At 65.5% G+C, this 55,939-nt stretch carries 50 protein-coding genes and 1 tRNA gene (1 of these 51 cut by a window edge); 22 read left to right on the top strand and 29 right to left on the bottom strand.

Translation table 11 applies throughout. From position 1 onward, the window contains the following. The 3 genes from Q0982_RS01740 to Q0982_RS01730 form a co-directional block, all read left to right on the top strand. Positions 1-2,985, top strand: the 3' portion of a protein-coding gene (locus Q0982_RS01740) for a hypothetical protein (protein WP_299391192.1). It extends 306 nt beyond the left edge of the window; the window shows 2,985 of its 3,291 coding nt (coding positions 307-3,291); the start codon falls outside the window, past its left edge; its stop codon occupies positions 2,983-2,985. Positions 2,986-5,880: 2,895 nt separating this feature from the next. After that, the gene (locus Q0982_RS01735) at positions 5,881-6,480 is read left to right on the top strand and encodes a hypothetical protein (protein ID WP_299391191.1); all 600 of its coding nucleotides are present in this window, start codon (positions 5,881-5,883) and stop codon (positions 6,478-6,480) included. A gap of 115 nt (positions 6,481-6,595) precedes the next feature. After that, complete coding sequence (locus tag Q0982_RS01730) at positions 6,596-6,949, top strand: hypothetical protein (RefSeq protein WP_299391190.1); 354 nt, start codon at positions 6,596-6,598, stop codon at positions 6,947-6,949. 33 nt (positions 6,950-6,982) lie between these two features. On the opposite strand, the gene Q0982_RS01725 is transcribed toward Q0982_RS01730, so the two are convergent. From Q0982_RS01725 to Q0982_RS01710, 4 genes are all read right to left on the bottom strand, one after another. Continuing rightward, complete coding sequence (locus tag Q0982_RS01725) at positions 6,983-8,140, bottom strand: radical SAM protein (RefSeq protein ID WP_299391189.1); 1,158 nt, start codon at positions 8,138-8,140, stop codon at positions 6,983-6,985. Between the two features lie 93 nt (positions 8,141-8,233). Beyond that, the gene (locus tag Q0982_RS01720; protein ID WP_299391188.1) at positions 8,234-8,650 is read right to left on the bottom strand and encodes a hypothetical protein; all 417 of its coding nucleotides are present in this window, start codon (positions 8,648-8,650) and stop codon (positions 8,234-8,236) included. 278 nt (positions 8,651-8,928) lie between these two features. Beyond that, positions 8,929-9,015: transfer RNA gene (locus tag Q0982_RS01715), tRNA-Leu, on the bottom strand. Positions 9,016-9,511: 496 nt separating this feature from the next. Next, positions 9,512-10,402, bottom strand: coding sequence for a LysR family transcriptional regulator (locus Q0982_RS01710; protein WP_299391187.1), 891 nt, complete (start codon positions 10,400-10,402; stop codon positions 9,512-9,514). Between the two features lie 174 nt (positions 10,403-10,576). Here Q0982_RS01710 and Q0982_RS01705 point away from each other — a divergent pair, with 174 nt between their 5' ends. Next, positions 10,577-11,014: a globin domain-containing protein gene (locus tag Q0982_RS01705; protein WP_299391186.1), complete on the top strand. Its 438-nt coding sequence runs from the start codon at positions 10,577-10,579 to the stop codon at positions 11,012-11,014. Positions 11,015-11,658: 644 nt separating this feature from the next. Continuing rightward, positions 11,659-12,459 carry an SDR family NAD(P)-dependent oxidoreductase gene (locus Q0982_RS01700; protein ID WP_299391185.1) on the top strand — a complete coding sequence of 267 codons (801 nt, stop codon included), beginning with the start codon at positions 11,659-11,661 and terminating at the stop codon, positions 12,457-12,459. Between the two features lie 71 nt (positions 12,460-12,530). Here Q0982_RS01700 and Q0982_RS01695 read toward each other — a convergent pair whose 3' ends face one another. From Q0982_RS01695 to Q0982_RS01670, 6 genes are all read right to left on the bottom strand, one after another. Then, entirely contained in the window at positions 12,531-14,537 is a 2,007-nt protein-coding gene (locus tag Q0982_RS01695; RefSeq protein WP_299391184.1) for a methyl-accepting chemotaxis protein, read from the bottom strand. Between the two features lie 462 nt (positions 14,538-14,999). Further along, complete coding sequence (locus Q0982_RS01690) at positions 15,000-15,320, bottom strand: hypothetical protein (RefSeq protein ID WP_299391183.1); 321 nt, start codon at positions 15,318-15,320, stop codon at positions 15,000-15,002. 110 nt (positions 15,321-15,430) lie between these two features. Beyond that, positions 15,431-16,525 carry an AbrB family transcriptional regulator gene (locus Q0982_RS01685; RefSeq protein ID WP_299391182.1) on the bottom strand — a complete coding sequence of 365 codons (1,095 nt, stop codon included), beginning with the start codon at positions 16,523-16,525 and terminating at the stop codon, positions 15,431-15,433. Positions 16,526-16,613: 88 nt separating this feature from the next. Beyond that, on the bottom strand, positions 16,614-17,258 hold the full coding sequence (locus Q0982_RS01680) for an HAD family phosphatase (RefSeq protein ID WP_299391181.1): 645 nt from the start codon (positions 17,256-17,258) through the stop codon (positions 16,614-16,616). After that, entirely contained in the window at positions 17,251-18,456 is a 1,206-nt protein-coding gene (argE, locus tag Q0982_RS01675) for an acetylornithine deacetylase (RefSeq protein ID WP_299391180.1), read from the bottom strand. The genes Q0982_RS01680 and argE overlap by 8 nt, the downstream gene beginning before the upstream one ends. Before the next feature lie 89 nt (positions 18,457-18,545). Then, a complete protein-coding gene (locus Q0982_RS01670; protein WP_299391179.1) occupies positions 18,546-19,472 on the bottom strand; it encodes a transcriptional regulator GcvA in 927 nt (308 codons plus the stop codon). A 215-nt stretch (positions 19,473-19,687) separates the two neighbouring features. Here Q0982_RS01670 and Q0982_RS01665 point away from each other — a divergent pair, with 215 nt between their 5' ends. The 3 genes from Q0982_RS01665 (at position 19,688) to Q0982_RS01655 (ending at position 21,042) form a co-directional block, all read left to right on the top strand. Continuing rightward, the gene (locus Q0982_RS01665) at positions 19,688-19,879 is read left to right on the top strand and encodes a DUF1127 domain-containing protein (RefSeq protein ID WP_299391178.1); all 192 of its coding nucleotides are present in this window, start codon (positions 19,688-19,690) and stop codon (positions 19,877-19,879) included. A gap of 178 nt (positions 19,880-20,057) precedes the next feature. Further along, positions 20,058-20,519: a hypothetical protein gene (locus tag Q0982_RS01660; protein WP_299391177.1), complete on the top strand. Its 462-nt coding sequence runs from the start codon at positions 20,058-20,060 to the stop codon at positions 20,517-20,519. Between the two features lie 55 nt (positions 20,520-20,574). Beyond that, positions 20,575-21,042 carry a flavodoxin family protein gene (locus Q0982_RS01655; RefSeq protein ID WP_299391176.1) on the top strand — a complete coding sequence of 156 codons (468 nt, stop codon included), beginning with the start codon at positions 20,575-20,577 and terminating at the stop codon, positions 21,040-21,042. 43 nt (positions 21,043-21,085) lie between these two features. Here the strand turns inward: Q0982_RS01655 and Q0982_RS01650 are convergent, their stop codons facing one another. Continuing rightward, on the bottom strand, positions 21,086-21,382 hold the full coding sequence (locus tag Q0982_RS01650; protein WP_299391175.1) for a YciI family protein: 297 nt from the start codon (positions 21,380-21,382) through the stop codon (positions 21,086-21,088). A 96-nt stretch (positions 21,383-21,478) separates the two neighbouring features. Between Q0982_RS01650 and Q0982_RS01645 the strand changes: the two genes are divergently transcribed. Continuing rightward, complete coding sequence (locus Q0982_RS01645; RefSeq protein ID WP_299391174.1) at positions 21,479-22,384, top strand: LysR family transcriptional regulator; 906 nt, start codon at positions 21,479-21,481, stop codon at positions 22,382-22,384. Here Q0982_RS01645 and Q0982_RS01640 read toward each other — a convergent pair. Further along, on the bottom strand, positions 22,362-23,129 hold the full coding sequence (locus Q0982_RS01640) for an NAD kinase (protein WP_299391173.1): 768 nt from the start codon (positions 23,127-23,129) through the stop codon (positions 22,362-22,364). The two genes, Q0982_RS01645 and Q0982_RS01640, sit on opposite strands and share 23 nt — an antisense overlap. Positions 23,130-23,467: 338 nt before the next feature. Here Q0982_RS01640 and Q0982_RS01635 point away from each other — a divergent pair, with 338 nt between their 5' ends. Then, positions 23,468-23,998 (top strand): hypothetical protein, encoded by a 531-nt coding sequence (locus Q0982_RS01635; RefSeq protein WP_299391172.1) that lies wholly within the window; start codon positions 23,468-23,470, stop codon positions 23,996-23,998. Positions 23,999-24,031: 33 nt separating this feature from the next. On the opposite strand, the gene moaA is transcribed toward Q0982_RS01635, so the two are convergent. Beyond that, complete coding sequence (gene moaA, locus Q0982_RS01630; RefSeq protein ID WP_322096927.1) at positions 24,032-25,024, bottom strand: GTP 3',8-cyclase MoaA; 993 nt, start codon at positions 25,022-25,024, stop codon at positions 24,032-24,034. A gap of 226 nt (positions 25,025-25,250) precedes the next feature. On the opposite strand from moaA, the gene Q0982_RS01625 reads away from it, so the two are divergent. Continuing rightward, positions 25,251-25,565, top strand: a complete 315-nt coding sequence (locus tag Q0982_RS01625; RefSeq protein WP_299391170.1) for a hypothetical protein — start codon at positions 25,251-25,253, stop codon at positions 25,563-25,565. A gap of 16 nt (positions 25,566-25,581) precedes the next feature. On the opposite strand, the gene Q0982_RS01620 is transcribed toward Q0982_RS01625, so the two are convergent. After that, positions 25,582-26,469: a C40 family peptidase gene (locus tag Q0982_RS01620; RefSeq protein ID WP_299391169.1), complete on the bottom strand. Its 888-nt coding sequence runs from the start codon at positions 26,467-26,469 to the stop codon at positions 25,582-25,584. Between the two features lie 66 nt (positions 26,470-26,535). Further along, positions 26,536-28,632 (bottom strand): 4Fe-4S binding protein, encoded by a 2,097-nt coding sequence (locus tag Q0982_RS01615; protein ID WP_299391168.1) that lies wholly within the window; start codon positions 28,630-28,632, stop codon positions 26,536-26,538. A gap of 383 nt (positions 28,633-29,015) precedes the next feature. Between Q0982_RS01615 and Q0982_RS01610 the strand changes: the two genes are divergently transcribed. Beyond that, positions 29,016-30,023 carry a tetratricopeptide repeat protein gene (locus Q0982_RS01610; RefSeq protein WP_299391166.1) on the top strand — a complete coding sequence of 336 codons (1,008 nt, stop codon included), beginning with the start codon at positions 29,016-29,018 and terminating at the stop codon, positions 30,021-30,023. Positions 30,024-30,095: 72 nt separating this feature from the next. On the opposite strand, the gene Q0982_RS01605 is transcribed toward Q0982_RS01610, so the two are convergent. Next, positions 30,096-32,024, bottom strand: coding sequence for an ABC transporter substrate-binding protein (locus Q0982_RS01605; protein ID WP_299391165.1), 1,929 nt, complete (start codon positions 32,022-32,024; stop codon positions 30,096-30,098). Between the two features lie 208 nt (positions 32,025-32,232). On the opposite strand from Q0982_RS01605, the gene fdhD reads away from it, so the two are divergent. Beyond that, positions 32,233-33,213, top strand: a complete 981-nt coding sequence (gene fdhD, locus Q0982_RS01600) for a formate dehydrogenase accessory sulfurtransferase FdhD (RefSeq protein WP_299391163.1) — start codon at positions 32,233-32,235, stop codon at positions 33,211-33,213. A gap of 18 nt (positions 33,214-33,231) precedes the next feature. After that, the gene (gene mobA / locus Q0982_RS01595) at positions 33,232-33,864 is read left to right on the top strand and encodes a molybdenum cofactor guanylyltransferase MobA (protein WP_299391161.1); all 633 of its coding nucleotides are present in this window, start codon (positions 33,232-33,234) and stop codon (positions 33,862-33,864) included. A 26-nt stretch (positions 33,865-33,890) separates the two neighbouring features. On the opposite strand, the gene Q0982_RS01590 is transcribed toward mobA, so the two are convergent. Together Q0982_RS01590 and Q0982_RS01585 are read right to left on the bottom strand one after the other, a co-directional pair. Beyond that, the gene (locus tag Q0982_RS01590) at positions 33,891-34,865 is read right to left on the bottom strand and encodes a hypothetical protein (RefSeq protein WP_299391160.1); all 975 of its coding nucleotides are present in this window, start codon (positions 34,863-34,865) and stop codon (positions 33,891-33,893) included. Between the two features lie 555 nt (positions 34,866-35,420). After that, entirely contained in the window at positions 35,421-35,777 is a 357-nt protein-coding gene (locus tag Q0982_RS01585) for a hypothetical protein (protein ID WP_299391158.1), read from the bottom strand. A gap of 327 nt (positions 35,778-36,104) precedes the next feature. Between Q0982_RS01585 and Q0982_RS01580 the strand changes: the two genes are divergently transcribed. Together Q0982_RS01580 and Q0982_RS01575 are read left to right on the top strand one after the other, a co-directional pair. Continuing rightward, entirely contained in the window at positions 36,105-37,673 is a 1,569-nt protein-coding gene (locus Q0982_RS01580; RefSeq protein WP_299391156.1) for a deoxyribodipyrimidine photo-lyase, read from the top strand. A 2-nt stretch (positions 37,674-37,675) separates the two neighbouring features. Further along, the gene (locus Q0982_RS01575; protein ID WP_299391202.1) at positions 37,676-37,822 is read left to right on the top strand and encodes a DUF2256 domain-containing protein; all 147 of its coding nucleotides are present in this window, start codon (positions 37,676-37,678) and stop codon (positions 37,820-37,822) included. Between the two features lie 13 nt (positions 37,823-37,835). Here the strand turns inward: Q0982_RS01575 and Q0982_RS01570 are convergent, their stop codons facing one another. Next, positions 37,836-38,099, bottom strand: a complete 264-nt coding sequence (locus tag Q0982_RS01570; protein WP_299391155.1) for a DUF3253 domain-containing protein — start codon at positions 38,097-38,099, stop codon at positions 37,836-37,838. A 56-nt stretch (positions 38,100-38,155) separates the two neighbouring features. On the opposite strand from Q0982_RS01570, the gene Q0982_RS01565 reads away from it, so the two are divergent. Beyond that, positions 38,156-39,421, top strand: coding sequence for an FAD-binding domain-containing protein (locus Q0982_RS01565; RefSeq protein WP_299391153.1), 1,266 nt, complete (start codon positions 38,156-38,158; stop codon positions 39,419-39,421). On the opposite strand, the gene Q0982_RS01560 is transcribed toward Q0982_RS01565, so the two are convergent. Next, positions 39,418-40,947, bottom strand: a complete 1,530-nt coding sequence (locus Q0982_RS01560; protein WP_299391151.1) for a cryptochrome/photolyase family protein — start codon at positions 40,945-40,947, stop codon at positions 39,418-39,420. The genes Q0982_RS01565 and Q0982_RS01560 overlap by 4 nt on opposite strands. Positions 40,948-41,039: 92 nt before the next feature. Further along, positions 41,040-42,635, bottom strand: a complete 1,596-nt coding sequence (locus tag Q0982_RS01555; RefSeq protein ID WP_299391150.1) for a glucan biosynthesis protein — start codon at positions 42,633-42,635, stop codon at positions 41,040-41,042. Positions 42,636-42,901: 266 nt separating this feature from the next. Here Q0982_RS01555 and Q0982_RS01550 point away from each other — a divergent pair, with 266 nt between their 5' ends. Next, complete coding sequence (locus tag Q0982_RS01550) at positions 42,902-44,584, top strand: isovaleryl-CoA dehydrogenase (protein WP_299391148.1); 1,683 nt, start codon at positions 42,902-42,904, stop codon at positions 44,582-44,584. Between the two features lie 287 nt (positions 44,585-44,871). Next, positions 44,872-45,219, top strand: coding sequence for an META domain-containing protein (locus tag Q0982_RS01545; RefSeq protein WP_299391146.1), 348 nt, complete (start codon positions 44,872-44,874; stop codon positions 45,217-45,219). 36 nt (positions 45,220-45,255) lie between these two features. Here the strand turns inward: Q0982_RS01545 and Q0982_RS01540 are convergent, their stop codons facing one another. The 3 genes from Q0982_RS01540 to Q0982_RS01530 form a co-directional block, all read right to left on the bottom strand. Then, positions 45,256-46,221 carry a ChaN family lipoprotein gene (locus Q0982_RS01540; protein ID WP_299391145.1) on the bottom strand — a complete coding sequence of 322 codons (966 nt, stop codon included), beginning with the start codon at positions 46,219-46,221 and terminating at the stop codon, positions 45,256-45,258. 85 nt (positions 46,222-46,306) lie between these two features. After that, entirely contained in the window at positions 46,307-47,581 is a 1,275-nt protein-coding gene (locus Q0982_RS01535; RefSeq protein WP_299391143.1) for an amidohydrolase family protein, read from the bottom strand. Between the two features lie 234 nt (positions 47,582-47,815). Beyond that, positions 47,816-48,106, bottom strand: a complete 291-nt coding sequence (locus tag Q0982_RS01530; RefSeq protein ID WP_299391141.1) for a DUF6356 family protein — start codon at positions 48,104-48,106, stop codon at positions 47,816-47,818. Between the two features lie 174 nt (positions 48,107-48,280). Here Q0982_RS01530 and Q0982_RS01525 point away from each other — a divergent pair, with 174 nt between their 5' ends. Then, positions 48,281-48,742 carry an Lrp/AsnC family transcriptional regulator gene (locus Q0982_RS01525; protein WP_299391139.1) on the top strand — a complete coding sequence of 154 codons (462 nt, stop codon included), beginning with the start codon at positions 48,281-48,283 and terminating at the stop codon, positions 48,740-48,742. A 32-nt stretch (positions 48,743-48,774) separates the two neighbouring features. On the opposite strand, the gene Q0982_RS01520 is transcribed toward Q0982_RS01525, so the two are convergent. The 4 genes from Q0982_RS01520 to Q0982_RS01505 form a co-directional block, all read right to left on the bottom strand. Beyond that, a complete protein-coding gene (locus Q0982_RS01520; RefSeq protein WP_299391138.1) occupies positions 48,775-49,347 on the bottom strand; it encodes a hypothetical protein in 573 nt (190 codons plus the stop codon). Between the two features lie 81 nt (positions 49,348-49,428). After that, positions 49,429-50,394: an agmatinase gene (gene speB / locus Q0982_RS01515; RefSeq protein WP_299391136.1), complete on the bottom strand. Its 966-nt coding sequence runs from the start codon at positions 50,392-50,394 to the stop codon at positions 49,429-49,431. A gap of 157 nt (positions 50,395-50,551) precedes the next feature. Continuing rightward, positions 50,552-51,586, bottom strand: a complete 1,035-nt coding sequence (locus Q0982_RS01510) for a DUF1835 domain-containing protein (RefSeq protein ID WP_299391134.1) — start codon at positions 51,584-51,586, stop codon at positions 50,552-50,554. 196 nt (positions 51,587-51,782) lie between these two features. Next, complete coding sequence (locus Q0982_RS01505; protein ID WP_299391133.1) at positions 51,783-52,250, bottom strand: hypothetical protein; 468 nt, start codon at positions 52,248-52,250, stop codon at positions 51,783-51,785. Between the two features lie 579 nt (positions 52,251-52,829). Between Q0982_RS01505 and Q0982_RS01500 the strand changes: the two genes are divergently transcribed. Next, on the top strand, positions 52,830-54,617 hold the full coding sequence (locus tag Q0982_RS01500) for an ABC transporter ATP-binding protein (RefSeq protein WP_299391131.1): 1,788 nt from the start codon (positions 52,830-52,832) through the stop codon (positions 54,615-54,617). Between the two features lie 313 nt (positions 54,618-54,930). Here the strand turns inward: Q0982_RS01500 and Q0982_RS01495 are convergent, their stop codons facing one another. Then, positions 54,931-55,410 (bottom strand): DM13 domain-containing protein, encoded by a 480-nt coding sequence (locus Q0982_RS01495; RefSeq protein ID WP_299391129.1) that lies wholly within the window; start codon positions 55,408-55,410, stop codon positions 54,931-54,933. A gap of 298 nt (positions 55,411-55,708) precedes the next feature. On the opposite strand from Q0982_RS01495, the gene Q0982_RS01490 reads away from it, so the two are divergent. Beyond that, a partial coding sequence (locus Q0982_RS01490; RefSeq protein WP_299391127.1) for a hypothetical protein occupies positions 55,709-55,939 on the top strand: 231 nt, incomplete at its 3' end.

Raw genomic sequence — 55,939 nt, 5'->3', positions numbered from 1 at the left:
GTCGTGGTCCAACCTGCGGCCGGCTCTCAGAATGCAAAGATCGAGAACTTTACGGGCTTTGAAGAGAGCGGTCAGTCCAAGAGCTACTCCATTCCGCGTCCCTCCAGTGTGAAGGAGAGCTTTCCCTTTACGATCAGCAAGCAGGCCTATGCCGACTTTGCCGTCGAGGCCTGCAATCTGCACGCCGGGCTCAGGCGCGGGGAAGGAATGGGCAACCGGCAGATCTTCGGCCAGCACCGCACGATCCAGATCCATGTGCAGTCATCGCTGGACTACGAGATGTCCGGCCCGTCCGGAGTGCCTATTCCGCAGGAGGTCGCGGCGATCCGAACTGTTGACGTTACCTGCCAGGCTTCCCCTGAGTTCGCTGTCACTGACGCCAGCCTGGAGGCCGAGGTGGTCCAGACTGCCATGGTCGGGGGCACCTGCGAGCTTCGTCTGAACGGAAGTGTCACCTCCCTCGACCCGAACACCGACGTTACGTTCCGCTACCACGACAGCAGCGGCCCGAAGAGCGCTGTGAAGAGTGTCAAGACGGGTGGCGGCAAGACGGCCAGCTTCGAACACGTCTTTCCGATAGAGCTGGAGAACGGGACCAACGGCAAAGTCCGCATCATCGGCGAAGCCCAGAACTTCCAGACCGACTGGGCCGATTACGAGGTGGACTGCCAAGGCGGGTCGACAACCGTCGAGATCGCTGTGCCGCCGGTCCCTGAGCTGAGCGTCGGCGTGGTGACGGAGGTCCTGCACAAGGGCTTCATGTGTCCCGAGAAGTATATGGTCGCCGGCAAGCTCAAGGGCAAAGGCGCTTACTCGGGCAGAGCTTCCATAGGCATTGAAGGCGCGCCGAGAGACTACGAGGACTACAGCATTTCGGGCGAGGAGACCTATACCCTCCTGCGCTCCGGCGAGGTTTCCTGGCAGCAGGGTTCCATCGGTACCGAGGCGGCGGCTGCGGCCAGCGATCAGGTGCCGCAGAGGATCGTCGCAATGACCCTCGACGTGTACAACCAAAGCGGCGAGAAGGTGGCCTCCAAGGCCCACAGCGAAACCTTTACCTGCCGCATCCCCGAGCCGCCGGAGAGCCTGATCCAGGCGATTTCCGTCACGGAAGAGATTGTGCACGAGAACCAGGTCTGTCCCGGGCGCGTGCGTCTGACCGGAACCGTCATCGCGCAGTCGGATGGTTCCAGCGGCACGGTCTGGGTGGCCGCGGACAGCCAGCCGCTTCTGGAAACCCCTTACGACTTCGAAGCGGGCAAGGGCGAGGTTTACAACGTCGACCATGAACTGTCCTGGGAGAACAAGCCGCCGACCACCCAGAGCATCAAGTACAGCTTGGTGGCTGTCGCTCCCGACGGCGAGATTCTGGCCCAATCGCGGGTCACAAAGGATCTATCCTGCCGTCCCACGGCCTTCGACATCATGTCGCCCAAGGGGCAGGTCCGTGCGGGCCAGGCCGATGACGGAATCCTACTGTCGGGCGGTGTTCCCGGTGAAAACTACACCCTGCGGTTCTTCCGCCGGAGCGGCGGTGTCTACGAGGTCTTCGAGTCCGCCGAGTTGCCCACGACCATGTCGGGCCTCAGCCAGAGCTTCCCGATGGCGGCGCTGACCGGGTCGCGTTTCTGGCGCCTGGAGGTCTGCACCGCCGGTGAAACGCAGGGCTGCAAGTTCAGCGATTTCCGCAAGCCGCATCGCACAGCGCAAGAGCCGGTGGAGGCTGTGTTGATCCCCGATCTGGTTACCTTGCCGCCGGAGGTGTCGGAGCTCTGGGACCCGGAGGTTGTCGAAGAAGCCGAGCTCAACGGCAGGATCTGCCCCGTGGCGGTGAACCTGGGCGGCCGCATTACCGGCCAAGGCTCCGCCTTTTCGGGCACTGCCGCAGTCCGGGTGAACGGCCAGCAGGTCGGCGAGGTGCCGTTCAGCGTCGGCGCCGATGGGCTTGCCATCTTTGCCTCCGTGAAGTTGCCTTATGAGGTCTCCTGGACCGGCGTTCCCATAACCGGCGTTGCCACGCCCCAGCAGACGATCCAGTTCGGCGTCAGGCTGTTGGATGAGGACGGCGAAGAAGTCGCTTCGGACTCGCGGTCAGCGGCTCTTCAATGCCGGCAGCCGAACTGGGCAGGCCCGCCGCAGGGCGGCAACGGCCAGGAGGGTGACGCTGTCCCGCAGCAGCCCGTCTTGACCCCGGGCTTGGTTGTCTTCGCGCCGAAGGTATCGGAGGTCTTCGAGCCGAGTATGCTCGAAGAGGTCGAGCTCAACGGCATGGTGTGCCCTTCGGAGGTGAACCTGAGGGCCCGGATTGCGGGTCAGGGCTCTGCCTTCTCGGGCTCGGCCGTGATGCAGGTGGGCGCAGAGACGCTCGATCCGGTGCCTTTCAGTGTCGCTGCCCAGGGGCTTGCCGTGTTTGCCACGGTGAACGTGCCTTACGACGTCTCCTGGACCGGTGTTGCCTTCACGGGCGCCGTCGCACCCCAGCAGACGAGGCCGCTCACCGTCAGGCTCCTGAACGAGAACGGCCAAGAAGTCGGCTCGAAGTCGGGGCCTGTGGTTCTTCGGTGCCGCAAGGCGCCCGTTGTGATGGCGGTCGGCAAGGTCAGCTTCCCGTTCCAGATCCTGGCGCCCAGAAACGTCGCCACCAATGGCAACATCCGCCTGAGCGGTGTCGAGTCTGGTCAGGACCACACGCTGCAGTGGGCGAAGCGCCTGAACAACGGCAAGTGGAAGGCGGTCACCTCGGCCCATCTGCCCGGGGAGATGACCGGCGCCAGTGCCAGCTTCAACGTCCATGCTCTTGAGAGCGGAACCTGGAGGCTTCGGGCCTGCAAGGAGGGGGAAAGCTCCAATCCCTACAGCCCGTTTTGCAGGGTCAGCACCTTCCAGGTGGTGAAGAAAGGCGGCGGCAGCGGCCCGTACACGCCCCCGGGCGGCAAGAAGCCGGAGATCATGCTGATCACCCCCGGCGCGATCAACACGAACTGAAGCAGACGGCCGGGCCCTTCACTGCAAGGGGCCCGGCCGTCGCGCGCAATACAAGCCATCGCAGTACAAGACATCGATTGAGCCGCCCTGGTGCCGCGCAACGTCCCACAGGGGACGGCCATACCGCCGGCCGAGCGAACAAGGGCCCGACAGAAAACGGAGACAAGGCCATGTGCTTCTTCACTCCTCTCCGCCGCGCCGGATCTCTGGCGAAATCCGCCGCCCGCCGCCGCCCGCGTGCCGCGACCGCGTTGTTGAGCCTGGCCGTTGCGACGGCCTCCGGCAGCGCCGCCCTGGCGAACGACGTGGGTGTTGCCACCGTCAAAGGCGTTACACCGCCGACCATCTCCGTCCAAAGCAACGGCAACGTCTACACCGGTGTCACCGACCCCGAAGTCATGATCGAGGCCGACGTAGACTACCTTTTCAAGCCTTACAAACTTGGCAAGGTAGAGAGCTTCGGGATCTGGCTTGTCGTGCGGACCTCTGCCACGGGCTGGATCTCCTTCAAGGAAAACAAGTTTGGAGCCAGCTATCCAATTGGCAGCCGTCCGGACGATGTCGCCGGCTCTGCAAACCTGGTTCTGTTCGCCGACAGCTACGAGAAGCACTTTGTGAAGTACTGCAACGACCAACGCAAGGTCCTGGAGGCTTTGGGTCAGTCAAAGCAGCAGATCTTCTCTGAGGACCGGATCATTGAGGTCGCGGTCTCGGCCGCGGAGGAGTACGACTTCACCTTGAGCGGATTTGACGGCAATTCCCTTGGCAGCGGTGGCGAGTCCTGGCCGACCTATCACAAGATCAATCTGATTTGCGAACGCGATCCGAACATTCCCATGATCGCGGATTCCAGCCTGAGCGCCACCGTGGTCCAGAAGAACCAGATTGCCAATGCCTGCGAACTGCGACTCAACGGGTCCATATCTACTCATGGGCCGAACGTCGAGGTGAAGCTCCGCTATGTCGAGGAAGGCGGCCAGAAGAGCGGAGTGAAAACGATCACCACCGGTGCCGACGGCAAGAAGGATTTCCAGCATACCTATACTCTGGATCCGGAAGTGCAGAGCGGCAAGATCCGCATGGTTGGCATCGATCCGGCCTTCACCTCCAACTGGGCGAGCTACGAGGTCGACTGTTCCGAGCCCGCGAGTAATGACATCCAGGTCTTTCTCCCGCCGCAAGCAAAGGCGATGGCTTTCGACGTGGACACAGAGATCCTGCGTTACGGCATGGCCTGTCCCAGGTTCGTTGAGGTCACGGGCAGCATCGAGGGGCGAGGCAAGGTCTCCGGAAAGATCATTTTCATGGCGGGAGGGCAGGAGATCTCCGGGACCGGCGTCCCCTACAGCATTGATGACGGCGAGACGCAGTTTCACGAGGTCATGTACGAAATCCCCTGGCAGACCATACCGGCGTCCCAAACGAAGCACAGCGCCAATTTCGGTATGTATGTCGCCAATGGCCAGGGCCAGGTGGTCAGTCAACTGGAAGGCACAAAGCATTTTGAGTGCTATGAGCCGCTGCCGCCGAAGCCGGTTGCCTTGTATATGAACGTGACCCAGGAGATCGAGCGCAATGGCACCTTCTGCCCTTCCGAGATCAAGATCCGCAGCTTCGTAAAGGGTGGTGGCGGTGCTTTCGCCGGCACTGCTGTTTTCACTGCCAACGCCGATCAGTCCGACCCGCAGCCCTTGAGTATTCCAGGCACAGACATTGCGTCCACAGCGGTGCCGCATCAGGTTTCCTGGCAAAACGTCAGCGGATACGAGCAGTACCTTGAGCTTTCCGTTTATGTCTACGACGGTGACGGTAATGTCGTTGGCGCCAAGTCCGGCACGGAGTTTCTGCAGTGCCGCAACGCAGTCAAGGTAGAAGCGGTGGGCTCTGCGAGCGTGCTGGAGCAGACCGTCCACGACAACATGGTCTGCCCTTCGGTGATTCAGATTTCGGCGAAGGTGGCGAGCCTCGGCCCCGCCTTCTCAGGCACATTGCATCTCGGCGCGAACACGCAGCAGATCGGCCAGGAGAGCGTCAGTGTTGACGCCGCAGCCAACGGCGTTGCCGCAGAAGCATCGGTAGCTGTGCCGTACCCGGTCGTCTGGCAGGATGGCGATGGATTTGAGAAGAACATTCAGCTTTCTGCCAGCATCTTCAACTCGGATGGCCACAAAGTTCATTCGACCTGGGCCCCTCATGTCATCAGTTGCGCGCAGACCAACCTCGGCGGTCAGGCCCTGGCTGGCTCCGGCAGTGAAGGCGCCGCCTCCGGGCCCGGCACGGCGGACCCGGCCTCCCGGGGCCGCCTTGCCCTGGGCGAGATTGCGGCGGCGCCGTCGACGGGCCAGACCGCCCGGGAACGGCCCGTCAGGAACCGGACCGTTAGGGATCGGATCATCGGTGATCGGCCTGTTGGGGGCCGGACGCAGGGTCCCGCAGCGGGCCGGATCGCCTCGGCGCCCGCGGCCTTTACCATTCTCTCGCCCAAGGGCCGGCTGCGTCCGGGGCCGCGGGCGCAGATCCGCCTGTCCGGGGCGGTGCCGGAGGGCGGCTATACCTTGCGCTTCTATCGCAAGGACAAGGGCCGCTACAAGCTGGTGCGCCTGGCGAGCCTGCCGCAGAGTATGAACAGCAACACACAGCTCCTGCGGATCAACGCCCTGCGCAGTGCGGCCCACTGGCGCGTCGAGGTCTGCCCGGCCAATGCGAACCGCCAGGCCTGCAAGACGAGCGATTTCACGCTGCCGCGGGGCCGCGGCGCCGGTTCTGGAGACAAGAAGCCGGAGATCATGCTGATCACCCCCGGCGCCATCAACACGAACTGACGCAGACGGCCGGGCCCTTCGTAGCAGGGTCCGGCCAGTCTTCGTTGAGCCAGTCTTCTTTGAGAGGTCGATCATGGTGAGTCGTGCGAAGGCTTTTGCGGTGACGCTCCTGGCATGCGGTCTATCCGCTCCGGCCGCAGCGGAAACCGTGGAATGGGACTTCACCGGGGAGCTGCCGCGCTTCGAGGTCACCAGCCGGGGCGGCGCCTATGACGCGCTGGCCGCGCCCGGCGGGCACTTCGAACTGGAGGCGGAGCTGCGCATCGGGGATCTACCGGGAGAGGCCAGGGTGCGGTCGTGGACCTTCGGTCCCGCCATCGCCGTGAAGTACCCGGGCGAGTTGGCGGTGGAGGCCATCGATCTGGTGACCTACGCCGCAAAGCAGAGCTACGACGCGCCTCTGCCGGCGACGGTGGACGAGACCCTACGGACGCCGCCGATCCCCGGCGTCATCCTGACCAACCGGCTGATCGACCTCTGCAGGACCCTGGCCGACAAGCTGCGGCTTCAAGGCAAGAGCGATGCCGAGATCTTCGGCGGCGATCAGGAACTGAGTCTGCAGGTCTTCGCGCGGGTGACCGTCGAATACGCCTGGCCCGGGGGCAATCCGCGGGTCTACGGCTTCGCTGACCCGATGGCGGAGAACGCCACGCTGCTGTGTCGCGGATCCTAGCGGCAGGGCCGGTGCTTTAGGCTCTATGTCTATAAGATCAGGATATCATTGATAAAAATGAGATGATGAACCTTCTTTGGCATTGATACGACCGACGGCAAAGGAGCGTGATCGCATGACACTGCCTTCCTATGCCACTTACGCCGTGGTGCCGCTGCACCTGGCTGCCGGCTTTCTCTTCGCCCTTGTGCCGGCCTCTGTCTATCACCAGTCCTATTACCCCGTCTTCGGCGCCATCGTGCTGACCTTGCTGGTGACCGTGGTGGTCTACGGCTACACGGTCTGGCAACTTCAGCCCGGCTTTGCGGTTCTCTGGTTTCAGTTCCTGCTGGTGCTGCTGGCGGTTGCTGTCCCGTTCTTCACCGTCGATTTCGGCGATGCCTGGACCGCGATCGTCTACCTGCCGATCATGGGCGGCTCGGCGCTCGCCTGCCTGTTGGTCGGTCACGCCCTCCGCTTCATGGCTTAGCCCCAGGCGCGGCTTCGGGCCGATCTTCAGCGCTCAGGCGACGTTCAGAGCGGCGTTCTCGCGTGCTTCCAGAGCACCAAAGGCAGGCTCATCGAAGCCGATGTGCCGGAGGTGGGCCGCAATGAAGTCCTGCACCGGATGGGCCACCGCGCAGTGTCCGCCCGCCCGGTTGGCCAGCCGGCTTTCGAAGACGGGCCCGTGGTTGCAGCTGCGGGCGAAGGGGCAGGCCTCGCAATGGGCCGCCTCGATCGCATCGTTGCGGTCCAGGGAGGCCGCATAGCGCGGCGAAGCCAGGATCTCCCCAATCGGCTGGCGAAAGAGATTGCCGAGCGAGAGGTTGGGCTCATAGGCGTCGAGCACCTGGTAGAGATCGCCGTTGGTGTTGACGATGAGCACGCCGTCACCCTGCGCGCGCCGGCGCCAGGGCGTGCTCTCAAGGCCGTTGATGTGCAGCAGCGCGGTCTGCAGGTAGTGCTTCAGCGGGGCCACGGAGACGCTGAAATCGCGCTCCAGCCAGTACAGAAACAGATCGTTGAGGGCGGCCACCATTTCTTCGCTGCTGATGGCGAAGGCCGCTTCCGGCGTATTGAGCGGGGAGGGGAACAGCGGAAGCACGCGGAAGGAGACGTTCAGGTGCTCCATGAAGTCGTAGATGGTCCGCAGGTGCTTGGCCGTGTGGGCGGCAAGGACGACGATGCTTCCGAAGGGGATGCCGGCCTCTGCCAGACGGTCCATGTTGGCCGCCACGCGGTCCTCGGTCTGCCGGCCGCCGGCGGAAAGCCGGACGCCGCCGGCCAGGTCCATGGACACGCCGACCTTGAAGCCGCCGTCCTTCAGCAGCTCCAGTTTTTCATCCGCAAGGGCGTAGAGATTGGTCTGCACCGCGTTCACGAACACGCCGCGGTCGAGGGCGTCCCGCCCGAGGATGTCCTGCTGCAAGGCCAGAACCTCGCGCATGTAGCTGCTCGGCAGGACCAGCGGCTCGCCGCCGTGCCAGACGATCTCGGCGCGGGCCTCGACGCCCAGACGCCGTGCCTGCAGGGCATTGTGACTCTTGATCGCCTCGAAGACCTTCGCCCAGTCCTGGAGCGCGATGCGGTCCGGCTTGTTCAGTTCCTCCCACTCGTAGCAGTAGCGGCAGCGCAGGTTGCAGAGCTTGGAGGCCTTGATGGTCCAGGTGATACGGTACATTGACGGTTCCTTTGCCCCATCTCCTGCGCCGGCCGCGGTGCCGGAGCCGATGAGCGGCTCCGGCCAGCCCGACGAGCCTGCCGTCGCTTCAGCTTAGAGCGCGCCGGGGCGCCGTCCGGCGTTGTGCTTCAGCCAGTCCGAAGCGCCCGGGTTCGGCGCCGAGCCGCCGGGCGTGCTGTGGACTTCGATCCAGGTCGCCTCGACGAAGATGTCGCCAGGGCCCATCGCCGCTGAAAAAATCTTGCCGTCGCGGATCTCGATCCGGCCGCCGCCGGCCAGCGAGAAAACGCCGTTACGAACCGGACGGCGGCGGTCGCCGTCCAGCAGGGCGACGCGGTCTTCACGGACCTCCAGGATGCCGCCATCGCGCAGCGACAGCTTCACCGGGCTTTTCGTGCTGGCGGCAAAGAGGCGCGATTCCGGGGTCGCAAGGGCAACCGCCGTTGCCAGAGCGCCGAGCAGGAGCTCGCGCTTGCTGACGCTCAAGGTGGTAAAGGGCCGGGACGTCATGACGGAAACCTCCGTTCGGGTTGACCGGAGCCGCGCCTTGCCGGCGTTCGGCAAGGTGGCTTCGTCATGGGTCGCTGCGATGGTTAATGAGGTTCAATCGTCCGGAGCCCGGCGGCCCGCGGCGCCGTCTTGCTGGGTGTCATCCTGTCATCGGCAGGGAGCGGATGGACGCAGAGCAGCTGCTTCCTTCGAGATCTGCTGCCTTAACGGGAGCAATTCGAAGCGGGCAACGTCGGCGCGATATCTCGTGCCGGGACCCGGATTATGGAGGGAGTCTGTGGTGCCCGCTGCCGGACTCGAACCGGCACGACCTTTCGGTCCCGAGATTTTAAGTCTCGTATGTCTACCAATTCCATCAAGCGGGCTTCGCGCGATGCGTCGCGCTCTCCTTGTGCCCCAAGGTCCCCGCCCGAAGCAATAGCGGCAGCGGCGGGAGATCGCGGGCACACCGGAGAGCAGATCGGTTGCTCGCCGCACAATCTCCAGTCGAAATAGTCTGCCCCTATTGAACCATCTGCGGCCGGCCGCCGACGAACGAAGCGTTACGCCGACTTCGGGATGCTTCGTTCACCGCAATCACAGCCCTCAGAGCCTCCAACGTCTGCCGCGCCGCCGGTTGCCAACCCCGCAGCCTAGGGATCAACCGCCGGCGCCCGCCGCGGGGGAACTGTGTCTGCTGGCGGTCGCCCGGCACCCGACCCTGTTCGGCGGGCTGATCGGGCTCTCCCACAGCTCAAGCGGCCCGCCGGACGCTCCGTGGGCCTGCTCCCCAATCCACCCCGGGGACGGCCCACGGGGCACTTTGGCCTTAAGGCACTTTGGCTGTAGGGCAGCTTCGTCGCGGGGTACTTCGGCGGGCGCTCAAGGCGCTTCGGCGATCCGAGGGGTGCAGTGGTCTTCGCCCTTCGGCAGGAAAACAGAATGGAAGGTTTCGCGCAGCCAGCGGATGGTGGCCTGGATACGCGCCGCTTCGACCGTGTCGGGATGGGCGTGAAGGTGCAGCGCGCGCATGAGGTCCGGCTCTCCCTCCTTCACACGCACCAGATCGGGGTGCTCTTCGGCCAGGCACATAGGCAGCAGCGCCTTGCCAATGCCATGGCGCACGGCGGAGAGCATGATGCCGGCGTCGGTGGCGGTCATGCGGAGCGGCTCGCCGCGGGCGCGCAGACGCTTGTGGGCGCGCGTGACGATGGGCCTGTTGGAATCCTCATCATAGAAGGAAATCCAGCCCAGGCTCTGCGGATCGGCATCCTCTGCGCAGTAGACGGCGTAGGGCACGTCGCCAAGCTTGATGGCGAACTCGCTTTCCCGCGGCTCCACTTCAAACCAGATCGACAAAGAGGCATCGCCACGGATGCGGCCCCGCGGGGTCAAGGTGACAATGCGCAGATCGAGGCGGGGGTTCGCTGCCAGGAAGGGGCCCATTGTCGTACGGGCCAGCCGGTCCAGGGTCCAGTGGTTGCCGAGCAGGCGCACCGTTCCCACAGGTCCGGTCTCGCTCGGTGTCACGGCATCCCTCAGCCGGTCGATCCGGCGCTCCACCTCGATGGCTTGGTTAATGGCGGCTTCGCCGGCATCGGTCAGGGCGAAGCCGGTTTTGGAGCGGACGAAGAGGATCGTCCCCAGGTCGCCTTCGAGAGCGGTCAGGCGCCGGCCGGCGGTGGACTGGTCGATGCCCAGGGCCTGGGCGGCCTGGGTCAGCGACCCCAGGCGGCTGATGGCAAGCGCCACTTTAAGGTTGTCCCAGTCCATGTGCGGCCTCCTGGCAGGAACATGCAATGCTGCATTTTCCTTGTGCGGTTTCTCGGGTTCAAGCCTCGTGCCGTTGCCGGTATTCCTTTATGCGGCTTCGACGCGCCGTAGGATGCCGACTGCCGTGAGGCTTTGAACATAATTACTATAGCGATCTGACTAGAGACCTGCCCGATGGCCCTGACCCCAGACGAAACCGAGCTGATCCGTAACAGCTTCCGGGTTGTTTCGCAGGACAGCCAGCAGGCGGCCAACCGTTTCTATCGGATCCTTTTCGAGCGCTCTCCCCATTTGCGCCACATGTTTCTGAACGACATGGAGCAGCAGGGAGGCATGTTGATGAGCAAGCTCGGCCTGATTGTTGCCGAGCTTCAGAATATACCCGGACTCGTTCCGGTCTTGGAGGATCTTGCACTGCGCCATGTCGCCTATGGTGTGAAGCCACAGCACTATCCGCTGGTCGGCGATGCCCTGCTTCAGATGCTCGCAGAGATGTTGGCGGAAGACTTCACCCCGGCAACGCGGGCGGCATGGGTAAAGGCCTATGATGACGTCTCTCGGTTGATGATCAGAAGTGCCTACAGCCACGAGGTGATCCCCGCGGAAACCTGACGCCCGCACCGTCGGGCTCCGCCAGAAGCCCCGGCCAAGCCGCCAAGCGCCCCGTTTGATTAAGGAATTTTTGATGATGAATATTAACCGCAAAGCACTTTTCGCCACAGGTTCGCGACGGCCGGCAATGCCCGCAGGCCGGCGCCGCGGCGGTGCCGCGCAGATCGGGCTGCTTTAGGCGGCTCCCGAAAGCTCAAAAAAATGCAATTTGCCGCCGGAAGGAATGAACCGCGGCGGCTTCGACAACGACTGAAGATGTAGCAACGCGGCGTTCGCGCCAGCCTGCTTGGAAAAGGACAACGGGGTTCTTAGACACCGCCAGCAGTCTGCAGAGCAGATAAGGCCCGGCAGTCTGCAGAGCAGACAAGGCAGTGTGTTCTTTTCCGAGCAGAGACAAGTCGGCAGGCTGATAGGGCTCTCCCACCCCTCCACCCAGCCTGTCGTTGCCCCACGGGCCGCAGCCTTCTCCACCCCTGGAGCGGTCCGTGGGGCGCCTTCCTTCCTCCCGCAGCGTTAATCCAGCCGGCCGCATACTGTCGCCATGGGCCTTGCGCCTGCGCAGTCACGGCCGGGCTGGTGCCGTTCCGGTCGTTCTTTTATGAAGGAGACTTGGTGCGACACCACGGCAGGGAGGGAAGGCAGCGATGGCCGGGCGGCTCGAAGGAAAGGTGGCAATGGTGGTAGGTGCCGGGTCTTCCGGGCCGGGTTGGGGCAACGGCAAGGCAGCCGCCGTGCTCTTTGCACGCGAAGGCGCCAAACTGTTCTGCATCGATATCAATCTCGCGGCCGCAGAGGAAACCGTCGGCATCATCCGCGGGGAGGGCGGCAGCGCCGAGGCGGCGCAGGCCGACGTGTCCCGGGCCTCGGACGTGGCGGCGATGGTCGCGCGCTGTCTGGAGGTCTATGGCCGGATCGACGTTCTGGAGAACAACGTCGGCATTCTGGCGGTCGGCGGACCGGTTGAGACCAGCGAGGCGGATTGGGACCGCGTCATCGACGTGAACCTGAAATCGATGTTTCTCACCTGCAAGCACGTGCTGCCGGTTATGGAACGCCAGGGCAGCGGCGTCATCGTCAACATCGCCTCCATCGCCGGGATCCGGGATACCGGTGTGCCCTACGTGTCCTATTCCGCCAGCAAGGGGGCGGTGATTCCCTTCACCCGCTCCGTGGCGCTGCAGTACGCCAGGAAGGGCATCCGCGCCAACGCAGTACTGCCGGGCCTCATGAACACGCCCATGATCGTGGAGCCCTTGAAGGACGCCTATGCGCAAGGCGATGTGGGCGAGATGATCCGCAAGCGCGATGCCCAGTGCCCGACCGGCAAGATGGGCGATGCCTGGGATGTCGCCCATGCGGCGCTCTTCCTGGCGTCCGACGAAGCCAAGTATGTCACCGGTACGGAGTTGATCGTCGACGGCGGGATCACGGCCAAGTTTTCCTGAACCTACGCCGGCCAAAAGGAAAAGGGGCGCCCGGCGCCCAAGCGCCGGACGCCCCAACCAGGAAGGCGTAGCTAGGCTGCGCGGACGCGTCCCAGGAACTCTTCCACCTTCTTGTTGAGCTCGACGGACTGCTGGGCGAGGCCGGTGGCCGCTTCCAGGGCCGCCCGGGCGGCGGTGCCGGTCTCCGATGCGCCCTTCTGCACGTCGCCGATGTTGGAGGACACCTCCTGGGTGCCTGTGGCAGCCTGCTGGGTGTTGGTGGAAATCTCCGAGACGGCGGCGGTCTGCTCCTCGATGGCCGCGGAGATGGAGCCGGCGATCTCGTCGACCTTGACGATGGTCTCCTTGATCCGGCCGATCGCCTGGACAGCCGAGTCCGTCGTCGACTGGACGCCGGCGATCTGCTGGGAGATCTCCTCGGTGGCCTTGGCGGTCTGCTGGGCCAGGCTCTTGACCTCCGAGGCGACCACGGCGAAGCCCTTGCCGGCCTCGCCGGCGCGGGCTGCCTCGATGGTGGCGTTGAGGGCGAGCAGGTTGGTCTGCTCGGCGATGTCGGAGATCAGGGTAACGACCTCGCCGATCTTCTGCGCGGCGCTGGCGAGATCGCGGACCACGGTGTCGGTTTCCTCGACTTCCGACTTTGCCTCGCCGGTGCTGCGGGTCGATTCCGTCACCTGGCGGGCAATCTCGTTGATCGAGCTCGACATCTCTTCGGAAGACGCCGCGACCGTCTGGACGTTTGCGGTGGCCTGCTCCGCCGCGGCGGCAACGGCCGTCGACTTGGAGGTCGCATCTTCGGCCGCGCTGGTCAGGTCTTGGGCCGAGGTCTTGATCTCGTTGGATGCTGAAGAGACCGAGTCGACGACCTGCTGGACCGAGGCCTCGAAGTCGTCGGCCAACTGGTTCATCGCCTGGCGCTTCTCGGCCTCGGCTTTCTTCTCCTGTTCGACACGCTCTTCAGCCAGGCGGTCCATTTCGATGGCGTTCTCCTTGAACACCTGGACCGCTTCGGCCATGGCGCCGATTTCGTCCTTCTGGCCCAGGGCGGGGACCTCCAGGGTCTTGTTGCCCTTGGCCAGCTCGGTCATGGCCGCGGTCATGCGGTTGATCGGGCGGGAGATCCCCATGCCGATCACCCAGGCGATGGCCACGCCCAGGGCCAGGGCAACGACGGAGATGATCGCATCGGTGACCTCGGCCTGTTCCATCGCGGCGGTTGCCTCGGGACCGATCTGGTCCTGGCGGCCCTTGACGGAGAGCTTGTAGTCCTCGATGGACTTTGCCACCTCCGGGCCGATCGTGTCGAGCTGCTCGCGGATCACGGTGTTGCGCTGATTGATGATCACGTTCACGTCATTGAAGGACGTCTCATAGATAGAGACGTTCTCGACCACCGCCGTGGCCAGCTGGCGCCGGCGCGGGTTCTGCAGGCTGGCCAGCAGATCGTCGGACAGCTCGGTCAACTCGCCGAACTCCTTCATCACGCGGTCATAGGACTCCTGTTTGTTGTCGACCAGGAACTTGGTCGCATAGAGCCGTGCGAGCAGAAGGTTGCGCAACACCATGCCGGCGGTGAAAGCGGCCTCGGCGTCGCCGTCTCTGTAGGCGCTCTCCATGATCGCCGTCAGGTCCTTTTCGATCTGCGGACCGATGACGTTCAGGGTGCTGTGGACGATCTCGTTGCGCTTGTCGTTGAGTGCGACGACGTTTTCAAAGTGGCCTTTGTACTCGGCCATGCGCCCCTTCATGCCCTCCAGGAGGGCACGCCGTTCCGGGTCGGCGACCAGCGTCAAGGCATCGTCAATCAGGGTGGCGGTCTTTTCTTCGAAATGGAAGACTTCGTCCCGGTCCTTCTCGGACTTGGTGATGATGAAGTCCTTCACGTTCATCCGCGTCATCAGCAGGTTAGCCTGCACGCGGCCGATCGCATTGGCCTGGCGGGCCAGGGTGCGGTATTCGCTGAAGGTTTCGTTCGCGAAGTTGAGCGAGTAGATCGACAACACGCCGATCACCGTCAACATGACCAGAATCAGGCCGAAGCCCCCGAAGACCCGGGTCGAGATTTTGAGGCTGCTCATAAAGCCGAGCAGGTTGCTCGCACTTGAGAGCGAAGTCTTGACTTTCCCCTCATTGAGCGCAGAGGGGTCGGCGGCGTTTGTCTGTTTCATCTTCATCACCCATGCTGACGGCTGCTTAGACCCGTCTGTTGGCAGTCCGCTCTGTCCCGACCCGGTCGCGGGGTCTTGAGACACGTCGCGCGAAACTCTTTGGTTAGTCACTAGTCAAAGTAGTACTAGTGATTTGAACTAATTTCCCGGATAATGCGCGTAGATCGTTAACAACTAGTTGGCGAGACCGACTATCAATTCAGGGCGTTCTAATGAACGTCTCTTCTCTACTAGATCGCGCATGCGGCTCGTGGCCGGGCGATCTCCACTGACCCCCGGATTGAGACGGACCATCAGCCGAAACGCACCGGCAGTCGGCAGTGCTCTGCGGTCTCACATCGGACTGTGCTGGGTGTCGGATCTTTGGGCGGGCTAGCGCTTTGCAGCCCCGAGACTGGTGGCATCGATCGGATAGGCACCCCAGGGGCTCATGGCCTCTGCGTCTTCAATGCTCACTGTGATGGCATCGTTTTGGTCGCCGGGGCGGCGCGGTGCAGCGACGGCGTCAGGAGCGGCTTCGACGCCTGGGGAGATCACGACAACTCTCCGGACGTCAGGGCGGTTCAGAAGCGACTCAAGCTCGGCGCCGGGAGAAACACCGTCGTTCGGATCAAAGAGTTCGCCATCGAGGCTGAGGCCGAGCGGCAGCACGAGGAAAAGAGCCAGCAAAACGGCGAGTAGACGGTCCGACATCGGGGCCCCAACGACTCCCACAAGGCAGCACTCAGGCTGGCCCGCTCAGCGTGACAGGTGTGTGTCAATTGGGGGGACGGATGGAACCCAAGCATCGGGCGCGGCCCGTGCTATCCGGGGTCCGGAGTCCGGCTTCGACCGGTAAGTCCCGAGGGCAGGACCCGGAACAGCAGCGGCGTGAAGACGACGATAAAGAAGATCCGCACAATGTGATGCGTGGCCACCAGGGCCGCATCGACGGAGAGCGCGAGTGCAATCAGGCTCATCTCCGCGACGCCGCCCGGTGCGTAGGCCAGGAAGAGGGCGATGGTCGGAAGGCCGGTCAAGGGATGCAGCATCACGGCAAACAGCAGGCAACCGCCGACGAGGATGATTGTGCTGCCGAGCGATGCCAGCAAGGTACGGCCGACAAGCTTGAGCGCCACCCCGGCGAAGCGGCAGCCGATGGTGGTGCCCACCACGACCTGTGCCGCAGCGACCAATTCGGTCGGCGGCTTGGCATCGCTCCAGCCGGCGAGGTGGATGGCTGCCGAGGCCACCATGGGCCCCAGGATCGCCGCCGCCGGCAGCCGGGCGAGGCGGGCGGCGAAGAAGCCGACCACACCGCAAAGGGTGAGCACCGCCATGTCAAAGGGCTCGGCCTCGACCAGCGGAATGCCGCCGGGCGGCCGCGGGCCCGGGGTGAAGCCGAAGATCCACTGCAAGACGAAGGGCAGGGCGAGGACGACCAGGAGGATCCGCGATGTGTGGGTGAGGGAGATGATGCGCTCGTCGCCCCCCATCGCGCCGCCGATGATCATCATCTCCGAAAGGCCGCCGGGCGACGCGGAGAAGTAGGCGGTGATCGGATCGTAACCGGCAACCCGGCGCAGGAAGACCGACACAACGGCAGCGGCGACCAGGGTATAGGCGATGAGCCCGAGCAGCGAGACGACCCAGTCGCCCACCCGGTCCAGGATCTCCGGCGCGAAGCCGCTGCCTAGCATGACACCAAGCACGGCGACCATGGCCGTCCGGTACAGGATCGGCAGAGCGATCGGCAGGCCGGCGAGGGCGGCGATGGTCGTTGCCAGCATGGCGCCGATCATCCAGGCAAGCGGCAACGCCAGCAGGCTGGCCAGCCAGCCGCCGCCGGCGCCGACCGCCAGGGCCAGAAGGATCTTGTGCCAGGGCGTCGTCTTCTTTTGGGGTTGTCGCGGCGACATCAGAGGGCCGCCCGCCGGTGTGGCCCTGCGGAGCCGGCGCGCGAGCCGTGCGGCGCTGGACGTTGGTCCGCCGGCGGCAGTGGCGGCCTCAATCCAACAATCCCAGCCGCGTCAGATCATCGGTCAGGAGATCCGGCGAGGTAAAGTGCAGAGCCTGCCAGCCGGCCTGCCGCGCGGCCGCCGCATTGTCCCTGCGGTCGTCGATGAAGAGCGTCTCCGCGCGAGTCAGGCCATAGCGTTCGGTCAGCAGATCGTAGATGCGCGATTCGGGCTTCTTCATACCGACCTCGCCGGAGATCACCATTCCCGAAAACCGTTCGAAGAAGGCGAAGCGCCGGCGCGCATGAGGAAAGGTCTCGGCGGAAAAGTTGGAAAGAACGAACAGCGGCAGGCCCTTTTCGTGGAGGCGTTCGACCACGGATACGGTGCCGTCGATCGCCCCTTTCATCATCTCGGGAAAACGGTCGTAGTAGGCCTCGATCAGCGGCCGCTTTTCCGGATGCAGAGCGCAGAGCTCGGCAGTGATCTCGGCGGTCGGGCGCCCGCCGTCTGCCTGTTCGTTCCAGTCGGATGAGAACACCTCGGTCAGGAAGTGCTCCATCTCCGCTTCTTCGGAGAAGATCTTGCGGTAGAGGTGCCGCGGGTCCCAGTCGATCAGAACGCCGCCGAGGTCGAAGACCACGGCAGCCACGTCCCGGCTGCCCTGTTCGTGCTGCGCCCTTTGCTCAGCCATGGGCGAGGCCGCCCGGGCGCACCCTTTCCTCCAGCCGGTCCATGAAGCGCTCGCAAAGGGCTATCTGCTCCAGGGTCACGAACTCGTCGGGCTTGTGGGCCTGATCGATGGAGCCCGGCCCGCAGACCACGGCGGGAATTCCGCTGTCGTCAAAGAGCCCGGCCTCGGTCCCGAAGGCAACTTTCCCTGTCGCATTGCTCCCGGTCAGGGCCTTGGCCAGATCGACGACCTCGGCTTCGGGCGCCAGGTCGAGGCCGGGGAAGCTTGACAGCGGCTCCCAGGTGAAGCCGCTGGCCGGGTCGATGGCCTGCATGGCCGGGGCGATCTCCTGCTCGGCGAAGTCCTTGACCCGGGCCAGAAGTGCGTCGGGGGAGTCCTCCGGCAGGTAGCGGAACTCGAACTCGAAGCGGCAGTGCCCGGGCACGATGTTCAACTGGGTGCCGCCCTCGATGAGCCCCGTATGAATGGTCGTATGCGGTACGTCGTAGTCGCTGTCGAAGGGGCCGTTGGCGGACTTCTCGGCCGCCATGTCGGTGAGCAGCCCGATTACCCTGGCGGCGGCCTGGATCGCGTTCACGCCGTGGGGGGCGAGGGAGGAATGCGCCTCCTTGCCGCGCACGTGGCAGGCCATGGAGAGCTTGCCCTTGTGGGCGGTGACGACCTTCATGTCCGTGGGTTCGCCGACGATGCAGAGCCGCGGACGCACCGGCTGTTCGGCAAGATGGGCCAAGAGGCCCGGCACCCCGCGGCAGCCGACCTCTTCGTCGTAGGAGAGGCAGAGATGGATCGGCGTTTCCAGCTCGCCGCCCAGAAAACGCGGGGCATGCGCCAGCGCCACGGCCACGAAGCTCTTCATGTCGCAGGTGCCGCGGCCGTAGAGCCGGCCGCCGGATTCACTGACCGTCCAGGGGTCGCGGGTCCAGTCCTGGTCGTCGATGGGAACCACGTCGGTATGGCCGGAAAGTGCGATGCCGCCGCGGTCCTGCGGGCCCAAGGTGGCATAGAGGTTCGCCTTGCTGCCGCCGGGGTCATGGACCAGCGTTGCGGTCACACCGAGATCCGCCAGGTAGTCGCGGACGTAGTGGATGAGATCCAGGTTGGAGTTGCGGCTGGTCGTGTCGAAGGCGATCAGGCGCTCGATCATGGCACGGGATTCGGGCCTGATGGCCGGCGTTTCGGCATTCAGGGTATCAGGCAAGACAGATCACTCCGGGCAAAGGGGATTGGGGGGCAGGGGAACGGAAACATGACCGTTTGCAGCCTCAACAGGATGACAGAGCCACTGATTCAGCGCCAGTCTTCTGGTTCGGCACCAGTCTTCTGGGCCTCTTCCAAGAGCCACTCGCGGAAAAGGCGGACGCGGCGGCGCTCCGCCAGAGCCGGCGGGCAGACGATGTAGTAGGCGAACTTCGACGGCACGCTCGGTCCGAAAGGCTGCACCACGCGCCCGCTTTCCAGGTCGGCAGCGGCCAGCCAGCGGTGGGCGAGGGCGACGCCCTGGCCGGCGGCAGCCGCTTCGATCACCATGGAGGAGTCGCTGAAGCCGGGGCCGCGGGTGCAATCAATACCGCTGACCTGTGCCGCCCGCAGCCAGTTTCGCCAGTCCGGGCTTTCGTCGTGCCGCGAGACCTCGTCGTGCAGCAGCGTGTAGTGACGCAGGTCCTCTGGTGCCTTCAGCGGATTGGGTCCCTTGAGCAGCGCGGGGCTGCAGACCGGAAAGACCTCGTCGCTGAGCAGGAGATCGACCTGCAGACCCGGATAGGTGCCGGCGCCGTAGCGAATGGCCATCTCGACGGAGTCGTCCGAGAAGTCGACCAGCTTGTTGTTGGCCGAGATCATGACGTCGATGTCGGGGTGACGGTCGCGAAAGCGCGACATCCGGGGCAACAGCCACTTGGCGGCCAGCGAGGGCAGAACGCTCACCGTCAGCGGGCCGGAGTCATCGTCCTTGAAGAGCTGGCTGGTGCCGGCGGCTATGCGGTCGAAAGCATCGCGCAGGACCGGCAGGTAGATCTGGCCGGCCTCGGTCAGGACAAGGCGCCGGTTGAGGCGCCGGAAGAGTTGGATCCCCAGGTGCTCCTCCAGCAGCTTCACCTGGTGGCTGATGGCCGCCTGGGTGACGTTCAGCTCGGCGGCTGCCTGGGTGAAGGAGAGATGGCGCGCCGCAGCCTCAAAGGCCCGCAAGGCCTTCAACGGCGGGAGTTTTCGGGACATGCTTTCGCATTAGATTTGCTGATGTTGCGCATGAGATATCATCGTTTGCCGGATTCAGCAATCGTCAATAAATCTTGGGCTAAGAGATTGTCCATAGTTGCAAAAAGCCCGCGCCGCCGGGTGCCTCATGGTGAATTTTTCGTATAAGGAAGCCTAAGATGTCGAACGCAGTTTCACGGAGACCGTCCCCTGTCCTGGGCGCGCAGCCCGCTGGTGTGGCCGATATCCTCAAGGCCGTGCTGCGTCTGCCGCTGACCCTGCTGGACCTGATGATCGACTGGCAGCAGCGTTCCGAAGAGCGCGCCGCCATCACTGAACTGAGCCCGCACCAGAGGCGCGATATCGGCCTCTCGCAAGAGGATCTGTTTGAGATGGCGGCAAAGCTGCGCTGGACGCGTTCTCTGTAAGGCGCTCCCTCTGAGCTGTTGGTCCGGCCCCTCCAGTCGCCCCGAAGCCCGTACCTTTGATGAATCCGGTACATCTGGGATGCCGGCCGGGCCAACCGCGTCCGCAGCGCTGTAGCTTTGCCACAAAACCCGCTAGACTCCCGGCGTTGATGCGATTCTGACGCTGACGAGGACCGGTATGACTGAACCGCTTGAGCGGGCCACTCTGATTGAGCAGCTTGAGAAACTGGGCAGTGCAGAGGACGAGGAGGCCCTGGCGGCCGCCCGCAAGCTGCACGGCATGGTGACCGATGCGGACCAGTCGTGGGATGCCCTCATTGTGCCCGAGGACGACGAGGAGAGTCTCTCCGAGGACCTTGAGGAAGACGACCTGGACGATGAGGAGCCGGAGGACGAGGGCGAAGATGAGCCCGCCGACGAGGCGGACGAGCCCCTGAGCCCCGAGGCGCAACAGGCTCAGAATGCGGAGGCACTGCGCATCATCGAAAAACTGTTGGCCGGTGCCAATGTCTCGGATGGCCTGCGTGAAGAACTCGAGGGCTACAAGTCCGACATTGAAGAAGGCGAATTCACCACCGGCGATCTGCGTTACCTGAAGGCCCTTTCTGCGCGGCTCGGCAAAGGGGCCGCGGCAGGCTGAGACGCGCCGGTAAGCGGCCCCGGAATGGAGCCCCCGGCAGCGGGTGAGCCAGGCGATGGCTGACAAGCGTTTGCTGATCGTGGCCCATGCGCCCTCGGACAACACCAAAGCCCTGAAGCAGGCCGTGGTCGACGCCGCCCGGGGCTGCGAGACCGACAGCCTCGACGTGGTGGCGCGCGCCCCGCTCGACGCCGGACCGGACGATATTCTGGCCGCCCAGGCGGTCATTCTGGGCACGACCGAAAACCTCGGCTACATGAGCGGCGCGCTGAAGGATTTCTTCGACCGCAGCTACTACCCCTGTCTGGAGAAGACCCAGGGCCTGCCCTACTGCCTCTACATCCGCGCCGGCCATGACGGCACCGGCACCCGCCGTGCCGTCGAGAGTATCACCACCGGCCTGCGCTGGCGGGCGGTCCAGCCGCCGCTGGTCTTCAAGGGCGCCTGGCAGGACAGCTTTCTGGACGAGGCCCGCGATCTCGGTGCCGCCATGGCCGCCGGCCTGGATGCCGGGATCTTCTGAGGCGTATCCACGGGGTGGCGCGCGCCCCGGGCTTGCAAGGCCGCTAGATCTGCCTGCGGCCCTCTGCGAAGACCTGCTTCCAAGCGGAGATGCGAACCGATTTCCGCAGGCCTGTCGGCCAGAAGGGGTCTTCCCGGACCATCCGGTCGACGGTCTCGCGGTCTTCCGCTTCGACCAGCCAAAGGCCGCCCTGCGCTTCCCCCGCCGCAGACACCAGCGGGCCCGCGGCGACCACCCACTCTTTGTGTTTCTCGAGAAACCGCAGGTGGTCGGGCAGGTGTTTCCGGCGGAGCTCCGCCGCCTGTGTGGGATTGTCCTCGAACAGCACCGCAAAAAGCATGCTCTTCTCCTAAGCTTCGGATGACCTTTTGCGGTGGAGCTTATCGCTGCATACTTGCAGGCAGACAGGCGAACTTCGGCAAATGGAGCTGCAAGAATGCAGGCACCGAACTGGAACGATCTGCGCTACCTCCTGGCCATCAGCCGCACCCAGAGGCTGACCCTTGCTGCCCGGCGCCTCGGCGTTGACGATACGACGGTGTCGCGGCGGCTCGCGGCCGTTCAGACGGCGGTGGGGCGGCGCCTCTACCAACGCCTGTCGGACGGGCGCTTCGAACTGACGGTTGCGGGCGCGTCGCTGGTGCAGGTCGCGGAGCGGACGGAGCGCGAACTCGCGGCGCTCAACGGCAAGGGCGGCACCGCCGGGGACGCGGCCGGGGACATCGCCGGTGTGGTGCGGCTGACCGCGGTGCCTTACGTCATGAATCGGATCCTGATACCCAGGCTTGCAGAGCTGGCGCAGAGGCATCCGGCCCTGCGGCTCGAACTTGTCTCCGATCTGAGGGACCTCAGCCTGACACGCCGGGAAACCGACATGGCCTTGCGCTTTGCCCGCCCGCAGCGCGGCGGCCACAGAGTGAAGGCGCAGTGCGTCGGACGCCTGGCGTTCGGGATCTATGTCTCGGCGAACCTGCCGGCGAAGGAGCGGCAGCCTGCACGCTGGATCACCTATGATGAAGCCATGAGCCATTTGCCGCAGGCGCGCTGGCTGGAGGCGGCGGCGCGCAAGCCGGGAGAGCCGCCGGCGCCGTTTTGTGTGAACGATGTGGAGGCGGCGCATGAGGCGGCCGCCGCGGGCTGCGGCCGAACGCTCCTGCCCGTCGCCGTCGCCAAGCAGGATCCGCGCCTGAAGAAGCTGCCGGCGCCGCGCGAGCTGCCCTTGCCAGCGCGTGAGCTGTGGCTGCTGGTGCCGCGCGAATTGGCGGCCCTGCCGCGCACGCAGGTGGTCAGGCGCTGGGTCGAGAAGACCCTGAGCGCTTCTAAGGCTGGAACTGTTCCTTGATGATGCGTTCCTCTAGGTCGTGCTCGGGGTCGAAGAGCAGATTGAGATCCAGGCTCTTGTCCTCGTAGACGCGCACCTTCAGCACATCGCGCACCTCGGTGAAGTCTGCCGTGGCTGAGACCGGGCGCTTCTCCGGTTCGTGCACGGTGAAGACCACCTCGGCGGAGGCCGGCAGCAGGGCGCCGCGCCAGCGTCGCGGCCGGAAGGCCGAGATCGGGGTGAGGGCGAGGAGTTGTCCGCCGATCGGCACGATGGGGCCATGGGCGGAGAGGTTGTAGGCCGTGCTGCCCGCAGGCGTCGCCACCATCACCCCGTCGCAGATGAGTTCGTCCATGCGCTCCACGCCGTCGATGGCGATACCGACCTTTGCAGCCTGCCGGCCTTCGCGCAGCAAGGAGACTTCGTTGATCGCCAGGGCCTCGCAGCTCTCGCCGCTCGCGCAGTCGACCTTCATGAGGAGGGGATGCACGGTGGCCTGCTCGGCGGCGCTCAGCCGTTCCGGCAGATCATCCTCGCTGTATTGATTCATGAGGAAGCCGACGGTCCCGCAGTTCATGCCGTAGATCGGCAGGCCGTGGTTCATGAAGCGGTGCAGCGTCTCCAGCATCAGGCCGTCGCCGCCCAGGGCGACGACGACCTCCGCGTCCTCGACGTCGTGATGGCCGTAGCGCTCTTCAAGGCGCTGCAGCGCCTCGGCGGCCTCCGGCGTCTCGCTGGCAACCAGGGTAAACTTCGGGGCGGTCACGGTTAAGGGAAGTCCTTCCAGAGGCCCCCTGCCGGGGGCAGGCTGATGATCTGCAGTTCCGCCCGGTCCCCACAAGGAGCGTCAGGCGGGTCGCGCCGGGCCGATCGCGGCGGGCCGGTCACGATGGCGCTGAGTATAGCCATGAAATGCCGGGGCGCCAGCCCGCGCCCCACCTTGGCGCCCCACGTTGGCGCCCCACGTCTGCGGCTCACGTCTGCGGCTCACGTCTGCGGCTCACGTCTGCGGCTCACAAGGCTAAACGCCCTCTTGTCAAAAGCGCCGTCCTCCCGCAGGGTTGCGCCAACGACAAACTGGGCTTCGTACAGGGAGAAGGGTTCATGAGGCTTTGGCCACCAGCAGGGCGGCGCTTCTGCGCAGCGGCAACGGTTCTGGCCGGCGCGGTCCTAGGGGGCGCGATTCTGGCCGGCCTGACAGCGGTCGCGACGCCCGCCTCTGCGGACGACCGGCATGCCGGCTACTACTACCCTGACCCGACGTCTCGGGAGACCTATACCGCCCGCTCCTTCACCCTGCCGGAGACCTCGCGCAAATCCCGTATTGCCTTCGTGACGGGCATTACCAGCGAGCAGAACAAAGCGCCCTATCCGCCGACCGCGGCGATCTTCGCCAAGGGCTCGGAAGCCGAGAAGCTGATCATCGTGGCGCTCGACGAGGGGCGCATCGACACGGTCTACCGCGCCCGCGCGATCTTCGCTCAGATGACGGCGGTGGCCCGGTTGCTGCCGGTCTTCTCGGAGCTGGGGGTGGAGGACTACTTCACCTTCTTCGATCTGGCGAAGATGCTGGGCTTCGAACAGATCACCATTTCAAACGGGCGCGACTTCGCCCATCAGGTGCTCATCCAGTAGAGGGAACAGCCTGCGGCCTGCCGACGGAGTAGGTTATCCGCCGGTGACGCTCATGTGACGAGAGACCGCGGGCTGCTTGCGGCGGCGGTCGATGACGAAGTCGTGGCCCTTGGGTTTGCGCCCGATGGCTTCCATGATCGCCGCGTCCAGCAGCCCGTCGCTGTCGCTGGCGCGCAAGGGTTCCCGCAGATCGGCGGCGTCTTCCTGGCCCAGGCACATGTAGAGCGTCCCGGTGCAGGTGAGCCGCACCCGGTTGCAGCTTTCGCAGAAGTTATGGGTCATCGGCGTTATGAAGCCGATGCGGCCGCCAGTTTCGCGCACCCGCACGTAGCGCGCCGGCCCACCGGTCCGGTAGTCGATTTCGTCGAGAGTCCACTTCTGCGCCAGTTCGGCGCGCAGCATAGACAGCGGCCAGTACTGCTCGACCCGGTCCTCGCCGCCGATGTCGCCCATCGGCATTACCTCGATGAAGGTGAGGTCGTAGCCTTCGTCGCCGCACCAGGAGACCAGGCGATGCACCTCGTCGTCGTTGACACCCTTCAGCGCGACGGCGTTGATCTTGACCTGCAGGCCGGCGGCCTTTGCGGCGGCGAGCCCTTCCATCACCTGGTCGAACTTGCCCCAGCGGGTGATGGCGGCGAACTTATCGGGGTTGAGTGTGTCCAGCGAGACGTTCACACGCCGGACGCCGATGTCCGCCAACTCATGCGCGAAGCGGCCGAGTTGGCTGCCGTTGGTGGTCAGGGTGAGCTCGTCGAGGGCGCCGCTTTTCAGATGCCGCGACAGACTGCGGAACAGCGTCATGATGTCCCGGCGTACCAGCGGCTCGCCGCCGGTCATGCGCAGCTTGCGCACGCCCTGGCGCACGAAGGCGCTGCACACACGGTCCAGCTCTTCCAGGCTCAGGATCTGCGCCTTGGGCAGAAAGGTCATGTTTTCCGCCATGCAGTAGACGCAGCGGAAATCACAGCGATCCGTCACCGATACACGCAGATAGGTGATCGCCCTGCCGTAGGGATCGATCATCTCAGCCATTCGGACTCTCCCAACCCTGATTGCCCGCTCATGTTATGCCGAGCCGGACGACTTTCATTTGATACTTGTCAAAAATAGTACCAGCGGGACCCAAATTCGCCCCCAACTTTCGTATGGCCAATGGGACCTCGGGGAAAGCAGAATCCGCTCTAGGCGCCGGATTCCGCCGACTTTCTGGGGCTTGTAGGGTCCCGGCAGGGGCTTTAGCCTCTGCGCCATGGCTGAACCCCGGCAAGAGGTCTCTTTTCTAGACCGTCCCATCGCCCGCCTCTGTGCTTTGGGCGTCGCCCTTCTGATGGTTGCGGTGCTCGGCATCATGCACCGCGACGACCTCTTCCCGCCTGAAGCGGCAGTGCCGGCGGCGGACGACCCCGTGGCGCGCTGCCTGGCCGAGCGGGCCGCCGACATCGACGGCATGGTGGAAGAGGGCACGATCACCGCCGCTCAGGCCGACCTGTTCAAGAGCCGCGCCGAAGCGCTTTGCCAGTCCCAGGTCGGGAACAGCAGCGGGCCGCCGCTTCCCCCTCAGTAGCCGCCCCGAAAGCCGCTCAACCGAATTCAGGGATGCGGCGCACGGCGGTGAAGCCGCCGCCGGTTTCCGCGCGCACGCGGCCTTCCAGCGCGGCCAGATCCTCGATGGCCACGGTCATGGTAAAGGCGTTGGCGTGCACGATGCGCCCAGCGTCCAGCATTATGGCGACATGCCCGGGCGAGAAGACCAGATCGCCGCGCTGCAGGGCGATCTCTCCGGGCAGCCCGTTGAGCGCTTCGCCCGCCGTGGCTTCCTGCTGATAGCTGTCGCGCCGAACGGGCAGGCCCGCACAGGCCAGCGACAACTGCACCAGGGTCGAGCAGTCGAGGCCGACGCTGCTGCGCCCGCCCCAGTAGTAAGGCGTGCCGAGAAAGCGCAGCGCCGTTGCGACGAAGTCGGATTCGGTTTCCGCGACCGGCGCGATGTGTCTGCCGTAAACATAGCCGCCGCCCTGGAGAGCGGCGTAGTCGCCCTCGCGGCCGGTGACGCAAAGCGGCGAGCCGATGCTGAGGCAATCCAGCGGCGGCGCCTTGAGATTAGGCTCCGGAAAGAGATAGCTGCGCAGGGCCGTTACCCGATGGGTCGGCGGCGAAGGGGCCGCGCCGAGCGCCCTGCTTTCGACATAGCCGACATAGCCGTCGGTCTGGTTCTGCACCCAGGCCCAGCCCTCCGCCTCGTCGAAGACGGTCACGGTTTCGCCGAAAAGAAGCTGGCTGTCGAGGCCGGAGCCTGCATCGGGGGTGCGGCGCAGGTCGACGACCCCGCGGGCGATCCCGGCGGGCCGTCCTTCTGCGAAGCGGACTGCCGTGACCTGGCCTTCCAGAGCCGCATCGGCGAGATCGTCGCGGACGGCGTTGAGGCGGGGATCGATACGGGGGTCGAGAGTTGTGCCGGACTCGGTCATGCGTCTGAGTCTAGCCTAGGCCTCGTGAAAAGGCGATTAACCGCCCGGTCCAGTAACCGCCGGTCCTTAGCCGGCGTCTTCCCCGTTGCTGCCGACCTTGGCCGCGGCCCGCTCCGCCAGCACCTTCTGCCGCGCCTCTTCGATCTCCTGCTCCCGCAGGTAGTCGTCGGTGGTGCGCGGCGTCGGGCGCGGACCTGCGGCAAAGGGGTCGTTGCCGCCCTCGAACTGCACCACCACGCGGCAGTCGTCGCACATCTTGATGCGTTCGATCTGCTCTGCGTTCTGGAACATGTGGTGCTTGCCGGCGAGTTGCTCGGCGATGCGCTCGATGGATTGCCGTACGCCGAAAGGCTTGCCGCAACGTACGCACTCGAAGGGCTCGGCTTCGTTCAGCATGACCGCGCCCATGGCCGCCGTGGTGAAGTTGATCCGCGGCTCCAGGGTGATGACGCTTTCCGGGCAGGTGTTGCGGCAGAGCCCGCATTGGACGCAGGCATCCTCCTTGAAGCCAAGCCAGGGGCGTTCCTCGTCGTCCAGCAGGGCGCCGGTGGGGCAGGCGCCGACACAGGCAAGGCAGAGGGTGCAGCCTTCGGTATCGACCTTCACGGCGCCGAAGGGCGCGCCCGGCGGCAGTGGCAGAACGTCCACCGGCTGCGGCGCCTTGTCGTGCAGATGGCGCAAGGCCAGGAAAGCGCGGCTGCGCTTACCGCCGAGGGGCAGGAAATTGCCGCCCGGCATAGCCTGCTCGGGGATGGCGAGATCGTAGAGCTGTTGCTCGACCGCGTCCGGGTCCGCGGCCTCGATCACATGCACGCGCCCGCCACCGTAACCGAGTCCGTCCAAGACGGCTTCCGCGAGACCGATCTGACCGGCGAGCCCCGACAGTTCGTCGCGCTTCTTAGGGTCGGCCAGCACAACGATCTGCTCGGCGCCGTAAGCGAAGGCCGCGGCCAGGAAGTCGATGCCCACCTGGGTCACTTCGTTGAGCGGGAAGGGCAGAACGCGGGCAGGCAGGCCACGGCCCAGACGGGCGGAGAGCGCGATCACCTCGGCACCGTAGCTGGTATCGTGCAGCAGCAGGAGGGGCGCCTCGCCGCCGGCCTCCCGGTAGGCCTCCAGCAGGGTGCGCAGGCGCTGGAAGAGGCTGTCGCCGGCCGGAAGCTGGTAGGTCGCCGCCCCGGTCGGGCAGACCGAGGCACAGGCGCCGCAGCCGGCGCAGACCAGCGGGTCGATCGCGACCGTGTCGCCGGCCGAGGTGATGGCGGAGGTGGGGCAGATGTCCAGACAGCGGGTGCAGCCGGTCTTGCGGCTGCGCGAATGGGCGCAGATGTCGGCGTCGTAGTGGACGTAGCGCGGCTTGTCGAACTCGCCCACCAGATCCGCTGCCTCGAAGAGCGCGCGCTGCACTGCGACCGGATCGCCGGGGTCGGGCCGGAAGTAGCCGTCGCGCTTGTCATGGGCCGGGAAGAGGGGCGTGCCGCCTGTGAGATCGATGATGAGATCGCACTCGGAAAAGGCGCCGTCGCGCGGCGGCTCGAAGGTCAGGCGGGCGCGGCCGGAGGGCGAGGCCGGGGCGTAGTCGTTGACCGTGATGCCGAAGCCGCCGAGCTGGCCTTTGGCCTGGACGATGGTGCCCTGGAAGACGGGCACGTCCATGGCGCGCGGCGGCAGGATTTCGCCCGGTGCGCTCAGCAGCACCGTCACCTCCAGGCGGCCGGCCAGCTGGCGGGCGGCTTCGAGGGCGCTCTCGTCGCGGCCGTAGATCAGGCAGACGCCCTGTGAAGCCAGAGCCACAAGCGGCGTCGGCTCCGCCTCCACCGCCGCTGCTGCAATGAGCGCGGCGATCTTCGGCGTCGCGGCCTCGGCCTCGCCGGACCAGCCGGCGTTCTCACGGATGTTGAAGAACTCGACGGCGGCCTGGGGGTTGTCCTCCTCGGCGATCTCGCGGAACAGCGGCGCTTCCTGGGTGCAGGCCACCAGCACCGGCTGCTGGCCCAGGATGGCGCTTTGGAAGTTGCCGAGCTGGGCGCGGCAGAGCTGGCTGTTCAGGTCGGCCTCGCCGCTGGCGCCCACGGCCTGGCAGGCGCGGGTCAGGCCCTTCTCGTCCAGCGGCATGGTCGATTCGCAGTTGCAGACGAGGACGCGTTTGCCGCCCATCTCCATCAGGGAACTCTCCTGTGTGCGTCTGTAGGTTCGCCAAGCCCCGGCCCGATGCCGGCCCCCAGCTTCCGCAGACGATGTTTCTTGTTGGCCGTGTCGCCCCCGGACCCGAGGCAAGCTGGGCGCAAGTGGTATGACCAATCTGGGCTTATCTTAGCGGCCCGGCCCCGGCCATGACGACCCTATTTTTGCTGCGGTCATTTAGAGGCTTTGCTGGGTGGTAAGGAGCGTGCCGTTCAGCTAATAGTTGAACAGACCAGTCCATGAAGAACGGTATCGCGATGATCTCCAGAATCCTCGTTTTCGGCGTTGTGGCATCTCTGGGCGCTTGCGGCGGCCCAGCAACCGATTTCGGTTCCAGAAGCGCGACCTTTGGCAGTACCACGATGAACGTAACCGAAGCCTTTGAAGTGTGCGGGCCGAAGATGAGCTATGCCAAGCATCAAAAGGCGATCGCCGTCATTGAGGAGTTCATGTCGGCAATGGAGTCTCTTGAGAATGGCTTCTGGATGGGCCGCTTCGCGGTTGCCGACTGCTATCTGAACTATGGCCACTTTGACGAGGCTTTGCAGCGCTACAGCGATGCGCTGAACGACGTGGAGGCGCGTTGGGGCCAGGAGGATATGCGCTACGCCGCGACGCTGGAGAAGATCGCCGGGGTCTACCTGATCCAAGGCCGCTACGATCAGGCCGCTGTACTTTACCAACGCTCCCTCGGCGTCAAGACGGCGCTCGCGGGCGAGGACGATCCGCTGCTGATCCTGCCCCTCACGGGACTTGGAGAGGTTCATCTGCAAAGCGGGCAGTTCCGGGAGGCGCAAGCCCGTTTTGCCCGGTCCCAGGCGATCTGCGAAGAGACTCAGGGCGCCGATCATCCCGACTGTGCCTACACGCTCAGCAACGTGGCCAAGGCCTACTACCACACTGGGCGTGAAAAGCAGGCGGAAGAACTTCTGCAACAGGGGCTTTCACTGGTGGAGGAGGCCGTCGGCAAGCAACATCCTGCGGTGGCAGAGCGGCTCAACGACCTGGGCAGCTTCTACTATGCCCAGGAGCGGTTCGATGAGGCCAAGCCGCTGTTCCAGCGCGCGCTCTCAATCCTTGAAAGGCGGCTGGGGTCAAGCGATCTCGCCCTCTCGCCCAGTCTCCACGGCCTCGGGGCCATCAACTATGAACTGGGTCGCTTTGAGGAGGCCGAGAACCAGTACCTGCGCGGGCTTGACCTCATGGAAACCGCTTTCGCGCCGACCGATCAGCGCCTCTTCGGCGTTCTCGTGAACCTTGTCGAACTTTACGGCGCCCAGGGGCGTGAGGCGGAGGCTGATGCCCTGCGGGACCGTATCGACGATATCCTCACCGAGCACGGTTTCATTCCGGAAGACACCTTTCTCTAGGACGGGTCTCTAGGACGGGTCTCTAGGACGGGTCTCTAGGACGGGGCTCCAGGAAAGGCTGGCCCCAAGCCGCTACTCTTCGTCGAACCAGAAGGTGTCGGCGCGGTAGCGGCCGAAGTAGGCGCCGGGGTCGTAGAGGTAGACGGCTTCGTCCGGCAGGTTGCGCAAGCGGGCGCTGGCGACAACCGGCTGGCGCACGGCGCCCAGCAGACCGATGGTGAAGACCTGATCGGCGTGGATCGCCAGCATCCGCCGCCAGATCTTTTCCTGCGCGTCATCGTCGGGGCCGCTGGCCCAGGCCTCGTAAAGTCCCAGCAGCTCCTGCACCGCCGGCAGATCGGGGGCTTCCCCGGCGCTGCCGCCGCTTTGATGATGCAGGCCCCAGAGCGGCCAGTTGTTCTGGCGGTTGCTGGTGGGGGCCAGTTCCGCCGGGCTCATGGAGGCGGTGGCGAGACCGTTGGTCAGGCCATAGAAGATGCTCATGGCCGTGGCGCCGCTGCGCACCCGCTGGCGCGTGGCCTGGCGCCCCTGGCTGCGGATCAGGACGGCGATGCCGATCTTGCGCCACTGTGCGGTCAGGACTTCCAGCGCATCGGTCTCCGCCGCGTCCGCATCGGCGGTTTCGATCACCAGGTCGGCGCGCCGCCCGTCCGGCAGATGGCGGATGCCGTCGTTGTCGCGCCACAGCATGCCCATCTCGTCCAGCAGGGCGTTGGCCTGCTCCGGGTCGTAGTTCGCCCAGGCGCGGCGGTCTTCCGCGCTGTAGAGGGGCGAGCCGGGCAGCAGGGTGTTGGCGCCGGGCAGGGCGGTGCCGCTGTAGAGCACCTGGTTCAACTCGTCGCGGTCGGTCGCGAGGGAGAGGGCGCGCCGGAAGCGCACGTCCCGCAGCACGCTGCGCCAGCCCGGCGCAATCACGTTCAGATTAGGGTAGAGGGCAAGCTGTGCGCCGCGGCCGATGGGCCAGAGGCGCAGGGTGATGCGGCCCCTGTCCTCCGCCTCCTTCAGCACCGCGGCGTCCTTGAAGGAAAGGCCGCGGGCGATGAGGTCCGCGTCGCCGGCGGCCGCCTTTGCCGCCATCAGCCGGGCCTGGGTGCGCGTCAGGATGACCTCGTCGATGTAGGGCAACTGCCGGCCCTGACCGTCGACCCGGTGGAAATAGGGGTTGCGCAGGGCAACGAAACGGTCGGCCGGCGGGGCCACGGTGTTGATCCAGGGCTGGAGGGTCGGCCGCTGCGGGTTATCGAAGCGGAAGGGCCGGTCGCGGCGCTGAAACAGCTCGGCCCAGGTCCTGAGACCCATGGCCTCCGCCCGGGCGGTCAGATCCTGTTCGTCGGCATAGCTGGCATGGAACTGCTTCAGGTAGTGCGCCGGGCGATAGATGAACAGTGGCGAGGCCGCGGCCAGCGCCGGCAGGAAGAGCGGATTGGGGGACTCCCAGGTGAAGCGCAGGGTGGTGTCGTCCAGCACCTCGAAGCGCGGCGGCTTGCCGTCCACCAGCATCTCCGGCGGCAGGCCGCGCGGTGAAATCTCGCGGTTGTTGGCGACCTCCGCCCACCAGAAGCGGACGTCGGCGGTGGTGAAGGGCGTACCGTCGGACCAGCGGTGCCCGGCCCGCAGGGTAAGGGTAAAGATCCGCCCGTCCTCGACCTCCACCGACTTCAGGATGTCCGGCTCCAGCTCGAGATCCTCGTTCCACACCACCAGGCGCGCATAGCCCAGCAGGACGAGATCGCGGGCGTCGCGCCCGGCGCGGCTGAGCAGGCGGAGGCTGCCGCCGTAGCGCCCCTCCCGCCATCCCTCACGGACGGGCAGGGCGCGGCGCGGCTCCGCCGGCAGCCGCTCGGCCAGGGGCGGCAGGGCGTCGGTCGCCAGCGCGAAGCGCAGTGCGGGTGGCTCCTGAGGGGGCTCTGACTCCGTCCCCTCTTGGGCGCCTGCCTCCGCCGTCATCAGCGACGCGCAGGTTAGCAGGACGGCGGCAAAGCGGAGGGGCAGCGGGCTCATGGCGCCCTTATAGCCGGGCCGCTGCCACACACCAAGGGGCGGGCTGGAAGGCGGTTGTGCGAAAGTCATGGCGCCCTGAGAATTAGCTGCCAGTCCTTTGATTTTTCGTTAGGAAACGGCTTTCTTAAAGTAAACTATCGGGCCGCGGCTTGCGGTTGGCGGGCCCGGCCCCCATAGTCTTGAGGGACGGCGGAGCGGAGGAAAACGGATGGCCGAGAAGACGGCAGTGCCGGGAGCAGAAGGGGGGACGGATGGCGGGCTCAAGCGCCTGCGCAAGGGCCGCGCCAAGGCGAGCGACCCGGCGCTGCTGGAGGAGTTCGCCCTGCGTCCCGATCCTGCCGATCCGAAGCTGACCGAGCGCATCGCCGGCGTCGATCAGGACGGCACGGCGGTGGAGACTGCCGTGGTGGTGGAGCGGCCGCTCACCCTGTTCCTGAACGGGCAGGAGATCGTCACCATGATGACCATCGGCGACTATCCCGAATACCTTGCCCTGGGCTATCTGCTGAACCAGAACATGCTGCACCCGGACGATGTCATCGAAGGGGTGGACGTCGACGAGGAACTGGACGTGGTGGTGGTGCGCACGCAGCGCGAGACCGACTACGAGGAAAAGCTGAAGAAGAAGGTGCGCACCTCCGGCTGCGCGCAGGGCACGGTCTTCGGCGACCTGATGGAGAAGTTCGACACCGTGCGCCTGCCGGCGGAGGCGGTTCTGAAGACCTCCTGGCTGGCGAGCCTCTCGAAAAAGATCAATGCCGTGCCCAGCCTCTATCTGGAGGCGGGGGCGATCCACGGCTGTGTGCTCTGCGAGGGTGACCGGCCGCTGCTCTATATGGAAGACGTCGGGCGCCACAACGCCGTCGACAAGATCGCCGGCTACATGCTGCGCCACGGCATCGCGCCGGACGACAAGATCTTCTACACCACCGGGCGCCTGACCTCGGAGATGGTGATCAAGACGGTGCAGATGGGCATTCCCATCCTGGTCTCGCGTTCCGGCTTCACCGCCTGGGGCGTGGAACTGGCGCGCCAGGCGGGCCTTACCCTGGTGGGCCGCGCCAAGGGCAAGCGCTTCGTCGCGCTCGCCGGCGAGGAGCGCCTGGTCTTCGACCACGATCCGGCCGGGCTTGAGGACGAGGACCCGCGCCATCAGCGCAAGTCGAGCCGCGCCGACGATGCGGCCTGAGCGCGCCCGCCGATCCCGATGATCTTAGAGAAGACTCAGGTGGCCGGCGTGCTGCTGGCCGGCGGCCTGTCGCGGCGCATGGGCGGCGGCGACAAGTGCCTGCGCGACCTCGGCGGGCGGCCTATCCTGGCCCATATCATAGAACGCGCGGCGCCCCAGGTGGGCACGCTGGTGCTGAACGCCAACGGCGACCCGGCGCGCTTCGAATGCTTCGGTCTGCCGGTGGCGGCGGACGTGGTGGAGGGCTATGCCGGACCCTTAGCCGGTATCCTCACCGGCCTCGATTGGGCGGCGGCGCAGGCGCCCGGCGCGGAATGGCTCGCCAGCTTCGCCTGCGATGCCCCCTTTCTGCCGGAAGATCTGGTGGCGCGCATGATGGAGGCTGTGGCGGCGGAGGGGGCGGATCTCGCCTGTGCCGTCACCCACGGCCGCACCCACCCGGTCTTCGGCCTCTGGCGCCTCGGCCTGCGCGACGACCTGCGCCGGGCGATGCTGGAGGAGGAGATGCGCAAGGTCGACCGCTGGACGGCGCGCCACAAGCTGGTGGAGGTGGATTTCCCGGATCTAAAGTCCCCCGCCGGCCCCCTCGATCCCTTCTTCAACACCAACCGGCCGGAGGATCTGGAAGAGGCGGCCCGATACCTGGCTTAGCCCGGCCTGAGGTGTCCGATCGCGTGTCACTGCCGGAACCTGGCGGCGTCGGTCTCGAAGAAGTGAGTGCAGAACGACTTGCCATCCAAGTACCGTCGGCTGGCGTGTCCGTTGTTCAGAAACTCCGGGTCTTCCTCGCAGCCCTGACGCAGTTCCTCAATGAAGGCCCCAGGCAGGCTCTTACCCTGTTCGATCAAAGCCCAGAGCGTTCCGATCCGGTTTGGTGAGGGAGCCCGGCCCCGAAGCTCCGAAATGACACCTACCAGATTGGGCTCTGAACGCGCCAAGACAGCGGTATGGAAACCTGGCCCGGTGTTCGACAGAACCTTGTTCACGATCTCGGTGCTGAATTCCTCATAGAAGAGCTCGGTGTAAGGCGCGCCGAGGCGCAGCGCTAGGGCGGACGCGGATCGAAACGAGTGCGCTGCGGCGAAGACTGGTACGTAGTTGTTGCGCGAGAACTGTTCTTCCAGGTTCGGACGCTTGTTCCGGACCTGCTCCTTCCATCTGTTGCCGTAGTACCAGGGGCCGTATGGCTCGGATGCTTCGAACGGTGCGTAGAGCATTTCGATCATCATCGGGAAAATACGCTCGGCGGTTTCTGCCGAGGCTCCCGCGATCAGTTCCTGGAAACCGGGCGAGAACCTTTGTGCCGGGTCTTTGCTTGCCGAAGCCACTTGGAGGATCTGTTCAAGCACTTCCGGGGAGATCGTCCTGCGGACCGATACCTCAGGGACGAGGCCACGGTCCTCCATGCGTGCACGCAGCCGGATGATTGTGACCGCGGCTTCAGCGGTGCGACCTCCGCTTTCGATTGCACGAGCCAGTGCCACGTCCGAGAAGTCATCTTCAAAGACCGGCGAGCCGGGCTGCTGTGCGATGCTGGCGCGTGCGCCAAAGAGCGTCCTGATACCCTCCGGACCACGAGTCTTCGCCGCGCGCGCGACTATGGTGCCAGAGGAACGCTCTTCGATCGACCAGACGTTGTCGTTCTCCAGCACTCTCAGATCCGTATCGCTTTCGCTCACTGGCTGTACGATCACACAGTTGCCTCTCAGCAGGTCATAGTTTGATCGCCATACCGATGAGAGGATACTGAACCCGGGTGATTGAGTTGCTGCAGAGCATTCGGCGGAAGTTGGAGCCTTTGTGAACTTGCTGTAGCTCGACCTGCCACTCGCCGGGCTCGATGTAGGGCCTCGGCTTCGGTTCCTCGCGACAACGAATTCCACGATGTCTTCGATGACCAGATCATAGAAGAGTTCATCCGTGAAGGAGTCCGTATTGCCGTCAAAGAAGATGCTGGGTCTCTCTCTGACCAGATAGCCATCCGGAAACGCCACAGTCTCATTCTCTGACCGAGACCAATCAGCCGCGAACATCGATGCGAGAAGCGCAAGCCCAATCGAGAACCAAATGACAGCTTTGGACAAGACCTTGGGCTCCATGAACGAGAAGACCGCGTGATGCGTGAACGCCCGGGAGTCTATCGTTTCTTGCTCTGCTTGAGAAAAGCTGCTTTGAGCGCCTGGCAGCGGCCTCCCAGTGCCGCCGTGTCAGTAGCCGAGGATCGAGACGAACTCGCTTGCCATGTACAGCAGCAGGAACAGGATCGCCACCCCGGTGAAGAAGTTCGCCCGCTGGCGCGCAGAGCGCTGCCGCCTTCTGCGGCGCGTGGGTTGAGCCGCGCCGTAGTGCGGCATCGTTGGAGCTGCCGCAGGACGTCCGGTGCTGGTGACATTGGCCGCCGTGATTCGCCGTTCCTGCTGCTGCCCGGCAGCGTCGGACCAGCGAATAAACGCAAAAGGCAGGCCGTCTTCCAGAAAGGCTTGCAGGGCCGCGCTCTGGAGGTCCTCGAGGGAGTCCGACATCGCCAGGTGCTGGCGGTTGTTGTCGTACAGGTGATAGATCATGACTGGCAGCAACCAAACAGGGCCGAAAGCACCATCAGGTGTGAGCGGCCAGGCGTTAGCGGCACAGGCGCTCCCGGTCTTGGCAACGCTCAGAGGGAAAGACTGGGTCTGCCGCGTTAACATTTGGTTGAGTGATCGATGCAGTAAGTATCGTTATGGTTTTGATTAATCGAAGGGCTTATGGTGCGCCGGCCAGGTTGACGACGCTGCAACGACAGGATCGTCCCGCGCTTTCCCGGCGGCCTCGCCTCGATCCCATCACGCCCTAGTTCTCTGGGAAGCGGGCCGCCCTTTCCGGCACCGCGGCCTCTGGTAGCGAAGGCACAGATGACGGCTCCCCTTCACGTGGTCTGGTTCAAACGCGATCTGCGGATCGCCGATCAGCGCGCCCTTGCCAAGGCGGCGGCGCAGGGGCCGATGCTGCCGCTCTTCGTGGTGGAGCCCGCTTTGTGGCATCAGCCGGACATGGCCGGGCGCCACTGGGCCTTTGTCGCGGACTGTCTCGCCGAGCTTCGCCGCGATCTGGCAGCTTTGGGCCAGCCCCTGGTGGTTCGCGTGGGCTCTGTCGTGGATGCCCTGGAGCACATCCATGCTGACCGGGGAATGGCTGCGCTCTGGTCGCACGAGGAAACCGGCAACGCCTGGACCTACGCCCGCGACCGCCAGGTGGCGGCCTGGTGCCGGGCGCGTGGCATCATCTGGCATCAGGAGCGGCAGAACGGCGTTATCCGCCGGCTCGCTTCGCGCGACGGCTGGGCGCGCCGCTGGGACCGCTTCATGGCCGAACCGCTGACCGCGCCGCCGCCTGGCCTGCCGCCGCTGGCCGGGCTGGATCCCGGCAGCATTCCCGCGGCGGCGGAACTGGGGCTGCGCGACGATCCCTGTCCGCAGCGCCAGCGCGGCGGGCGCGATGCCGGGCTGGAGCGCCTGCATAGTTTTCTCATCGAGCGGGGCCGCGACTACCGCCGCGCCATGTCGGGCCCCGCCACGGGCGAGACCGTCTGCTCGCGGCTGTCGCCGCACCTCGCCTGGGGCAGCCTCTCCGCGCGCGAGGTTGCCCAGGCGACCTGGGCGCGGCAGCGGGCCTTGAAAGAAGCGGCGAAGAGCGCGGCGCGGACTGAGAACACGGCGGGCTGGCGCGGCTCCATGACGTCCTTCGCCGGGCGCCTGCACTGGCGCTGTCATTTCGCGCAGAAGCTGGAAGACGAACCGCGCCTGGAGTTCGCCTGCCTGCACGGCGCTTACGCGGGCCTCCGTGCGGCCGAGCCGGACCGGGCGCGTCTGGAGGCCTGGTGCAAGGGCGAGACCGGTCTGCCCTTTGTCGATGCCTGTATGCGCGCGCTGACGGCCACGGGCTGGATGAACTTCCGTATGCGCGCCATGCTGATGGCGGTTGCGAGCTATCACCTCTGGCTGGACTGGCGGCGGCCCGGCGAACACCTGGCGCGCCTCTTCACGGACTACGACCCCGGCATTCACTGGCCCCAGGTGCAGATGCAGTCCGGCACGACCGGCATCAACACTGTGAGGATCTACAACCCCGTGAAGCAGGGCCACGACCAGGACCCGCAGGGCGCTTTCGTGCGCCGCTGGATTCCCGAACTGGCTGATGTTCCGGACGCCTTCGTTCACGAGCCCTGGCGCTGGGAGGCGGCGGGGCGTGTGCTGGACCGCCACTATCCCTTTCCCATCGTCGACCACCTGGCTGCAGCCCGCGAGGCACGGCAGAAGGTCTGGGCGGTGCGGCGCGGCGGCGCCTACCGGGCAGCGGCCGACGCCATTCAGGACAAACACGGCAGCCGCAAGAGCGGGGTCCGGCCGGTCCGGCGCCCAAAGCAAGCGCCGGGAGCGGACGATCAGCTGTCCCTGGCGCTCGGGGCGAAGGAGCTGCCATGACGATGCGCAGAAAGGGCGATCTTCCGACGAAGATCTGCGCGCACTGCGGCCTGTCCTTTTCCTGGCGCCGCAAATGGGCGCGGGACTGGGAACAGGTGCGCTACTGTTCCGAGCGGTGCCGGCGGGAGGCCAAGCGCAAGCATGGCTGACGACTGCGCAGGTTCAAGGGGGCGGAAGGCCAAGCCGGATCGGACCGCGGGCCGCGCCGGGGCAGACCGCAACACCCTTTTGCAGAATGACGACGCGGCCATCTCTCGCCAGCACCGCGGCAGCGGCCCGGACCGCGGGCATCAGCGCACGCCAGCCGTCGCCGTCGGGTGCCAGCCTGCGGGCGACCTCCGACGGGCAGACCGTCTTGCCCGCTCCGCGCGCGCGGCAAAGCGCGAGAATGCACGCGGCGATGTCCCCTTCGCTGAAGCCGGTCATGCTGTCGCTGTTCGCGTGGTTGCGTTGCAGTGCCAAAGCCAAAGACAGGATAGCCTGTGGACGCCGGAACCGACATTGACTTGATCTCTCCGGGCTGGGTGTCGCGGCGGGCCGCTGCGCTCGCGCGGCTGCAGCGGTTTGTGCCCCAGGCCGGGCGGGCCTATGCCGCGAGCCGCAACTTCGACTTCGGACCGGGAGATCGCTCGAACGTTTCGGCCCTCTCGCCGTGGATCCGCCATCGCCTGATCCTGGAAGAAGAAGTCCTGGGCGCGACCCTGCAACGCCACAGCTTTGCCGCCGCGGAGAAGTTCGTGCAGGAGGTCTTCTGGCGCGGCTACTTCAAGGGTTGGCTCGAACACCGGCCGCAGGTCTGGACGCGCTACCGGGCCGATCTTCTGGCCGGCCTCGAAGACCTCGAACGGGATGCGGGGCTGCGCGACCGCTACGAAGCCGCCGTCGGGGGGCGCAGCGGGATCGACTGCTTCGATGCCTGGGCGCAGGAACTGGTCGCCACGGGCTATCTGCACAACCACACCCGCATGTGGTTCGCCAGCATCTGGATCTTCACGCTGCGCCTGCCCTGGCAACTGGGCGCCGATTTCTTCCTGCGTCATCTTCTGGACGGCGACCCGGCCTCCAACACTCTGGGCTGGCGCTGGGTGGCTGGGCTCCACACGAAGGGCAAGACCTATCTTGCGCGGGCGTCGAACATCGCCCGCTATACGGAGGGGCGCTTTGATCCGGCGGGCCAGCTTGCGACGGCCGCGCCGGCCCTGAGCGAGTCCGCCGTGGATGCGCCACTCCCGCCGCAGTTCGACGCTGTGCCTAGGGATCCCGGGCGCTTCGGCCTGCTGGTGACGGAGGAGGACGGGCAGCCGGAGAGCCTCGATCTACCGGGCCGGCCCAGCGCCCTTCTGGGATTGGCCGCAACGGCAGCGCGCTCTCCTATGGCAACCAGCGAGGGCGCCTCCAGTTTTGCCGCTGGTGCCGTGGCCGATGCGCTGTCCCGCGGTGCCGAGGCGTTCGGGTCGGAGGCTGCTGGTGCTGATGGCCTCCAGGCACAGGCCGAAGACTGGGGCGCAGGTCTGGTGCACTGGGCGCGCAGCCATGACCTGTCTGTGATCGTGACCGCCGCTCCGGCCGTCGGGCCGGTGCGGGATTGCTTGACTGCTGCGCGTCCGGTGCTTGCCGACGCCGGCATCACGCTGCTGCCGGTGACGCGCCGCTACGATCGCGCCGTCTGGCCCTATGCCGCCAAAAGGTTCTTTCAGCTCAAGGCAAGGATCCCGAAACTGCTGCAGAATCTCGATCTGAATTCCTAGCGGAGGTCAGCCAGCACTTTGGCCGCACTTGCCCGATAGTCTTTTTGCTTCTCCGGGCTCATGCGCGCCCAGGTGCGGTAGACCTGGGCGAGGCGCGGGTTGCCGCGCAGCTTTTCCTCGTTGCGCAGCAGAAAATCCCAGTAAAGGGGATTGAAGGGGCAGGCGTTGTCACCGGTCTTCTGCTTCACGTCGTAGCGGCAGTGGGCGCAGTGGTCCGACATCTTGTTGATGTAGTTGCCGCTGGCGGCATAGGGCTTGGAGCCGAGCAGGCCGCCGTCGGCGAACTGGCTCATGCCCAGGGTGTTGGGCAGCTCGACCCACTCGTAGGCGTCGGCGTAGACCGCCAGGTACCACTCGTGCACCTCCCTCGGATCGACCCCGGCCAGCATGGCGAAATTGCCGGTCACCATCAGGCGCTGGATATGGTGGGCGTAGGCTTCTTCCTTGGTCTGAGTGACGGCGGCCTTCACGCAGGCCATGTCGGTCTCCGCGGTCCAATAGAACTCCGGCAGCGGCCGGTCGGCTTCGAAGAAATTCTGTTCCACATAGTCCGGCATCTTCAGCCAGTAGATCCCGCGCACGTATTCGCGCCAGCCGATGATCTGGCGAATGAAGCCCTCGGCGGCGTTCAGCGGCGCGCGCCCGGCGCGGTATTCACTTTCTACGCGGCGGCAGACCGCTAGGGGGTCCAGAAGGCCGGCGTTGATGTAGAGCGAGAGGACTGAGTGATAGAGGAAGCGCTCGCCCTCCAGCATCGCATCCTGATAGTCGCCGAAGAGGGGCAGGGCATGTTCGACGAAGTGCTCAAGGGCTGCTTCAGCCTGCGCCGCGGTAACGGCGAACCAGAAGGGCTGCAGGTCGCCGAAGTGATCGCTGAAATGCTGCCCGACGAGGTCGAGCACATCCTGCGTAATTGTATCGGGTTCGACCCGATGGGGTTGCGGCAGGAAGAGGTCGGCCTTGGCCGGCTTGCGGTTTTCGGCGTCGAAGTTCCACTTGCCGCCCTCCGGCTTGTCGCCCTCCATCAGCAGGCCGGTCTTGCGCCGCATGTCCCGGTAGAAGAATTCCATACGCAGTTGCTTGCGCCCCTCGGCCCAGGTGGCGAAGTCGGCGCGGGAGCAGAGGAAACGGTCGTCCTCGAGGACGTCGACCGGCAGGCCGAGGTCGTCCGCCCAGCGGCTCATGGCGTCCCGCAGGCGCCACTCGCCGGGCTCGGTGACAACCAGACGCTTCGGGCTGTGGCGTGCGACGGCACGGTTCACTTCGCCGGTAAAGCTGCCGGCATTGTCTTTTGCATCGAGCGCGACGTAGTCAAGCTGCCAACCGGTGTTCCTCAGTGCCTCGGCGAAGTGGCGCATGGCGGCAAAGAGAAAGGCGATCTTTTTTTTGTGGTGCCGGACATAGGTGGCTTCCTCCCGGACCTCCACCATGAGCACCCGGTCTTGCGCCGGGTCGGCGGCCTTCAGGGAAGAGAGATCGGGTGAAAGCTGGTCGCCAAGGACCAGGACAAGGTTTCGAACGGCCATGATGTTGCCCAAACGTCGCGGAGTGTCTGGGTTATACGACCCACAGGCGCCGGCGTATCACTTTCGGCTGTGTCTGAGGAAGGGGCCGCGCGTCAAGCCGGTGGATGGTACTGGTAGAGCCAGTTTTCGGTCAGAGTCCGGCCCTCCAGTTCCAGAAAGCAGCGCAGCTCTACGGGCTCGCTCCCGGTGACCGTCAGATCGAAAGAGGCGAGCCAGCGCGGCGTGTACCAGACCGGCTCGGAACGGTTGAGGCTGACCTCCCCGCGCGAGGCGGAGACCACCACCTTCGGCCGGGCGCCCCAGGGAATGTCGGCCAGGCTCGGGCCGTCGAACTCGACCACGAACTTTACGACGCCTTCCGGGCGCGGCTTGCCGGCCTCGCCGCCGCGGCCCATGCGGGTGGCTACGCAGCGTGCCAGGTCGACCACCGGAAAGAACGGCTCGAACTCGACCCAGTGCAGGCGGTAGCGGTATGTCAGGCTGCTGCCGGCCAACACGGGATCGGCCGGGCGCCAGTAGGCGACGATGTTGTCGTGGATCTCGTCGTCGGTCGGCAGCTCGACCAGTTGCACGGCCCCTTCGCCCCAGGAGTCCAAGGGTTCGACCCAGCAGCTAGGGCGATGGTGGTAGTTCACGCCGTCGAGATAGTGGGCGTAGCTGCGGTCGCGCTGCGACAAACCGAAGCCGCGCGGATCGCCGTCCTGAAAGCTGGAGGTCATCAGCCGGGGCGGGTTGTTGAGCGGGCGCCAGATGCGCTCGCCGGTGCCTGTCCAGAGCGCCAGGCCGTCGGAATCGTGCACCTCCGGCCGCCAGTCCTTGAGGCGCTGATCGCCGTATTCGCCGAACCAGAACATGGAGGTGAGCGGCGCGATCCCCAGGCGCGCGATGTCGCGGCGGATGAAAAGTCGCTTTTCCACCTCCATGACCACGGCACGCCCGCGTTCCATGACAAAGCGGTAGGCGCCGGTCAGACTGGGACCCTCCAGCAGTGCGTAAACGACCTGGGGGTCGCCCTCCCGCTGGGTCGGCGTGAACCAGAACTGCGTGAAGTCGGGGAACTCCTCCGGGCCTGGGTCGCCGACGTTGATGGCGATGCCGCGGGCGGAGAGACCGACCTGTCCCAGCGGACCGACGGCTCTGAAGTAGGAGGCGCCGACAAAGGTGACCCAGGGCTCGCGCGCGCGCCAGTCGCCGGAGCGGCGCGACTCCTGGACCCAGAAGCCGGCGAAGGCGGAGGCATCGGGCGGGATGCGGGCCGCCGGATGGTCGGCCGGGATGGTGAAGTAGTCCGGCGCATAGAGCACCTCGCGGGCCTGACCGTTTTCCACCTGATGCATGCGAACGGACTTGGGGAAGTAGCGCCCGAGATGGACGAAGGTGATGGGATAGACGCTGCCTTCCGTTCCCCAGAGCGCGTACTCCGGATGCAGGCGCAGCTTGCCGTGGGCGTCGTAGTCGATCTCCTGCACCACGCCGGGGGCCGGGCGCGGCGGCTCGACGTAGGGGCCGGCGGCGCGCTGCCGTGCATGGTCGATCAGCCAGTTCCAATCGAAGTCCGTGGGCGGGCCCAGGCGCAGGGCTTGACCTTGCGCGCCGGCTGGACCGGGAAGAGTCAGGTTGGGAAGGGTCAGGGCGGTCCCCAGCACAGCCAAGCCCTGGCCCAGCGTCCGACGCCGAGTGATCTTCATGGTCTGCCGTTCGATTGGTTACGCGGATGCTGGAGCATATAGGCCTGAAACCCTGCAGAAGTTGTGAGATTCCGGTGATCAGCGGAGAGGAACGACGGGACTGCGGAAGCAGTCACGCCGCTTTGCCCCCCGTCGGTGGATGCCCCAGTTTGTGGACGCCCGGGGGAGCGCAAAATTCCCTGTTGTAGGACGGCCGGAGGGATCGCGTTAGGATTGACCCCGGTCCGGCCCGGTCCCAGGTCCAGTCCCTGCGCAAGGAGGCGGCGATGTCGGAACAGAGCTTTGCCACCCACGAGGTCACCAACCAGAGCCCGCCCTTCGAGGATGTGAACCTCTTTCTCAGCGACGCGGCGCTGCGCGAGGCTGTCGAGCGGGAAGGCGGCGGCGCGGAGGCGCAGGACCTGGCGGCCTTCGGCGCCGCCACAGGCTCGGCGCGCGGCTTTGAGATCGGCCGTCTGGCAAACGAGAACCTGCCGAAGCTCCACCGCTTCGACCAGAAGGGCTTTCCGGCGGACCGCATCGAGTTCCATCCGGCCTACCACGAAGCGATGACCATGAGCTGCGCCGCCGGTCTGCACTGCAGCCCTTGGGAGCATCTGAAAGATGGCGGGGGCGGTCCGCCGCCGGGAGCGCATGTGGCACGCCTCGCGCGGCTCTACATGATGACCCAGATGGAACCGGGCCATGTCTGCCCGATCACCATGACCAATGCGGCCGTGCCGACCCTGCTTCTGCAGGCGGAGCTTGCCGAGCCGCTGCTGCCCAAGATGCTGTCGCGGCGCTACGACCCGGCCTTCAAGCCCATGACGGAGAAGACCGGTGCCACCATCGGCATGGGCATGACCGAGAAGCAGGGCGGCACCGACGTGCGTGCCAACACCACAACCGCGCAGCCGGCCGGCGCCGGCGGGCCGGGGGCGGAATACGTCCTGGTGGGCCACAAGTGGTTCCTCTCTGCGCCCATGTGCGATGCATTCCTGATGCTGGCCCAGGCGCCGGCTGGCCTCTCCTGTTTCCTGGTTCCGCGCTTTCTGCCGGACGGATCGGTCAATCCGCTGCGCCTGCAGCGGCTGAAGGACAAACTCGGCAACCGCTCCAACGCCTCCTCAGAGGTCGAACTGCAGGGCGTGCATGGCTGGCTGGTGGGCGAGGAGGGACGGGGCATCGCCACCATCATCGAGATGGTCACCATGACGCGCCTGGACTGCGCCGTGGCTTCCGCCGGGCAGATGCGTCTCGCGCTGGCGCAGGCCGTCCGCCATTGCCGCCACCGCAACGTCTTTCAGAAGCGGCTCGTCGATCAGCCGCTGATGACCCAGGTGCTGGCCGACATGGCCCTGGACGTCGAGGCGGCGACGGCGCTCGCCTTTCGCCTGGCGCGCGCGTTCGACGAGGCCGCGCAAAGCGATGAGGCGGCGGCCTGGCGGCGCCTGATGACGCCGGTGACCAAGTACTGGGTCTGCAAGATCGCCCCGGCTCTGGGCTACGAGGCTATGGAATGCCTGGGCGGGAACGGTTACGTCGAGGACGGCTTGGCGGCGCGGCTTTACCGGGAACTGCCGCTGAACGCCATCTGGGAAGGCTCGGGCAATGTCATGTGTCTGGACGTGCTGCGCGTACTGTCTCAGGACAGTGCTGCCGTGGCCCTGGTGTTGGAAGAACTCGACGAGGCGAGCGCGGGCGACAAGGCCCTGGCGTCCGCGATCGGCGACCTGCGCGCGAGACTGGCCGATCCCCAGGGCCTGGAGGCCGGGGCGCGGTGGTTTGTCGAGCGGCTGGCCGTCACCGCCGCGGCCGCGATTCTGCGCCGGCATGCTCCGGCGGCGGTGGCCGATGCCTTTGTCGCCAGCCGCCTCGGCGGCGGGTTCCGCCATACCTACGGATGCGGTGCGGCGCATGCCGGCAGCCGCACCATCGTCGATCGCGCGATGCCGGCGGAAGGCGGCTAGCAATCCTGTGGTGACGTTTGTGTCCGGGACTTCAACCGCGGCGAAAATCTGAGTTACCGGGACAGGCCAGGCATTCGAGGGGCTGGAAAACCACTGACGGTTAGCGGTAGCCTGGGAGGGTTGAGGTGGCGCAGCCGGGGGTCCGAAGGGCGGCTGGAGTGAGGAGCGGGGTTATGGGTCAGGTGTTTCGGATGCGCGGCGTGGCCGGCGTACGGGCGGTTGCGGCGTGGGGCGCTGTCGCGGCCCTCTTGGGCGCATGTTCTCTGGCCGTCGATGAACGGGACGAGATGGCCGAACAGATCTACGGCCGAACCTGGATTGCCAGTCAGATCGACGGGCAGCCTGTTGTCCCGGGGATTGTATCCGATCTGCTGATCGCTGCCGACGGCAAGGTCAGCGGAAATGCCGGCTGCAACAGTTACTTCGGGTCGGCGATTGTCGACAACGATGCCATGGCCTTCGGGAACCTGGGCACCACCAAAAAGGCCTGTCCCGGTCCCGCCATGGGGCAGGAAGACCGCATGCTGCAGGCCCTGGACAGCACCCGGGGCTATCGCCTGGATCAGGAGGACCTGCTGCTTCTGGATGCCGGCGGCAATACGGTTCTGCGCCTGACGCTGGGGCAGAGCGCCTGACCACCCCTGCGGTGAGCGCTTCGACGGCCTGCCGCCTCAGCCTTTCATTTGGCGGCGGAACTTCTCGCAGAGGTCTTCTTCGTCGACCCGGGCCGTGAACCAGACGAAGTCGAACTTCGCCTCATCGAAGGAGGAGTAGGTTTCGGCGATCTCCTCGCCCCGTACCACCTCGATGATGGCCAAGCTGAAGACGTCCTCTCCGAGGCGCCAGGGCACGCCCCAATCCTCGCGGACGTGTTGGCCGCCGGCGATCAGGATGGCGCCGTCGCCGCTGTCGGCCTCGCGCAGGCTGGCACTCATCCAGGCGTCGCGCAGCCGCTGCACGTCGGCCATGCCCGGCAACATTCGCTCCGGCAGCATTCTGCAGTGGGAGTCCGCGAGGATTCCGGTGAGCTCGTCGAGTTGAGCCTCGGAGTACTCCAGAGTCCAATTGAGCCGTTCGATCTCAGCCGCTGTGAGCGGCTCGCCGCGCCCGACGGCCCTGGTCGCCTCCGGCGAAGCGTTGCCGGGCGCCATGGTCATGCCGTGCTTCAGGGCGGCTTCGGCGATCGGGCGATAGCTCGACCAGGCCGGCCAGCCGCGTGCTTCCCAGGAGAGCGCATCGCCGAGGCCATCGACAGTCCGGGCCGTGGCGGCGCGGAGCGTCTGCGCGTGGGCCGGTTCCGCCATCTCCCAAACCACGGCGGGCCGGCGGCCGGCGGCGCCGATGGCATCAACGATGCGCGCCTGCAGACGATGATGTTCGGGGTTGTCGTGCTTCTCGCCCAGCAGGACCCATTTGGCCCTGGCCGCTGCCGCCACAAGATCGGCCTCGGTGGCCCGCAGGCCGGTCCGGGTGTCCCAGATACTGCCGACCAGGGCGTGGTCCTGAAGCAGCAGCCCCTCCGTGCTGGCGCCGGCCGGCGACAGGGGCTGGATCGAAAGCGCGGCAGCCGCCAGAACGAAGCCGGCTGCAACAAGTCCGGCGGCGCGAAGCCTCTCCGCAAACCAACGATGTCTCATCTCTGTCCGCCTGCCTCCCGGTCACTCTCTGCCGAGGACATAGCTGGGCGGCGGTGAAAGTCCACGCGGCGGAGCGCCGCAGCGCCTACTCGGCTGCGACCCGGCCCAGCTCGGCATCGCCGCCAGGGCTCTTGTGGAACACGCCGTTTTTCATGATGGCATTCAGGTTCTCGGCTTTCTGCAGCAGGGTCACATCCTTGGCCGGGTCGCCGTTCACCAGCAGCAGGTCGGCCAGATAGCCCTCTTCGATGAGTCCGGTGTCCATCTCCATCAGCTCGCCGCCCAGCTTGGTGGCCGCGGCAATCGCCTCCAGCGGGGTGAAGTCGAGCAGCTTCACGAAGTGCTCCAGATCTCGGGCGTTGGTGCCGATCGGGTTCCAGGCAAAGCCGTAGTCGCCGCCCGGCAGCACCCGCAGACCGCGCTTGCGCAGCAGCTTCATGTTCTCGACGCACATCTCCAGTTCGCGGGCGAAGTAGACGGCGACCGGGTGATCCTTGTCGATGCCCCATTTGGCGCCTTCGCCCCGAGAGGTCGCGTACATGATACCCATGGCCGGCGCGACGAAGACGTCGTCCTTGCGCGCCTCGAGCATGTCCAGTGCTTCCTCGTCGCAGAGCGTCGCGTGGTAGATCACGTCGACACCGTTGCGTGCGCACATCTTCACCGATTCCGCTGAGCGGGCATGAGCCGCGACCTTTTTCCCGCGCGAGCGCGCAACCTCGCAGACGGCGGCCACCTCGGCCTCGTTCATCACGGTCTGATGCGCGCGGGCGAAGGGCACGAACTCGTCGCCGGAGGGATTGATCTTCAGGGTGTCGACACCTTCGCGGCACATCTCCCGCGCGGTGCGCAGGAACTCATCGGCGCCGTCGCAGCAGATCGCAAAGGTCTCGCGGTACATATGGGCGCGCCGGACATCGCCCAGACCGCCCGTCACCGTCAGTTCCGGGCTGGCGGCGCGCATGCGCGGGCCGGGAATGATGCCCTCGTCGATGGCGTTGCGGATCACCACATCCAGCCGCGCCTTGGCCGCGGCGGCCGAGAACAGCGCCGTGAAGCCCTGATCCAGCATCTTGCGGGCATAGGTCATGGTTTTGAGGGTGTGCTCCTCGGGCGGAATGTCGCCGAGGCCCTCCAGGTTCGGAGTGTCGCAGAAACTGATATGGGCGTGGGACTCAATGAGCCCGGGCATCAGCGTCTGGCCGCCGCCGTCCACCACCGTGGCGCCGTCCCGCGAAAGGCCATCGGCCGACCGGGCGACGCTCTTGATCCGGTTGCCTTCGACCAGAACCGCGCCGGCGAAAGGCGCCTCGCCGGAGCCATCGATGATCTGCACATTGGTGAAAAGCGTCGCGCTCATGATCTCTCCTCCGGTTGGCTGGGCCGGTCGACCTATTCATGCGGTCGCGCCGCCGTCGCTCTTTTGATTTTTTGATGCCGTGGGAGGGCGATGGATCATGCCCCGCTCGGCAGCGGGACAAGTCTAGCAGCTTTGCGCAGCAGGTTCCTGTGTTTCCCCCGGGACTGGTTTCCGCCGGGTGCGCGCCCCGAGATCAGGGAAAGGTGTTGAACGGCTGCAGCAGTGTGGGGCCGGTCAGGCGGCGCTGCGCTCGCTCTGTAGGGCCGGTGTCTGGGCCGGTGTCTGGGCCGATGTTTGGGCGCCCGCCTGGCTGTCGCGATGGCGGTTGAGCACCATACGGTCGTGGAGTTTGGTGATCATCTGGCTGCCGTACTTCTCAAACAGGAAGGGCAGCAAGGCATGGATCAGGCAGGCCAGGCTCGCCACCGCCATACGCCAGGAAAATCCCCAGGCGGAGGCCATGTGCTGCCTGTAGGTCTCGCCCACCGAGGCCGGATGTTCTTCGAACAGGGAACGCAAAGGCACCGGATCAACTCCATAAAGTCCTGGCTGCGCGGCCCGACGGCCGCTGCCGGCCATTGCTGACGACACGGCAGAGCATATCGAGGATTCGGGGGCAGGATCTTGCAAACTTGCGCAAAATCGGCATAATAGGGGAAAAATTTTTCCAATATTTCTGTATTTGAGGTGAAATCAACCTTGGATGATGTCGATCGCAGAATCCTTAAGGTTCTGCAGGAGAGAGCTGATCTTCCCGTTGCGGAGATCGCCGAGCAGGTGGGGCTCTCGGCCTCGCCCTGCTGGCGCCGAATTCAGAAGATGGAGGCGGAGGGGATCATCGAGCGGCGCGTCGCGCTCCTGAACCCGGAGAAGATGAATGTCGGGGTGACGGTCTTTGTCGCGATCCGGACGTCCCGGCACGACGAGGACTGGCTCAACGACTTTGCCGCCAAGGTCACCCGCATTCCCGAGGTGGTGGAACTCTACCGCATGAGCGGCGAGATCGACTATATGCTGCGGATCGTGGTTCCCGACATCAAGGCCTACGATACGGTGTACAAGCGTCTGATCGCTGCGGTGCCGCTGTTTGACGTCAGTTCGTCCTTCGCCATGGAGGCGATCAAGTACACCACGGCCCTGCCGGTCGACTACGCGACCTGAAGCAGGGGACGGTGCCTGGCAGTGGCGGCTCGTTACTCCGGCAGCGCGAAGCTGCTGCTGACGCGGTGCACCCTGTATCGGTTGCCGCTGACGAAGTGCTCGTACTCGAAGACCTCGGGATCCAGCCGGATGATCCGGTAAGCATCGTAAAGCTCGGGACTGGTGGTGTCGGCCTCCAGAAGCGTGTCGCCGTCGATCCAGCCCTTGGTGGACAGGAAGTAGACCGGGCCGGAAACCGCCCACTCGCCGACCTCGATCTGCTCGCGGAAGTCGCCGTCCGGCTCGTAGAAGCGGAAGGTGATCAGGAAAACCCCGTCCGGGAAGGTCTCGACCGTCCAGCGCTTCATCTTGCCGCCGGCCCGCTGCTGCTCGCCGTACCAGCGTCCGACCAGCACGTCGCGCGGTGTGACGGCCTCGTCGTCCGACAGCATGGCTTCCGAGTCGGTGGTGGCGGGGCCGCGTATGGCGGCATTCACCTGTTGCGACCACGCGGCCAAGACCAGGCAGGCCAGGATCGTGATCACGGCGCCAAGCAGCAAACCCTGACGTTTGCTGTCCACCTTGGCGGCATGGGCCCGGGCGCGGGCCGCTCTGTACTTCCTCATGGTCGCCTCCTGCATCGCTGTCACGGCCCTCGTGGCCGTTAACCATACCATTGAAATTGCAGGACTATTTTAACCGATCCTTTACGATTTGGCGACGACTTCGCTGAGCAGACAGAGAATCTCATACATCATGGTGGCGCCGACCAGGGCTGTGGCCCCGCTGGGGTCGAAAGGCGGGGCCACTTCGACCACATCGCCGCCAACAAGGTTAACGCCGCGCAGGCCGCGGATCATGCGCTGGGCTTCATGGGTGGTGAAGCCGCCGATCTCCGGCGTGCCGGTCCCGGGGGCGTAGACCGGGTCGAGCCCATCGACGTCAAAGGAGACGTAGGTCGGCCCGTCACCGACGACGCGGCGGGCCTCCTGAATGACCGCCTCCACACCCAGATCGTAGAACTCCTCGATGGTGATGACCCGGATGCCCTGCTCCAAACCCCAATCCATGTCGTGGCTGGTGTAGAGGGAGCCGCGGATGCCGATCTGGACGGTGCGCCTGGGATCGAGCAGGCCCTCTTCGATGGCGCGGCGAAAGGGCGTGCCATGGGTCAGCTTGTGTTCGCCGAAGTAGCGGTCGTTGGTATCGGTATGGGCATCGAAGTGCACCATGCCCACAGGCTGCGTGCGGGCGATGGCGCGCAGGATTGGAAGGCTGGCCAGATGGTCCCCGCCGGCCGAAAGCGGCAGGATGCCGGCGGCATGGACCTTGCCGTAGAAGGCTTCGATGCGGCCGATGGTATCCTGAAGGTCGATAGGATTGACCGGCGTATCGCCCAGGTCGGCGCAGTTCGCGAGGTCGAAAGGCCTGATACCGCTGACATGATGCACGTTGCGCACGAGGGTCGAGAGATCGCGGATCTGCCGCGGTCCGTGCCGTGCGCCGGCGCGGTTCGTCGTGCCCCCGTCCCAGGGCACGCCGATCAGGCCGATCTGCACGTCTTCCACCTCGTCCAGAGGGACGTGCGGCAGGCGCATGAAGGTGGGAATGCCCGCATAGCGCGGCAGGTCGAAGCCGGAGACCGGTTTGTAGGAGCGGGGCTTCTTCGCCATAAAGTGATTGTGGTCCCGAGCCTCGTGCATGCAGGCGGCACTGCATACACCTGTGCGACAGGGTGACGCGATGGCAGGCGATGCACAATACGCGCTTTCTGCGAAGCAGAGGGTGGGATTCGTCTTCCGGTCGCGTTTCCCGGACCGATCTGCTGGATCAGGCGGGCCCGGTGACCGCGCGGCCCTGCTCCGGGTCCCAGAGATAGGGTGGGTTCTGCCCGACCAGATGAAGGCCGCCGATCCAGCGGTCCAGGCGCGCGTGATCCAACCAGTCGCACTTTCCGTCGAGAAGATCGCGGCCAAGCTTGGTCAGTTCGATCGGGTCGCGCCACTCCGAAAACGCGGTGACCGCCGGCGCGGGCGCCCGGGCCAGCCCCGCCAGCAAGGGCCAGAACATGGCATCGCCCAGGTAGGGCTGTGGGTCCAGATCCCGCATGAGCCGGGCGAAGACCCGGCCCGGCGTATCGGCGCCGTCGGCGATGGCGGTGAGCGTGAGCTGCTCGGTCAACCCGAGCCCGGAGCCGAGCCAGGGCAGTTCCTGCAGATGTCGCAGCAGCGCTTGGCGCGCAAAGGGCAGGGCGCCGGACACCGTGTCGAGGCTGTCCTGCAGGGCCAGCGGGTCACCGCTGCTGTATGCGGCCCAGAGCGCTGCGGCGTCGTCGAACTGCGCCTGGGTGATCGCTGTTTCGCGGCCCCAGAGCTGGGCCAACTGATCGGGTGCGAGTTGGCCCAGGCCGAGAAAGCGGTCGACCCCTGCGAAACCGTCGATGGTGATCAGGAAGAGGCGGTCATGCAGCGCCGGGCGCCCGCCAAGCTCGTCTAGGAGACGCAGGAGAACGGCCTGATCGTAGAGATCGTGCTCGAACCAAAGGACGATCTTCGCATAGCGGTCCAGCTTTTCCAGACCCTCGGCTTCGCCTTCCAGCTTCTGCAGGACCGAGGCGGCATCGCCGACGTCCTTGTACGTCGATGCGATGACGTCCGCGCGGTGACGGCGCAGTGCGCCCGGAGCGTGGTTCGAGGACAGCGGTCCCTGGCACAAGGGGTCGGAGACTTCGAGGAAGCTTCCAGGTATGCCCGCCGCCTGCAGGCCCTCGTAGATGTCGCTGCCGCAGCGGATGTGAAGGACCGCCACGTCTGAAGGGGTCAGCGGCAGGAAGGGGCGTAGATCAAGGGCGGCTGCTTGGGACATCGGTCACTCCGGGGCGTTCGCTCACACTGGGCACGAGCAATGCTGCAACCCATAGCACAGCGGGCTCCGCCATTGCAGCGCCTTTCAGGCCAGGAGACTCACCGCTCCGGATCTCGGTTTCTAAGAGGCGCCCGCGCCGCAGGGGCACGACGAACCTGTGCATCCTGCAGCGCGGAACACCGGGCGGTCCGGCGTATCAGCCGGTCGACTCGTGGCACATGCCCCAGGTCTGTTCGGGGCCGTTGGTGCCAGGCGGCTTGTAGGTGCCGCTGCACGATGCAATCAGGTCGTCCGTGCATTCGGCATAGCCGCCGGGACCGGAGCCCTCGCCGCAGTACCAGTCCGCCAACTCGTGCGGTGGCGCAGCGAAGCTGCCGGGGCCCGTGGGGCGGCCGGGGCGTGCCTTTATCTTCGACATGCCTTGGTTTTGCGCCCCGACGTTGACGTGCGGTTTGGACCGCACAAAGACCTCGCGGGCCGGTTTGGGCGGCAGCGGACGCAGCTTTATCGCGTCACTTGCCGGGGCCCCGTTCGCTTGGGGAAGAGGCCGGTTTTCGCCGGCTTGGGCTTCGACCACGGCGGCCGAGGCCAGGAGGGAGACCGCAACGGCGAGGACCGGGGCGGTGATGAGCAGGCGCGTGCCTGCTCCAACGGTGCTACGCATGATCCATCTCCTCATTCACTGACTGATCCGTCCTGGAAGGGAAGCGTCACCTGCGTAGTTCTGTCGTCTAGGCAGCGGGCGTAGGTTCAAAGGCAGTTCTGAGTAAATGCGCGTCCAGTTCGACCGCGCAGTCCGTCACCGTGGATACCTCTTTTGTGCTCGCGGCTTTGCGCGTGCGGGCGCGCCCTAACAGATTTGTCACTTTTCAGCGGCGCGGCTTTGTGGCACAACGGCAGTTCCGTTGGGCGCCGTGCGCGCGCCCTTGGCAAAGACACTTAGAGGAAGAGGGATAGCGGATGCTTAGCATCATGTTCGACATCGTCGCGTCCCGCGTCTTTGCGCCACCCTGTTAAGCCGGTGGCACTACGGCCCGGGACGTTGACCGGGCCGGCGGATCTCTCCATTCCAGATCTTTCAGGCTCACGTGGCACCCAGCCGCTGCACGTGCGCCTCCTGACCTTCTCCGCTTGAGCCTTCGGTCGCTCTCCCTGTGTGGTGGCGCGCGCCGCGCCGCCTGAGATGGTTCAGAAGATAAGGAGGCCGCCACGCAGTGCGTACTGCGGGGCGGCACAGAAAACCATGAAGAACAAGTTCGGTTTCCGCGACGCCGCGGCATTTGTGGGCCGTTACTGGCTGCAGGTCCGCTGGCTGCTTGGCGGCGCATTCTTCACCATGGCCTTGGCGACGCTCTGCGATGTTTTTCTGCCGCTCTTTGCGGGTCGGCTGATCGACGCGCTGGCGGACGTCGCCCTGAACGAGCGCAGCGCCCAGATCGGCGCCGCATATGCGGCCCTTGCGGCCTTCGTTGCTATCTCGCTCGGGTTCTATCTCTTTCGCGAGGTGTCCTATCGATTCTGGATACCGATAGCGACGATCACCATGCGGCGGATCGTCTGCGATGCTTTCTACCGCGTGCAACGGTTCTCCGCCGACTGGCAGGCCAACAGCTTCGCCGGGGCGACGGTGCGCAAGATCTCGCGCGGCATGTGGGCCTATGACGAATTCGCCGACACCATCTACATCGGCTTTCTGCCCGCCGCCATCGTTCTGGTCGGCGTGACCGCGAACCTGATGGCCCATTGGCTGTTGATGGGTCTGTTCGTGCTGGTCGCGTCTATCGCCTATGTGGTGCTCAGCATCGCCTTGGCATCGCGCTACGTGGCACCGGCCAATGTCGTGATGAACAAGTCGGATTCCGCCATGGGCGCGGCCATGGCCGATGCGGTCACCTGCAACGCGGCGGTGAAGTCCTTCGGCGCGGAACTGCGGGAGGACAAGCGCTTCTTCGACGTGGCCGACCGCTGGCGCCGCCATGCACGCTGGGCATGGTCGCGCGAAATCAACAGCGGCACCGTGCTTTCGGCCATGTCGATGCTGCTGCAGGGCGGCCTTCTGTCGCTGGCGCTCTGGTACTGGTCGAAGGGGCTGGCGACAGCCGGTGATGTGACCTTCGTGATGACGAGCTACTTCGTCGTGCACGGCTACCTGCGCGAAATCGGTCATCACGTCCGCAACATGCAAAAGGCGATCAACGAGATCGAAGACCTGGTCGGCTTCGAGCAACAGGACATCGGCGTTGCCGACAGCGCCAATGCCAAGCCGTTGGCCGCCGATCAGGGCGCCATCGCCTTCGATGGCGTGACCTTCCGCTACGGCAACCAGGAGCGGCCGATCTATGCCGACTTCTCGCTGCAGATCGCAGCGGGGGAGCGTGTGGCGCTGGTCGGGCCGTCGGGAAGCGGCAAGTCGACCTTCGTGAAGCTGGTGCAGCGTCTCTACGATGTCGATGCGGGCCGCATTCTGATCGACGGACAGAACGTGGCGGAGGCGACCCAGGAAAGCCTGCGCCAGGCGATCGCCCTGGTGCCGCAGGATCCGGCGCTGTTTCACCGCAGCCTGGCGGAAAACATCGCCTACGCCCGGCCGGAAGCCAGTCAGGCAGAGATCGAAGCAGCGGCGCGGCGCGCCTACGCGCACGATTTCATCACCCGCCTGCCTCAGGGCTACGAAACCCTGGTGGGTGAACGCGGGGTGAAGCTGTCCGGCGGCGAACGCCAGCGGGTGGCCCTGGCCCGCGCCTTTCTGGCCGATGCGCCGATCCTGATTCTCGATGAGGCGACAAGCAGTCTGGACTCGATCACCGAAACCCAGATCCAGGAAGCCATCGAGGAGTTGATGGAGGGACGGACCACGATCGTCATCGCACACCGGCTGTCGACGGTGCGCAGCGTCGACCGCATCCTGGTTTTCCGTGACGGCGCAATCGTGGAGCAGGGCAGCCAGGCGGAGTTGCTGGCACGGCATGACGGCCACTTCAAGAAGCTGCATGCCATGCAGGTTCAGGGGCTCATTCTGGATGGCAGCTGATGGCTGTGAAGGTCAGGGTTCCTGCGGGTTTTCCACCCGGAAACTGAAGTGAAAGAAACAAAAAAACCGATGGCGAGACACAGAGCAGAAACAAGGCGCGCCTAGATTTCTCGTCATTGACCTGCCCCTATCCCGGAAGGCTAACCCCATCTCCCAGCAGTCCGGGATACCAGGGATTACCCAGTCCCTGGGCTGGTGGGGTGCCGCGACAAGCGGTACCCCACCACCATTTTTGAAAAGCGCCCTATTTCAACGCAGTATAGAAAAGCTCGCCGCCTCCTCTATTCATCGAGGAGGCGCTTTTCTTTCCGGCTCAGCGCAGGAGGGAGGCGGGCGAAAACAGCACGCCGAACTGCTCGCACCAGATGACAACTGAATTGTACTTCGAAAGATCGGCATCGGCGGGAATGTCATAATTCTGGTCGCCGATGTTTCCCTTCAGTTGGCCGAGGGCGAGCCACTCGCTCGCGGTCACATCCGACGAAGCGGTGATGTTTTCGGCCGCTACCAGCCAGACTTCCAGGTCCGGGCCGTTGGTGACCTCGAAGTCGCTGAGGCGCAGCGTGCGCCGTCCGTCCGTACCCTGAAAGATCGTCGCCGTGCCGCGGCCGCGGTGGGCGGCATCGGCATCGGAGAAGGTGCCGCGGGCCAGGATCTGATCTGTCTCCGACTGGGAAATGCTTTCGTCCACCACCTGGTCGATCCACAAGGGACTGGCCAGATACCAGAAGGCATTGCCGGCGACAAAGCCGATGCTGCCGGCGAGGAAAGCGACGAGGATGAGCTTCTTCATCTAAAGGTGTCCTTCACTGATCGGGCGACAGGATGGGTCCGGTCGTTTGTAACGTTGATGGGCATCGGCGTGTGTGCGCTTTCACGGGCGTCGGAACCTCCCGCGGCATGGCGCCAGCGATAGCCCAGGTATTGGCGGCCGCGATCAACATCCCGTCACGATCGGGTGACAGCGGCAAGAGCACAGTGTCCAAGGCTCCGCCTGCCTGTCGTCGCGTCCGGTCAGCCCTGCGGCATCTTTCCAGCGATTCAGGGGTCAGGTCTTGCACAAGTCAAGCACAATGAATAGACTGGGCCACATGGCGCGACCCCTTCGGCTTGAGCGGCCTGGCGCCGCTTACTTCATATCGACCCTCGGAAACGCGGGTCTGACGGTCTTTCGCGCGCCGGAGGACTCGCGCCGCTTTCTGGAGATCCTGGGCGAGACCTGCGCACGCTATCGCTGGCGATGCCTGGCCTATTGTCTGATGCCGGACCGCTACAGTCTGGTTGTCGTGACGGAGGCGCCAACGCTTTCGCGCGGCATGCGG

This window comes from Pelagibius sp. (assembly GCF_028281305.1).
GTDB lineage: Bacteria > Pseudomonadota > Alphaproteobacteria > Kiloniellales > Kiloniellaceae > Pelagibius.
The sequence above is the reverse complement of the archived record's forward strand: the minus strand, read 5'-3'. Positions and strand labels throughout refer to the sequence as shown.

Excerpts from the sequence above, each read along its gene's own strand:
- Q0982_RS01735 (WP_299391191.1), top strand. The coding sequence starts at position 5,881 with ATGGTGAGTCGTGCGAAGGCTTTTGCGGTGACGCTCCTGGCATGCGGT.
- Q0982_RS01730 (WP_299391190.1), top strand. The coding sequence starts at position 6,596 with ATGACACTGCCTTCCTATGCCACTTACGCCGTGGTGCCGCTGCACCTG.
- Q0982_RS01725 (WP_299391189.1), bottom strand. The coding sequence starts at position 8,140 with ATGTACCGTATCACCTGGACCATCAAGGCCTCCAAGCTCTGCAACCTG.
- Q0982_RS01720 (WP_299391188.1), bottom strand. The coding sequence starts at position 8,650 with ATGACGTCCCGGCCCTTTACCACCTTGAGCGTCAGCAAGCGCGAGCTC.
- Q0982_RS01710 (WP_299391187.1), bottom strand. The coding sequence starts at position 10,402 with ATGGACTGGGACAACCTTAAAGTGGCGCTTGCCATCAGCCGCCTGGGG.
- Q0982_RS01705 (WP_299391186.1), top strand. The coding sequence starts at position 10,577 with ATGGCCCTGACCCCAGACGAAACCGAGCTGATCCGTAACAGCTTCCGG.
- Q0982_RS01700 (WP_299391185.1), top strand. The coding sequence starts at position 11,659 with ATGGCCGGGCGGCTCGAAGGAAAGGTGGCAATGGTGGTAGGTGCCGGG.
- Q0982_RS01695 (WP_299391184.1), bottom strand. The coding sequence starts at position 14,537 with ATGAGCAGCCTCAAAATCTCGACCCGGGTCTTCGGGGGCTTCGGCCTG.
- Q0982_RS01690 (WP_299391183.1), bottom strand. The coding sequence starts at position 15,320 with ATGTCGGACCGTCTACTCGCCGTTTTGCTGGCTCTTTTCCTCGTGCTG.
- Q0982_RS01685 (WP_299391182.1), bottom strand. The coding sequence starts at position 16,525 with ATGTCGCCGCGACAACCCCAAAAGAAGACGACGCCCTGGCACAAGATC.
- Q0982_RS01680 (WP_299391181.1), bottom strand. The coding sequence starts at position 17,258 with ATGGCTGAGCAAAGGGCGCAGCACGAACAGGGCAGCCGGGACGTGGCT.
- Q0982_RS01670 (WP_299391179.1), bottom strand. The coding sequence starts at position 19,472 with ATGTCCCGAAAACTCCCGCCGTTGAAGGCCTTGCGGGCCTTTGAGGCT.
- Q0982_RS01660 (WP_299391177.1), top strand. The coding sequence starts at position 20,058 with ATGACTGAACCGCTTGAGCGGGCCACTCTGATTGAGCAGCTTGAGAAA.
- Q0982_RS01655 (WP_299391176.1), top strand. The coding sequence starts at position 20,575 with ATGGCTGACAAGCGTTTGCTGATCGTGGCCCATGCGCCCTCGGACAAC.
- Q0982_RS01650 (WP_299391175.1), bottom strand. The coding sequence starts at position 21,382 with ATGCTTTTTGCGGTGCTGTTCGAGGACAATCCCACACAGGCGGCGGAG.
- Q0982_RS01645 (WP_299391174.1), top strand. The coding sequence starts at position 21,479 with ATGCAGGCACCGAACTGGAACGATCTGCGCTACCTCCTGGCCATCAGC.
- Q0982_RS01635 (WP_299391172.1), top strand. The coding sequence starts at position 23,468 with ATGAGGCTTTGGCCACCAGCAGGGCGGCGCTTCTGCGCAGCGGCAACG.
- moaA (WP_322096927.1), bottom strand. The coding sequence starts at position 25,024 with ATGATCGATCCCTACGGCAGGGCGATCACCTATCTGCGTGTATCGGTG.
- Q0982_RS01625 (WP_299391170.1), top strand. The coding sequence starts at position 25,251 with ATGGCTGAACCCCGGCAAGAGGTCTCTTTTCTAGACCGTCCCATCGCC.
- Q0982_RS01620 (WP_299391169.1), bottom strand. The coding sequence starts at position 26,469 with ATGACCGAGTCCGGCACAACTCTCGACCCCCGTATCGATCCCCGCCTC.
- Q0982_RS01615 (WP_299391168.1), bottom strand. The coding sequence starts at position 28,632 with ATGGAGATGGGCGGCAAACGCGTCCTCGTCTGCAACTGCGAATCGACC.
- Q0982_RS01610 (WP_299391166.1), top strand. The coding sequence starts at position 29,016 with ATGAACGTAACCGAAGCCTTTGAAGTGTGCGGGCCGAAGATGAGCTAT.
- Q0982_RS01605 (WP_299391165.1), bottom strand. The coding sequence starts at position 32,024 with ATGAGCCCGCTGCCCCTCCGCTTTGCCGCCGTCCTGCTAACCTGCGCG.
- fdhD (WP_299391163.1), top strand. The coding sequence starts at position 32,233 with ATGGCCGAGAAGACGGCAGTGCCGGGAGCAGAAGGGGGGACGGATGGC.
- mobA (WP_299391161.1), top strand. The coding sequence starts at position 33,232 with ATGATCTTAGAGAAGACTCAGGTGGCCGGCGTGCTGCTGGCCGGCGGC.
- Q0982_RS01585 (WP_299391158.1), bottom strand. The coding sequence starts at position 35,777 with ATGATCTATCACCTGTACGACAACAACCGCCAGCACCTGGCGATGTCG.
- Q0982_RS01580 (WP_299391156.1), top strand. The coding sequence starts at position 36,105 with ATGACGGCTCCCCTTCACGTGGTCTGGTTCAAACGCGATCTGCGGATC.
- Q0982_RS01575 (WP_299391202.1), top strand. The coding sequence starts at position 37,676 with ATGCGCAGAAAGGGCGATCTTCCGACGAAGATCTGCGCGCACTGCGGC.
- Q0982_RS01570 (WP_299391155.1), bottom strand. The coding sequence starts at position 38,099 with ATGACCGGCTTCAGCGAAGGGGACATCGCCGCGTGCATTCTCGCGCTT.
- Q0982_RS01560 (WP_299391151.1), bottom strand. The coding sequence starts at position 40,947 with ATGGCCGTTCGAAACCTTGTCCTGGTCCTTGGCGACCAGCTTTCACCC.
- Q0982_RS01555 (WP_299391150.1), bottom strand. The coding sequence starts at position 42,635 with ATGAAGATCACTCGGCGTCGGACGCTGGGCCAGGGCTTGGCTGTGCTG.
- Q0982_RS01550 (WP_299391148.1), top strand. The coding sequence starts at position 42,902 with ATGTCGGAACAGAGCTTTGCCACCCACGAGGTCACCAACCAGAGCCCG.
- Q0982_RS01545 (WP_299391146.1), top strand. The coding sequence starts at position 44,872 with ATGGCCGAACAGATCTACGGCCGAACCTGGATTGCCAGTCAGATCGAC.
- Q0982_RS01540 (WP_299391145.1), bottom strand. The coding sequence starts at position 46,221 with ATGAGACATCGTTGGTTTGCGGAGAGGCTTCGCGCCGCCGGACTTGTT.
- Q0982_RS01535 (WP_299391143.1), bottom strand. The coding sequence starts at position 47,581 with ATGAGCGCGACGCTTTTCACCAATGTGCAGATCATCGATGGCTCCGGC.
- Q0982_RS01520 (WP_299391138.1), bottom strand. The coding sequence starts at position 49,347 with ATGAGGAAGTACAGAGCGGCCCGCGCCCGGGCCCATGCCGCCAAGGTG.
- speB (WP_299391136.1), bottom strand. The coding sequence starts at position 50,394 with ATGGCGAAGAAGCCCCGCTCCTACAAACCGGTCTCCGGCTTCGACCTG.
- Q0982_RS01510 (WP_299391134.1), bottom strand. The coding sequence starts at position 51,586 with ATGTCCCAAGCAGCCGCCCTTGATCTACGCCCCTTCCTGCCGCTGACC.
- Q0982_RS01505 (WP_299391133.1), bottom strand. The coding sequence starts at position 52,250 with ATGCGTAGCACCGTTGGAGCAGGCACGCGCCTGCTCATCACCGCCCCG.
- Q0982_RS01500 (WP_299391131.1), top strand. The coding sequence starts at position 52,830 with ATGAAGAACAAGTTCGGTTTCCGCGACGCCGCGGCATTTGTGGGCCGT.
- Q0982_RS01495 (WP_299391129.1), bottom strand. The coding sequence starts at position 55,410 with ATGAAGAAGCTCATCCTCGTCGCTTTCCTCGCCGGCAGCATCGGCTTT.